Genomic DNA, 57,671 nt, shown 5'->3' on the forward strand with positions numbered 1-57,671 from the left:
TACGAACCAGGCGGTCGGAGGTTCGAATCCTCCAGGACGCGCCACTATTTAGGGTTTCCTTGTGAACTCCTGATATTGGGAATACTGATATCGAAAACCGTGCGTCCTTAGCTCAGCTGGATAGAGTACCTGGCTACGAACCAGGCGGTCGGAGGTTCGAATCCTCCAGGACGCGCCACTATTTAGGGCTTCTTTCTATAAGAATGAAATCCTTATATTGATCTGTTGTTAGTAACAATGAATTGATATTAAAACCGTGCGCTCTTAGCTCAGCTGGATAGAGTACCTGGCTACGAACCAGGCGGTCGGAGGTTCGAATCCTCCAGAGCGCGCCACATTATTAAAAAAAGCCTCGTTTTCACGAGGCTTTTTTTATGTCTGGTATATAAATGTTGATAAAATGTTAAAATTACTTAACGTTTAACTTGTTGTATTTTAAGTGGTTATCAAATACTTCCTTGTTATTCTACCTTTCTCATATCAATTCTCAGAAAAGCCCCGCTTAAGTCACAGTTTAAATATCTAAAAATGACGTATTTGACAGATTTATGTGATCTGATAGGCGAATAATTAACCTTATGTGTGCGTTATCCGTAACAGAACCTTAAACAAAATTGACAAACTTTTACCAATCGAGATAATCCATGGGTCGGGATCACTATTCGCTGAAATCCTGTACATATGTCAGGATGACGAAGAAAGGAAGCAACATGACTAATATTGGAAGCCTGCTAGGAGATGCGGCGACTCTAATGATAACGGGGATGTCCGTTGTCTTTATTTTCCTAACTATTCTAGTTTACCTCGTTCGGTTGATGTCAAAACTGGTACCAGAAGAAGTACCTGAGCCGATCGCAGCACCTAAAAAAATTCAAAAATCACAATCAAACCCTTCAGCTGTTAGTCCACAGGTAGTGGCAGCAATTTCGGCCGCGGTTCATCAATACCGTGCGTCAACTGCTAAGTAGCATTTAAAGGATTAAAAAGGAGTTTATGAGCATGTCTAAACCACTAGCTATCACAGATGTGGTACTTCGTGACGCGCACCAGTCACTATTTGCTACTCGTATGCGTATCGAAGATATGCTGCCAATTGCGGCAGAACTGGATAAAGTCGGTTACTGGTCTTTAGAGACTTGGGGCGGCGCGACGTTTGATTCGTGTATTCGTTTTCTTGGAGAGGATCCATGGGAGCGATTGCGTGAACTGAAAAAAGCGATGCCAAATACACCAATGCAGATGCTACTGCGTGGTCAAAACCTGTTGGGTTACCGTCACTACGCGGATGATGTAGTAGAAAAATTTGTTGAACGTGCCCATAAGAATGGCATGGACGTATTCCGTATTTTTGATGCGATGAATGATGTACGTAACTTTGAAAAAGCGGTGAAAGCAACGATTGACGTTGGCGGCCACGCTCAAGGTACCTTGTCTTACACAACCAGCCCTGTCCACAACTCAGATACTTGGGTTGATTTGGCTAAGCGTCTAGAAGACCTAGGTTGTCATTCACTATGTATCAAAGATATGTCAGGTTTATTAAAGCCTTACGAAGCTGAAGAATTAATTACACGTATCAAAGCGTCGTGTGACGTTCCTCTAGCACTGCATAGCCACGCGACAACGGGTCTTTCTACAGCAACAGCAGTTAAAGCCGTTGAAGCGGGTATCGATATTCTAGATACCGCTATCTCTTCAATGAGCTGTACTTACGGTCACACACCAACAGAAACGGTTGTGGCGATGTTAGAAGGTACTGAGCGTGATACTAACCTTAAGCTGGATCAGATTGAGCCAATCGCTTCTTACTTCCGTGATGTTCGTAAAAAGTACGCGAAATGGGAAGGCCAACTAAAAGGTGTTGATTCTCGTATCTTGATTGCTCAGGTTCCTGGCGGCATGTTGACTAACATGGAAGGCCAGTTAAAAGAGCAAGGTGCTGCCGATCGTATGGATGAGGTGCTTGAAGAGATCCCACGCGTACGTAAAGAGCTTGGCTACATTCCTTTGGTAACGCCAACCTCTCAAATTGTCGGTACTCAAGCGGTTATTAACGTACTGACGGGTGAGCGCTACAAGAGCATCACTAAAGAAACAGCGGGTTTATTGAAAGGCGAATACGGTCAAGCTCCAGCTGAAGTGGATGCAGAACTGCAAGCTAAAGTATTGGATGGTGCTGAAGCGATCACTTGTCGCCCAGCAGATCTGCTGAAATCTGAAATGGATGAGTTAACGACTGATTTGCTAGAAAAAGCAAAAGCAGAAGGTATTTCTCTAGCGGAAGATACGGTAGATGATGTACTGACTTATGCACTGTTCCCACAAGTGGGTCTTAAGTTCCTTAAGAACCGTCGTAACCCAGAAGCATTCGAACCTGCGCCAACGGCAGAAGCTGCGGCTCCTGTGGCAGCAGCGGCACCAGCTCCTGTATCTGGTGGGATCGAGAGCTACAGCGTGAAGGTGGATGGTCAGGTTTATGATGTAGAAGTTGGCCCACAAGGTGAACTGACGTCAGTAGCACCATCAACAAAACCAGCTCAAGCGGTACAAGCTGCACCGGTAGCGGCATCTGACGCGGAAGCGGTACCAGCTCCATTAGCGGGTAACATCTTTAAAGTGAATGTTCAGGCGGGCGCTGAAGTCGCTGAAGGCGACGTTCTGCTTATTCTTGAAGCGATGAAGATGGAAACGGAAGTTCGTGCTGCTCGTGGTGGTATCGTTCAAGAACTGAATGTTAAAGAAGGCGATGCAGTTACTGTAGGCGCTCCACTACTAAGCCTAGCGTAAGGGAGTACCATGGAAGGATTGATGACCTTATGGTCTGAAACAGGGATTGCTAACTTCGAGTTCGGCCAGATCTGTATGATGCTGGTCGGTTGCTTGCTGTTGTTTTTGGCGATCCGCAAAGGATTTGAACCTTTACTGTTGTTGCCGATTGGTTTTGGTGCTGTATTAGCCAATATTCCAAATGCTGGATTTACTGATCCAGGTGGTTTGCTTTACTACGTTTACTACATTGGTATTGAAACGGGTATTTTCCCACTGCTGATCTTTATGGGCGTGGGCGCGATGACGGACTTCGGTGCGTTGATTGCTAACCCTAAAACCTTGTGGTTAGGTGCAGCTGCTCAGTTCGGTATTTTCGCAACACTGTTTGGCGCGATCTTGCTGAACTACATTCCAGGCATGGAATTTACGATGGCAGATGCTTCTTCTATCGCAATCATCGGTGGTGCAGATGGCCCAACGGCTATCTTCTTAGCGAGTAAGCTCTCTCCTGACCTGCTAGGTGCGATTGCTGTAGCAGCATACAGCTACATGGCTTTAGTTCCTATCATTCAGCCGCCAATCATGAAGGCGTTAACGTCTCCAGAAGAGCGCAAAATTAAGATGGCTCAGCTTCGTCACGTAAGCAAAGGTGAGAAGGTCCTTTTCCCACTTGCAGTGTTACTGATGACGATCTTGTTCCTACCTTCAGCAACACCACTGGTTGGTATGTTCTGTTTAGGTAACTTAATGCGTGAAGCGGGTGTGGTTGACCGTCTATCGAAGACTGCACAAAACGAACTGATCAACGTTGTAACTATCTTCCTTGGCTTGGGTGTAGGTTCTAAGCTTCAAGCAGATACCTTCTTGAACTTAGAAACGTTAGGTATTCTAGGCTTAGGTGCGGTGGCGTTCAGTATCGGTACTGCGGGCGGTGTGTTGATGGCGAAGCTATTAAACCGTTTCTCGAAAGAGGATATCAACCCACTGATTGGTGCTGCTGGTGTATCAGCGGTTCCAATGGCAGCTCGTGTTGTGAACAAGGTTGGTCTTGAGGCGAACCCTCAGAACTTCTTGTTGATGCACGCAATGGGGCCGAACGTGGCAGGTGTATTAGGTAGTGCGGTTGCGGCCGGTATTCTATTAGCGCTAGTCGGTTAGTGGATAGCTAGGTCATGTATCGTTACGTTAATTGGTCGTCAATTTACGAATGAGCGGTTAACTTAGCCTTATTAAATGGTTTATAGTCGAAGGGATGCTTGTGCATCCCTTTCTTTTATTCGTTAGGTTTTAACTAATTAGGGACGTGTTTAAATGGAAAATAGACAGATAGCGATTACCGAGTTTGGTGGGGTGGAAAACCTTGTACTTCAAACCAGTGCAATACCAGAGCCTAAAGCTGGCGAAGTGGTGGTTAAGGTCTCTTTTTCCGGCGTCAATCCGATAGATGTTAAAACTCGAGCAGGGCTAGGTTGGGCGGCTGCACAAAACAAAGATAACCTACCTTGGATACCAGGCTACGATATCGCGGGGCAAGTGGTTACGTTAGGCGAACAGGCTGAGCGTTTTACTGTTGGTGATAATGTGGCGGGCTTTATCGGCTTCCCATTGCAAGGTGGTGGTTACAGCCAATATGTGTGTGTACCTGAAACTGCACTGAGCATCATTCCTAACTCTGTAACATTAGAAGCGGCAGCCGCTCTCCCTCTGGCGAGTCAAACGGCGGCACAAGCGCTCAATAAAGCGGAAGTGAAAGAGGGCGATCGCGTACTCATTTTAGCGGGTGCGGGTGGTGTTGGACACATTGCCGTTCAAATTGCCGTTGCAGCAAAAGCTGAGGTTTACACCACTTGTAGCGAAGCAAATCTTGATTACCTAGCAACGCTAGGTGCCCATGCTATTAACTATAAATTTGCTCCAGCGTCTGAACGAGTGTCGGATGTCGACGTGCTGATTGATTTGGTAGGTGGCGATACGGCGCTTGATGCGTTGAAGTGCCTGAAGGATGGCGCAAGAGTGGTTACCGTTCCGACCCTATCGGCAGAGTTAATCTGCGAGAAGGCAAAACTTTTAGGTTTCACAGCATCAGGTATGTTGGTGGAACCTAACCCAGAGCAAATGGATACCATGCTTTATATGGTGAGTGTTGGATTGCTAAAAACAGAAATTCAAGGTATTTACCCGCTGGAAGAGGCACAGTCGGCTCATCTGCAGGTAGAAACCGGACACACCAGAGGCAAGATACTGCTTAAGATGCAAGAAGGTTAATATGCAGTGCTAGAGTTCTTTAATTCTCTTTTCGAAAACATAGCGCTTTGGTTCTCTGATTCAGCGCTATGGGTCTTATTTATCAGTGGCTTCTTGAGTGCCACCTTGTTGCCCGGAGGCTCTGAAGCGAGCCTTGTCGCGGCATTGAGCTTAGATCAATTCTCAACATCGTCGATCATTCTGATAGCGACACTCGGCAATACGTTAGGTGGCCTTACTAACTATTGGATTGGTTTGTGGTTGCCTAATCGAACTCAATCAGAAAAGCATGGTCATAAGGCTATGGCTTGGCTAAGCCGTTATGGTTATTGGACTTTACTCTTCAGTTGGTTGCCCGTTATCGGTGACCCTTTGTGTCTAGCCGCTGGCTGGCTGAGAATGAAATTCATCCCTAGCGTTATCTTGATTGCGATTGGCAAAGCTGCTCGCTATAGCTTACTTGCTGCTATCTACTTCGGTTTTTTCTAAGGAGAACCTATGAAAAAGGTTTTACTTGGTACATTTTCTCTTATCGCCATTGCCGGCTGTTCTTACAATGTACCTAGCTCAACATCCTTCTTTTCCTCATTACCAGAAGGTGTCACTCTTTTAGAAGAGGTTAAGCCCTCTAAAGATAAAGTGGTGATTCCTTATGCTAAGTATCAATTAGATAATGGACTCACCGTTATCCTTTCTCCCGATGATTCCGATCCACTTGTACACGTGGATGTTACCTATCATGTCGGCTCTGCACGTGAAGAGATAGGCAAGTCTGGTTTTGCTCACTTCTTCGAGCATATGATGTTCCAAGGCTCTGAGAACGTTGGTGACCAGCAGCACTTCAAGATCATTACTGAGGCCGGTGGTTCGTTAAACGGCACCACTAATCGTGACCGCACTAATTACTTTGAAACCGTCCCATCTAATCAACTTGAAAAAATGTTGTGGTTAGAGTCAGACCGAATGGGCTTCTTACTTGATGCGGTTTCTCAGCGGAAATTCGAGGTTCAGCGAGGTACGGTTAAAAATGAACGAGCTCAAAGCTATGAAAATCGCCCTTATGGTTTGATGTGGGAGCGCATGGGTGAAGCGCTTTACCCTGAAGGGCACCCATATTCATGGCAACCAATTGGCTATGTCGAAGATCTTGACCGAGTGGATGTGAATGATCTCAAGGCATTCTTCTTGCGTTGGTACGGCCCAAATAATGCGGTACTGACAATCGGTGGTGATATCGATGTCGACGATACGCTTGAGTGGGTTAATAAATACTTTGGCCCGATCCCAAAAGGCCCAGAAGTTAAAGCTGCAGAGAAACAGCCTGCTGTGCTAACGGAAGACAAGTACATCACTCTAGAAGATAACATTCGCCAACCAATGGTATTGGTCGGTTGGCCGACAACTTATCGCGGCGAAGAGACCCAAGCATCATTGAATGCGTTGTCTAATGTTTTAGGTTCTGGCACCAACAGCTATCTGTACCAAAATCTAGTGAAAACTCAAAAGGCAGTGAGTGCTGGTTCATTTCATGATTGTGCTGAATTGGCATGTACCATGTACGTATATGCGATGGGAGACTCTGGTAAAAAAGGTGACTTAACCGTTCTCAATAAAGAGTTAATGGATACCTTAGATAAGTTCTCGAAAGAGGGGGTTCAACAAGAGCGTCTAGACCAGATTACCGGAATGGCTGAGGCGGATGCGGTTTTTGCACTGCAAAGTGTAAAAGGCAAGGTGTCGCAATTGGCATCTAACCAAACTTTCTATGGTCAGCCAGATCGCATTGAATCCCAGCTGGATCAAATCCGGGCCGTTACACCAGAAAGCGTGAGTAAGGCCTACCAAGATTTCATCGAAGGTAAGCACAAAGTGACTTTAAGTGTGGTTCCTAAGAAGCAGCTTGATTTAGCGGTTCGTGAAGCGACGTTTACCACACCACCACGTACGTTGCCTGAATACAGCAAGGTGACAGAAGACCAGTTGAACTTCAGAAGAGCTACGGACACCTTTGATCGCAGCGTGATGCCAGAGGTCAACTTTGGTGTAGAAGCGACGATGCCAGAGCTGTATCGCATGCACTTTGCAAACGGTAGCGACTTGATTGGTACTGAAACCAGTGAAACGCCGACAGTACAGATGCAAATCCAACTGCCGGCGGGTGAGCGTTATGTCCGTAAAGGTCAAGAGGGCCTAGCAAACCTAACAGCCGCTATGATGGAAGAAGGCTCTACTAAACGAACGGTTGAAGAGCTACAGGCGACCCTAGATAAGTTGGGTACCAGTGTGAGTATCAATGCTGGTAGTTACACCACAGATATTTCAATTTCTACGCTAGAGAAAAACCTGCCTCAAACCTTAGCGATCGTGCAAGAAGTTTTGCTGGAGCCTAAGTTCGATGAGCAAGATTTCGAACGCGTTAAGAAACAGATGCTAGAAGGGGTGGTATATCAGCATCAACAACCAAGCTGGATGGCATCTCAAGCAACCCGTGAAGTGCTGTTTGGCGACAGTATTTTTGCTCGCGCAAGTGATGGTACTAAAGAGTCTTTAGAATCGTTAACTCTGGACGATGTAAAACAGTTTTACAGTCAACACTATACTCCGGAGGGAGCTAATATTGTTATTGTAGGGGACATCTCGAAGAAAGAGGTTGGAAAGCAGCTACAATTCTTTGAGGAGTGGAAAGGCGAGGCGGCACCGCTGACACGCCCACAGATTGTCAAAGACCTGACTGAGCAGCGTTTATATTTAGTTGATAAGCCGGGTGCGCCGCAAAGTATTGTTCGCTTAGTTCGTAAAGGCCTGCCTTTTGATGCAACAGGTGAACTATACAAGAGCCAATTGGCTAACTTTAACCTAGCGGGTAACTTTAATAGCCGTATCAACCAAAACCTACGCGAAGACAAGGCGTACACTTATGGTGCGAGCGGTTACTTTGCCAGTACTCGCGAAACGGGCGCGGTGGTATTTAGCGCGCAGGTAAGAGCGAATGCGACAGTGCCATCGATTCAAGAGTTTATTAATGAACTGAATGAGTTTAGTCAAAGTGGATTAACTGATGATGAGGTGAAATTTATGCGCCTTGCCGTCGGTCAACAAGATGCGCTCAAATACGAAACGCCAAGTCAAAAGGCTGGTTTGTTGAGTAATATTGTCGCATTGAGCCTTGATGAAGATTACCTACAACAACGTAATCAGATAGTTGAGACGGTCTCAAAAGAGACATTGAATGAACTATCGAAGAAATGGTTCGACCCGAATGATTATCAAATAATTGTGGTTGGTGATGCGGCTTCGCTTCGCCCTCAATTAGAAAAGTTAGATATTCCAATAGAAGAGCTTGAAATCATTCGTTAGAGTACACATTAAAGGGGGAGGGAAGAGACTCTACTTTTCTCCTCCAACCTAATTTATGATAGTTCTAATCGGAACGATATAAGATAAGTGAACTGAATTTTGACTGATTTTGCTGCGCGACTAAAGCAAGTTGCAACCAACCCTAAGACCTTCTCTCAATTTGGTCGTGGTGTTGAAAGGGAAACATTACGCTACACGGAAGATGGGCACCTTGCTACTGGGCCGCACCCTAAGGCTTTAGGTTCTGCGTTGATGAACGAGTGGGTAACAACCGATTTCTCTGAGTCGTTACTGGAATTTATCACGCCTGTTTCAAATGATGTTCCTACTCTTTTGAATCAGTTGTCTGATATTCATCACTTCACGCAAACCAAGTTAGACGGCGAAAAGCTGTGGCCGCTCTCTATGCCTTGTTACGTTGGTAGCGAAGATTACATTCAGCTCGCGCAATACGGCACGTCTAATAACGGTAAAATGAAAACGTTATACCGAGAAGGCTTGAAACGTCGTTACGGTAGCTTGATGCAGATTATTTCTGGTGTGCACTTCAATTTCTCTTTCCCTGAAAGCTTCTGGGATAGCCTATTTGGAGAGCAAACAGAAGAGGCGCGTTGTGAAGCTAAGTCAGATGCGTATTTCGGTTTGATCCGTAACTACTACCGCTTTGGTTGGTTAATCCCATACTTCTTTGGTGCTTCGCCAGCATTATGTTCTTCTTTCATCAAAGGAAGAGAAACCAACCTACCTTTTGAAAAGGTTGGCGAGACACTGTATCTACCAAAAGCAACGGCGCTGCGTCTGAGTGATCTTGGTTACACTAACAGCGCACAAAGCGTATTGAAGATAGGCTTTAACAGCCTAGGTCAGTACCTTGAAGGCTTAAACCAAGCGATTCGCACGCCATCTGAAGAGTTTGCAGAGATTGGTGTTAAGGTTGATGGCGAATACCGTCAGCTTAATAGCAACGTATTGCAAATTGAGAATGAGCTTTACGCACCTATTCGTCCTAAGCGTGTGGCGAAGAGTGGTGAGAAACCATCTGAAGCACTGGCTCGTGGCGGTGTTGAGTACATCGAGGTTCGCTCTCTAGACGTAAACCCATTCAGCTCAATTGGTATCACTGAGCAGCAAGTTCGCTTCTTAGATCTATTCCTAACGTGGAGTGTGCTAACTGACTCTGCTGAAATGGATAACTGTGAGCTTGAATGCTGGCGTGATAACTGGAACAAGGTGATCTTGGAAGGTCGTCAAGTTGGTCTAGAACTGCAAATTGGTTGTCACGGTGAGCGATTGTCTCTTCAAGATTGGGCTAAGCGCGTGTTCAAAGACCTACGCTCAATTGCTGAGATGATGGATGCTGAACAAGGCGGCCGAGCTTACCAAGAAACCTGCGATACGCTTGAAGCTTGGATTGATAACCCAGAGCTAACCATTTCTGGCCAATTGCTAGAAGAGACTAAGAAGTTAGGTGGTTTAGGTAAAGTTGGCTGTGCGCTAGGCAAAACGTACGCTCAACAGCACAAAGCACATCAATACAAAGTATATTCAGCTGAGCTGATGGAAGCAGAGGTTCAACGCTCTGTGGTAGCTCAGCAACAAAGTGAAGAAGCGAGCACTCAAGATTTTGATAGCTTCTTAGCGGATTATTTTTCGTATTTAAAAGCATAGCGAGACGTTGGTGGAAAGGAAGCAAACCTTATTAGGTAAGCCTACTCGTGCGAGTAGTAAATGGTTACCTGTAGTCACTGTCGGTGTTGTCTCTAGCCTTTTGGTTGGTTGTGCAACACCACCGCCGAAACAGCAAGACAACCTATGTAGTATCTTCAGAGAGCATCCATCGTGGTATGAAGATGCCTTAGATATGCAAGAAGAGTGGGGTACTCCCATCAACGTAGCGATGGCTTTTGTAAAACAAGAGAGTAGCTTCCGTCATGATGCGCGGCCACCAAAAGACTACATCCTAGGGTTTATTCCTTGGGGGCGGTAAGCAGCGCTTATGGCTATGCTCAAGCTCAGGACCCCGCTTGGGAAGATTTCCAAAAAGCGACCAACAATGGCGGTTCAAGAACCAACTTTGATGATGCGCTTATGTTTATAGGCTGGTACACCAGCGAAACGCGTCGTCAACTCGGTATCTCGCTATGGGACCCGTACAACCAGTACTTGGCTTACCATGAAGGCCGCGGTGGTTATAAACGTAAGTCGTATAACAGCAAACCATCTTTAATTAAGGTGGCTCGTAAAGTCGAACAGCAAGCAAAAGATTATGGCTGGCAACTGAAACAGTGCCGCAAAGAACTAGAAGACAATCGAAGTTGGTTTTTCTAAAGCCAACCGTCACGGAGAATAGCAATGCCTTTATTAGATAGTTTTACTGTAGATCACACTCGTATGAACGCACCAGCAGTTCGTGTTGCGAAAACAATGCAAACTCCAAAAGGGGATACAATCACGGTATTTGACCTGCGTTTTACGGCACCAAACAAAGATATCCTATCTGAGAAAGGTATCCACACTCTTGAGCACCTATACGCTGGCTTCATGCGTGCTCAACTGAACGGTTCAGACGTAGAGATCATCGATATTTCACCTATGGGCTGTCGTACAGGTTTCTACATGAGCCTGATTGGTACACCTTCAGAGCAGCAAGTTGCTGATGCTTGGTTAGCGGCAATGCAAGACGTGCTGAAAGTTGAGAACCAGAATAAGATCCCTGAGCTGAACGAATACCAGTGTGGTACAGCAGCAATGCACTCTTTGGACGAAGCGAAAGAGATCGCGAATGCCATCATCGCTGCTGGTATCTCAGTAAACAAGAATGACGAACTAGCACTGCCAGAGTCAATGCTTAAAGAGCTTAAAGTCGATTAATCATTTGAGTTGATTCTCGATGAGTAAGATATGAAAAGGCCCGGTTCATTGAACCGGGCCTTTCTGTTTTCTCATGTAGCAGATCAATAGAGATCACTATTTGAACCTGTTATCCATTTACGATCTGTGGAAAGACACGTACTAGCTTGATGCGGTTCTCTTCAAGCTCCACAATCTCCATTGGATGACTGGCAACCTGAACACTTAGGTGGCTCTCTGGAATGTCTTCCAGATGTTCTAGTATCAAACCATTTAACGTTCTAGGACCATCGGTTGGGAGAGCCCACTGCAAGCCTTTGTTGATATCACGAATGTTCGCACTACCTTCAATTAGGAAGCTGCCGTCGCTCTGCGGTGTGATTTCATCAGACAAACTTGGCGCAATTGAAGTGGTAAACTCACCGACAATTTCTTCTAGAATATCTTCTAATGTCACCAAGCCATTGATATCACCGTATTCATCAACGATTAGACCGATGCGCTGTTTGTTGCGTTGGAATTTTAGCAGCTGAATATTGAGTGGGGTTGCTTCAGGAATGAAGTAGATTTCGTCTGCGGCACGTAGCAGAGTCTCTTTGTTGAATTCGTTTTTTTCCAGCATCAAACGATACGCTTCGCGCAGCCTTAGCATGCCAACTACTTCATCTATTTGGTCACGATAAAGAACAACTCGGCCATGAGGGGAGTGGGTCAGCTGGCGAACGATGGATTTCCAATCATCATTAATGTCGATACCGGTAATCTCGTTACGAGGCACCATGATATCGTTCACGGTAACGTGCTCTAAATCTAGAATAGACACCAACATATCTTGGTGACGTTGAGGTATTAGATTGCCCGCTTCATTTACAACGGTTCTTAGCTCTTCAGAGCTCAAATGATCGGTCGCGTCGTGACTGGCTTTGACACCCAGAATACGAATGAAGCCATTGGTAATGAAGTTCACTAATATCACCAGTGGTGACAGTACCTTCATCAGAATCATTAGCAAGATGCTGCTAGCGTAGGAGACACGTTCAGGAAACAGAGAAGCGATGGTTTTTGGTGTGACCTCAGCGAATACGAGGATCACGAGAGTCAGGGTACCGGTTGCGACAGCCACACCGATGTCCCCGTAGATACGCATACCAAGAATGGTAGCGATCGCAGAAGCGAGAATGTTGACAAGGTTGTTACCGATGAGAATGAGGCCTATCAACCTGTCGGGGCGGTTCAGAAGTTTTTCTACGCGCTTTGCACCTTTATGACCCGTGTTGGCCAAGTGCTTTAAACGGTAGCGGTTCAAGGACATCATGCCCGTTTCGGAACCAGAGAAATAACCAGAAATTACAATGAGACACGCGAGTAGCGCAAATAAGATACCCGTTGATATGTCGTCCAAAACTATTCTTTTCCTATTTGTGTATCTTGATTAATTTATGACCGAACATGGTCGAGATGTCAATTGAATCTATCTGACTCAATATTTTAAAGGCAAGGTATGCGTGACCTTGCCTTTAATTTGGTTGTTATCTCAGGATGATTTCCTGAACGAAGCGGCTACCGAAGTAGGCTAATGTGAGCATGCTAGCACCTGCAAGGGCGAACCAAGTCACCTTTTGTCCACGCCAGCCTTTTTGGTAATGGCCCCACAGAAGAATGGAGTAGATAACCCAAGCGATAAAAGACAACACGGCTTTGTGTGCTTTACCTTGAGCAAACATGTCTTGTACGAAGATGAAACCAGTCAGTAAGGTACCCGTTAATAAGCCATTACCAATTAGGATGATCTTGAAAAGTTGTCTTTCAACCATCATTAATGGAGGTAGGTTAGGGTTGATAACCAGTGCTTTCTTCTTTTTAAGTTTGTGATCTAGCCACGCAAGCTGTAGTGCGTATAGAGCACCAATAGTGAGCGTCGCGTAAGAGAACAGCGCCAAAGAGATGTGCATCAGCAGTTTTGGGTCATTCTCTAAATGTTTGATGAAGGTACTTGGAAGAAAAGTTGCCGCCATCAAGTTCAGTGCTGCGAAGCTATAAACCACAGGAAGAATGAACCACAGTCTGGTTTTGAGCATAGCACCGCTCATCACTAGAGAAATGATTAAACTGATCAGTGAAGCAACGTTTAAGATACTGAGGTTTTGACCACTGGCATTAAAGATTAAATCGCCAAGCAACCAAGCATGGAAAGCTAGAGCAAGTAATGCGCTGATAAACACCGTTTTTACACGGATTCCTGTTTGGTGCACGAGACCTGGAATGATCGTGGAAATCGCCATTGTATAAAGAAAGGCTGCTGCGATCGCAATAAGACTGTCCATGGTATCCATTAAAATGATTACTAATTGGCGAATTATACCTTGCATCGCTCTTTGGGGCTATGGTGAACCTCACTCAATTCCAAGTGAACACCGTCTCACATCACAAGCGTGGATGATTAACGCTCTACAACGGGTATGACTCTAATCCACGCTAATGTATACTCAACTTAATAGTCGCAGGATTGAGCGAAGAGAAAACTATGTTTGATAATTTAACGGATCGTCTATCCAAAACGCTGAAGAATATCAGCGGTAAAGGTCGTCTGACCGAAGACAATATTAAAGATACGCTACGTGAAGTGCGTATGGCGCTTCTTGAAGCTGACGTGGCACTGCCAGTTGTCCGCGATTTTGTTAAGCGTGTAAAAGAAGGCGCTGTGGGTGTTGAGGTTTCTAAATCTCTAACACCGGGCCAAGAATTCATTAAGATCGTTCAAGCTGAACTTGAAGCGGTGATGGGTGAGTCTAACGAAGCACTTAACCTAGCAGCGCAACCGCCAGCGGTTATCTTAATGGCTGGTCTACAAGGTGCGGGTAAAACCACATCGGTAGGTAAGCTATCTAAATTGCTGACAGAGCGTGACAAGAAGAAAGTCTTGGTTGTGTCTGCCGACGTTTACCGTCCTGCGGCGATCAAACAACTTGAAACGTTAGCTAGCGATGTTGGCGTTGACTTCTTCCCATCTTCGGCTGACCAGAAGCCGATTGATATTGCTAACGCTGCAATCGACCACGCGAAGAAGAAATTCTACGACGTGCTACTTGTCGATACCGCGGGTCGTTTAGCGATTGATGAAGAGATGATGGGCGAGATCCAAGAGCTTCATACGGCAATAAACCCAGTTGAAACTCTATTCGTTGTTGATGCTATGACAGGTCAAGATGCGGCGAATACGGCAAAAGCCTTTGGTGATGCGCTTCCACTAACCGGTGTTATCTTAACGAAAGTTGATGGTGATGCGCGTGGTGGTGCGGCGCTGTCTGTTCGTCATATCACTGGCAAGCCAATCAAATTCTTAGGTGTTGGTGAGAAAACTGACGCACTAGAACCATTCCACCCTGATCGTGTTGCTTCTCGTATCTTAGGTATGGGTGACGTTCTGTCGCTTATTGAAGACCTACAGAAAAACGTTGATACCGAGAAAGCAGAGAAGCTGGCTAAGAAGTTCAAAGAGAAGAAAGGTTTTGACCTTGAAGACTTCCGTGAACAGCTAGGCCAGATGCAAAACATGGGCGGCATGATGGGCATGATGGATAAACTTCCAGGCATGTCTCAGCTACCAGACAACGTGAAAGATAAAGTTGATGACAAGATGTTCAAGCAGATGGAAGCGATCATCAACTCTATGACCATGAAAGAGCGTCAACGCCCTGAGCTAATCAAAGGCTCACGTAAAAAACGTATTGCCGCTGGTTCTGGTACACAGGTACAAGATGTAAACCGTATGCTTAAGCAGTTCACCCAAATGCAGAAAATGATGAAGAAAATGCAGAAAGGTGGCATGAAAGGCATGATGCGCAACATGCAAGGCATGATGGGCGGCGGTGGCATGGGTGGTATGGGCGGCGGCTTCAACCCGTTCGGTCGATAATCGCCTAATGTAACCTGTAGCACCTTTACTTTTCATAGTGTTATCTGTGTCACAGAAAGTATACAGGCACTATGTTGGTGAAAAAATAGCTAAACCCCTTGCATTGCCCCGGAATAAGAGTAAAATTCCGGGGCTTTAATTTGGCACGAGACCCCAAGCTGTTTAGTGATAAATGGTTATTGGGGTTAATTATTTTATTAAGAAAGCAAAGAGGACGACATGGTAACCATTCGTTTGGCACGTCACGGCGCTAAGAAGCGTCCATTCTATCAAATCGTAGTTGCGGATAGCCGTAACGCTGCAACTGGCCGTTTCATCGAGAAAGTAGGTTTCTTTAACCCTACTGCTCAAGGTCAAGAAGAAGGTCTACGTCTAGACCTAGATCGCGTTAACCACTGGGTTGGTCAAGGCGCATCTCTATCTGATCGTGTAGCTAAGCTAGTTAAAGACGCTCAAAAAGCGGCTTAATTCTTTTTAAAAGAGAAATAGCTTATGTCGATGAAGGGTAAAGAAACGATGAGCAAGCAAGACGAAAAAATTGTTATGGGCAAGTTTGGTGCTACCTATGGCATTCGTGGCTGGCTTAAAGTTTTTTCCTACACAGACAACGCTGAAAGCATATTTGATTACTCTCCTTGGTACGTTAACCAAAAGGGGAAGTGGGTTGAATTCAAAGTAGAAAGCTGGAAGCGCCATAACAAAGGTATGGTGTGTAAGCTGGAAGGTTTTGAGGTTCGCGAGGACGCTCATGTACTGACTAACTTTGAAATCGCAATAGACCCTGCTTCATTACCTGAATTGTCAGAAGAGGAATTCTACTGGCGTGAATTGTTTGGTATGCAAGTTGTAACCACTAAAGGTTACGATCTAGGTGTCGTTACCGACATGCTAGAAACTGGCTCAAACGATGTTCTAGTAATCAAAGCAAATCTTAAGGATGCTTTCGGACAAAAGGAACGGTTAGTACCGTACCTTGAAGAGCAAGTGATCAAGAAAGTTGATCGCGAAGCTCAACGGATCGAAGTTGACTGGGATCCTGGATTCTAACTTTAAAATCATAGAGCGAGAGAACACATGTGGGTTGGCGTAATTAGCCTATTTCCTGAAATGTTCCGTTCAGTTACTGATTTTGGAGTAACGGGTCAAGCGGTAAAGAAAGGTCTTTTATCTATTGAGACATGGAATCCTCGTGATTTCACTCATGATAAACATCGCACTGTTGATGATAGACCTTACGGTGGTGGTCCTGGCATGTTGATGATGGTTCAGCCTTTGCGCGACGCTATTCAAACTGCCAAACAAGCATCACCGGGAAAGACGAAAGTTATCTACCTTTCACCTCAAGGTCGTAAACTCGACCAGAAAGGTGTTGAAGAGCTAGCAACAAACGAGAATTTACTTCTTATTTGTGGTCGCTACGAAGGGGTAGATGAGCGCATCATTCAATCTGAAGTCGACGAAGAATGGTCGATTGGAGATTTTGTGATGACGGGTGGTGAACTGCCAGCCATGACGCTGATTGATTCAGTCTCTCGGTTTGTACCGGGTGTACTTGGAGATTTCGCTTCAGCAGAAGAAGATTCTTTTGCGAATGGTTTGCTAGATTGCCCTCACTATACGCGCCCTGAGGTGCTAGACGACAAAGAAGTGCCTTCGGTGCTCAAGTCTGGAAACCATAAGGACATTCGTCGCTGGCGATTAAAACAATCGTTGGGCCGAACTTGGCTAAGAAGACCAGAACTCCTGGAAAACCTAGCTCTGACTGACGAACAGGAACAATTACTGGCTGAATTCATTAAAGAGCAACGCTCTTAACGAAAAGCAAGCAGTAACCTATTAAATTTAGTATCAGTTTATTCTAGGAATTTATACAAATGAGCAACATCATTAAGGCTCTTGAAGAAGAGCAACTAAAATCAGACCTTCCTAAATTCGCACCAGGTGACACTGTTGTAGTTCAGGTTAAGGTAAAAGAAGGTGACCGTGAGCGTCTACAGGCTTTCGAAGGCGTAGTAATCGCTATTCGTAACCGTGGTCTTCACTCTGCATTCACAGTTCGTAAGATCTCGAACGGTGAAGGTGTAGAGCGTGCGTTCCAAACTCACTCTCCAATGGTTGATAGCATCGAAGTTAAACGCCGTGGTGCAGTACGTCGTGCCAAGTTGTACTACCTACGTGAGCGTTCTGGTAAGTCTGCTCGTATTAAAGAGAAGCTTGCTAAGAAGTAATTCTTTTTGCATTCTATCGATAAAAGCGGAGCCATTTGGCTCCGCTTTTTTGTGCCTGCTATTTAGAGTTTCGCAGTTAAGAGATCCCCAACTCGTTCGTTCCTCGTTCTTGTGGATGACGGAGAGGTTTGAATTACTGAGTTAGGACATGATACTAGGACTACTTTGGTCGTCATTCCCTAGACTGACGAAGGAAGGAGTAGGGAATCTCTTTTGGCAAACACCAAACTGTCGGCAATAAAAAAGGATTGACGCAAAACGCCAACCCTTAATAATTCATCTCGAATCTCGAATCTCGAATCTCGAATCTCGAATCTCGAATCTCGAATCTCGAATCTCGAATCTCGAATCTTAGTACTGGTCTTCCGACCAACCATCGCTATCAGACATATCTGGTGCGCCAGCGATACTGTTCTCTTCGTCTGCCCATTCACCGAAATCAATCATCTGACATTGCTTACTGCAAAACGGACGGTGTGGGCTCTGTTCACCCCATTCAACGTCAGTATTACATTGAGGGCATTTAACGATGGTGATTTTGTTCGACATAGTGATTCTTAATTAGAGGGTGTAATAACAAAGAGTTTAGGCTCAAGTGTTCACTCAAGCCAAACGCTAAAGGAAATTAATTAGGTGCAGATAGCCAGCTCAAATTCGATATCTTGAGTACAGGCTTGTCCTGTTTCAAAACTCATGAATTTAACAGCAAAGCGGTTTTTGTGCCCTGAGATCATCGGGTAGGCACCGTATTGCATCGGAATGGATAGGCGAAGGATATTCGCTTCTTCAGCATCGCTCTGGAAGAAGCCAGCGCGAGCAATTTGCTCTTTAAAGTGACCAGTCTCTCGGGTTAGCTTTAACCATAGCGTTAGCGCTTCATACAGAGGCTGTAGGCTATCCATCCACGCCTTGGCATCTCTCATTCTCTTATCAAGAGGGAGGTGTAACCAATAATGCAGCGCTGGTAGGTCAAAGCAGCATGAACCGCCAGGCAGATTAAAACGCTGGCGAATGGCACTTAGGAAGCGGTCTTCTTTAAGAGATTGACCAAAACGCTCCGCATGCATTAAATCACGATAGATGTTGCCAATGTCATTGAGCAGTGACGTAAGCATCTCTTGATCGACACCTTCAACGTCTAACCAGCTTTTGTAGGTGACACGTTGCTTCTCAAGATCTTTTGCAAGTTCGCTCTTGAGTTGGATCTGTTCGAAGATTTCAATCAGATCGAAGATAGAGCGGAAAAAGAGTTGATACTGTTGAGCATCGGAAAATGTAGAAGACAGATGTAACTGCCTCAAGAGCGATTCCACTCTTAGGTAGATGCGTGTTTTCTCATTTAGAGGATGTTCAAATTTGTGGGTGATCATCGAGCAAGCCTTCATTCAACATAGTTCTATTCTGACCCATCTACTGTACTGATTGCCAGATACTTTTTATGTAAATCTGTGATTTGCGGCAAAAGTTCTTGGTTTTTAGTATGGTTTTTAATCACGTCATCTGCAACTGCTAAGCGTTGTTCTCTTGAAGCTTGTGATTTCAAAATTGATACAACTTGTTCCCTAGAAACATTGTCACGGTTCATCGTTCGTTCAATTTGCACTTCTGTAGGCACATCAACAATTAATACGCGATCCGTCATGCCTTGCATCTGGTTTTCAACCAATAGAGGTGCGACTAATAAACCATAGGGAGAGGTGACTTTAGACAGGTCACTGTCAATTTTGTCACGGATCATGGGATGAAGAAGATCATTGAGCCATTGTTTTTGCTCTGGGTCTGAGAAGATCAGCTCGCGCAGTTTAGATCGATTGAGTGTGCCATCTTCAAGCAAGATGGTTTCACCAAAATGAGCAGTAATCTGTTTTAGTCCATCACTGCCTAACGCAACCACTTCACGTGCCACGATATCGGCGTCGACAATATCAATGCCAAAATGTTCGTTGAATAGGTTAGCGACAGTCGTTTTTCCACTGGCTATACCGCCACTTAATCCGATAATGATTGCCATGGTTACATTCCTAATACTGAAGTGAAATACCAACCCATGATGTCGTTACCCCACATCAAGCTTACCCAACCAGCAATCGCAAGGTAAGGGCCGAATGGGAAGGCTTTATCAATGCCTTGCTGTTTCAAGCGCAGCTGAATCAAACCAAACACTAGACCAACAAGCGAAGACAGCAGGATGATCATCGGTAGATGCTGCCAACCCAGCCATGCGCCAAGTGCAGCCAGTAACTTGAAGTCACCGTAACCCATGCCTTCTTTACCTGTCAGCAGTTTGAACAGCCAGTAGACGGACCATAATGCGAGGTAGCCAGCCATAGCGCCGACTACTGAGTCTTGAAGCGATACTGGGCTGATATTAAATAGGGCTAAAGCGATACCAGACCAAACTAACGGCAAGGTAATCTGATCAGGCAATAGCATGGTGTCGAGGTCGATAAAAGTCGCGGTAATTAACGCAAAGGTGAAAAATATCAGTGCAATAGCGTAAAAACTGAAACCAAAGTGACTGGCAACAACTGTGCAAAGTGTCGCAGTCAGCAGTTCAACCAAAGGGTAGCGAGCGCTGATTGGATTAGCACAGCTGTGACACTTACCCTTCAAGAACAACCAGCTTAACACTGGAATATTGTCGACGATTCTTAATTGAGTTTTACATTTAGGGCAAGTAGAGCGAGGAACACTGAGGTTGAACTTACCTTCTGGCGCAGGAATTTTATATTGGGAGAAATACTCCGAGCACTCTTGTTGCCATTCGCGTTCCATCATAATAGGTAAACGATGTATGACGACGTTAAGGAAGCTGCCAATCAGAAGGCTAAAAATGAATGCTAATACCGGGAATAGCCAAGGATAGTAGTGAAATACTTCCATAGTGTCCTTTACCACTTAATCAAGATGAGTAGAGGTTTCTACTCATGGGTGTTTAGTTGCTTTTGGCTATCCTAACACACTCATAAGATTAAAGATCGGTAAGTACATCGCAACCACAAGACCACCTACGACGGATCCTAAAAACACAATGATCAGCGGTTCTAATATTTTGCCCAAATTATCGACGGTGTTGTCGACTTCAAACTCGTAAATCGAGGCGACTTTGTTGAGCATTTCATCAAGGTTGCCTGACTCTTCGCCAATCATCACCATCTGCAACATCATCTCAGGAAAGGCGTTGGTATTTCGCATTGCGATATACATTGGAATGCCTGCAGCGGTTTCGCGATGTACTTCGATGATTGCCGATTCATAGTGCAAATTACCTGCGGTTTTGGCTGTGGTTTTTAGACTCATGAGAATGGGGATACCAGAACCGAAACTGGTTGATAGTGTGCGACTGAATTTGGCAATGGAGGCTTTGGCCATGACACCGCCTAGAATTGGAAACCTTAACCCCAAGCGGCTGGTCGATAATCGAATCGAGTAGGAACGCTGACAGAGTTGATAGATAACTAATGCTGCTAACCCTGCACCTACAAATGTATAAAAGCTGTATGCCTGCATCCAATGAGAAAGCTCTAGTACTTGCTGTGTAAACCAAGGGAGGTCGGCACCAAAGCCTGAAAACATCGACTCAAACTCAGGAATCACTATGGTCAGCATTAAATAAGAGACAGTGAGTGCGACAGTGACTACCATTGCAGGATAGATGAGCGCCTTGATGACTTTAGACTTGAGCTGTTCACTCTTCTCACGATAGGTCGCTAAGCGTTCAAAGACTTGTGCGAGGTTACCCGAGAGCTCACCAGTTGCGACTAAATCGGTATAGAGGTCATCGAAGTGACGACTTGCGGTTCGCATCGCTTTGGATATAGGTGTACCAGCCTCAACACCTTTACAGATGTGTGACAGGATAGATTTCATTTCAGCTTTGCGGTGGTTATCTGAGACCAACTTAATCGCCTGCACAATCGGGACACCTGTAGCTAACATAGTCGCAAGTTGGCGGGTCAATACGGTGATATCCCGAGACTTAACTCTATGGGTTAAACGCGTCAGTGCCGAGATGCTTTTCTTTTTGATTTTCTTTATCTGGATATGCTGATCTTTGAGCTTTTCACGTACTTCTAATTCGGTAAGCGCTAAGGTTTGCCCTGATACTTTTTTACCGGAGCTATTGATGCCTTTCCAGTGGTAGCTTTTTAATTGTGATTGCTTAGTTTTGCTGATCATTGAAGCTCCAATGGATTATAAATATAGAACACGTTGCAGCTCTTGATAGCTTGTGGTGCCTTCAAGTAGCTTATCTAATCCTGACTCTTGCAGTGTGCGCATCCCTTCTCGGCGAGCGAGGTCTTCAACCTCCAGCGCATTCGGTTTGCTGATAAGGCTATTTTTGAGTTTGTCGGTGAATGGCATCACTTCATAAATTCCGACACGCCCAGAATAGCCTTGATTGCACTCGTTACACCCTTGTGGGTTAGCCTTATAAATGGTTTTGCTGCTAGGTATTGAGTGACGCAGGAAGATGTCTGGTGAGTCGTCAATGACTTTGCATTGGTTGCACAAGCGTCTTGCCAGTCGTTGGGCAATGATCAAGCTCAATGATGAGGCTAAGTTAAAGGGCTCAATCCCCATATGAGCGAGTCGGGTAACGGTTTCTGCCGCAGAGTTGGTATGGAGCGTTGAAAGCACTAAGTGACCAGTTTGCGATGCTTTGATGGCGATCTCTGCGGTTTCTAAATCACGAATCTCACCTACCATCACCACATCTGGATCTTGTCTTAAAAACGAGCGCAGGGCTTCAGCAAACCCGAAGCCGATCTTCGGCATCACTTGCACTTGATTGATACCACACAGGTTGATCTCTACCGGATCTTCTGCGGTGGAGATATTGCGCTCTGTGGTATTCAGTACACGAAGGCCAGTATAAAGGGAGACGGTTTTCCCGCTGCCTGTTGGCCCGGTCATTAAGATCATGCCTTGCGGGCGTTTCAGGGCATTGAGATAAAGTGCTTTTTGATCTTCACTGTAGCCAAGTTTGTCGATATCGAGGTTGGCTGCGCTGCTATCAAGTAGCCTCAGTACAATTTTCTCGCCCCACAAGGTAGGCAATGTTGAGACGCGCATATCAATCGCAAGCTCATCATTCAGGCGCAACTTGATGCGTCCATCTTGAGGTAAACGACGCTCGGCAATATCAAGCTTGGCGAGAATTTTTAAACGGGCGGATAAACGACGGCTTAAGTGAGAAGCGGGTTGTTGGATTTCAACCAATATACCGTCACAACGTAGGCGCACACGGTAGTGCTCTTCGTAAGGTTCAAAATGGATATCTGATGCGCCTTTACGTACCGCATCGACCAGTATCTGATTGATAAATCGGCTAACTGGAGAGTCGTCTTGACTAAGGTCTTCAATCGATGCGAACTCGTCGTCAGACACTTCAACTAGGTTAGCCAGTTCATCTTGGGTGATCTCTTTGCGTTTGGAGTCTTGCCCGGAAATCGAGCGGCCGTACAACTTGCGTATTGCACCTTCGAGTTCAGAGTAATTGGCGACTGCCAGTTCTATCTGCAACCCGGTTGCAAAACGAAAATCATCTTCCGCTTGTAAGTCAGTCGGATCGGCGGAAGCAAGTGTGAGCGTCGAGTTAGAGACTGAAATCGGGATAGCTCGATATTTAGTGATCAGTTCACGTAGCCCTAGTTGATCACATAAGGCTTCATAATCGGTGTTGCTCAATTGAACTAACGGCAAGCCAAAGATGGCTTGTATATTGTTTGCTAGGGAGTCACCTGTGAAGAGATCAAGAACGAGTAAAGCTTCAGGAGTTGAAATGCCTGAAGCTTGTACATGTTCCGCCACGGCTTGTTCTTGAGTCAGGCTAAGTAAATCAGCCTGACGGAGAACGGTTGGGAGGTTGGTGAGCACTTATGAGCAGCCTTTAGGCTTTAAGCTGCCATCGACATCTGATGTACATGACCATGCTCCATCAGATGTTCGGACTAAATTTACTTTACTAGATATAACGCCAGGACTAACACCTGTAGCATTAAATTCGAATTGGATACTACCAGCTGCACTAGTTGTGTTTTGGTAGGAAATAACACCTAGTGGAGAGGCTGGGACAGGCAATGCAGCTGAAGTTGTAGGAAAAGTACCATTCTCTAAAACGTATGTTTCGACATTGGTTCTATGGCCAGTGATAGACGCGAGTGCGGATGCAGCTTCACTCTTTGCTATGTAGTTTTGATATTGAGGGACAGCAATTGCCGACAACACACCAATAATCGCCACCACAATCATCAATTCAATCAGCGTGAAACCTTTCTGATTTGTTCTTTTGTTCTTGTTATTCATTCTTCTCATTCCATTATTTAGTTTGTTTTAGTGCAAGCACAAGATGGTAGAGAGAATAGAAGTCGAGGTGGGGAAGTGGAATGGTGTTCAGGTGCGGTCGCGAGTGGTTTTGAATTTATTGAATAGCTGTTGCATATAGCACGCAAATTTATGCGATCAACTTAAATAACGGTTTGAAATACTGATAATTAAGGCAATAAAAAAGGCACTGTCATCAGCAGTGCCTTTATAGAAACTATTTACTATTCAGTAAATTACGCTTTGAACCTCATTGATAGGTCCATTGCTTTTAGGTGCTTGGTCAATGCGCCTACCGAGATGTAATCAACACCCGTTTCAGCGAACTCAGCGATAGTATCTAGTGTCACGTTACCAGAGTTTTCTAGTGCAGCACGACCAGCGTTGATCTTCACAGCTTCACGCATCATGTCAGTGGTGAAGTTGTCTAGCATGATGATGTCTGCGCCCGCGTTGATAGCTTGCTCTAGCTCCTCTAGGCTCTCAGTTTCAACTTCAACAGGCTTACCTGGGTTAAGCTCTTTTGCTGTTGAGATAGCTTTTTCAATACCGCCACATGCGATGATGTGGTTTTCTTTGATTAGGTAGGCATCGAAAACACCGATACGGTGGTTGAAACCGCCACCACAAGCCACAGCGTATTTTAGTGCACTACGTAGGCCTGGGATGGTTTTACGAGTATCTAACAGGCGGCACTCTGTGTGTTTGATTTTGTCAGCATAGATGGCGGTTGCGGTCGCACAACCAGATAGCGTTTGAATGAAGTTCATTGCGTTACGCTCACCCGTTAATAGTGCGCGCGCTGGGCCGGTTAGGGTGCAAAGCGTTTGGTTTGGTTCAACCTTATCGCCATCTTCTACGTTCCACTCGATAGTCACTTCACCGCCTAGCTGCTTAAACACCTCATCAGCCCATGCTTTACCACAGAATACGCCGTGCTCACGAGTGATGATGGTTGCGCTGTTGATAGCGTCAGCTGGGATTAGACTTGCCGTAATATCAGCCGCTGGATCTAACGTACCGCCAAGGTCTTCTTTGATTGTTTCTGCGACTGCACGAGTGATCTCGAGAGGCAGTTGTTCTTTTAAGTAGTCAAGGCGTTGGTGGCTGTTATGTGTGTTTTTCATCGCAAATCTAATCTTGAAAGGGAGTGGGAATGGAATGATACTCTTGCTTAACTTCAAATTAAAGAGGCTAGCGTGACTGCTCCATGGGCAAGGTCACAATCTACTGTGCTAGCAAAAAAAAGAAAGCGAGACCAAGATGACGATCTGCTCCAAAGGATGGTACGAAAACGCTCGGCATGTTCCGTCCCCGTATTTTGATACTCGGCCAAGTGTCGGTGATATCTCTCTGCTGGTGGTCCACAATATTAGCCTGCCACCGGGGCAATTTGGCGGACCTTATATCGAGCAGTTCTTCACGGGCCAGCTCGATCCAGCGGAGCACCCGTTTTTCAAAGTGATTCATCAAATGGGGGTATCTGCGCACTGCTTGATTCGCCGTGATGGTGAAGTAGTACAGTTCGTTTCTTTTCTGGACAGGGCTTGGCATGCCGGCCAATCGAGCTTTGCCGGTCGTGAAAGGTGTAATGATTACTCTATTGGTATTGAATTAGAGGGCAGTGACTTTATTGCTTATACAGAGCAGCAATATCAAGCCTTGACTGAGCTAACGGAAACACTGGTCTCAAGTTTTCCTCAGATCACAAATGAACGTATCACTGGCCATCAATATATAGCACCTTTACGCAAAACAGACCCTGGGTTGGTCTTCGACTGGACAAAATTTAAAGGCAAATTGCGCTTCTAATCCCTAATCCTATTTATGGCTCTGCCAATTGCAGAGCCTTGCTTAATCAACGCTTAGCATAACCACTTGTGATTTTTTGTTGTTGCAATGTAAAGAAAGTGGTTCGTTGATGGGTATCAATAAATCGAGAGTGTGACGAGCTTATCAAACACTCAGATATTAAAGCTTATGAACAGAAATTTCCCCTCAAATGTGCGCTTGGTTCGATTTTTGACCGACTTGGACTAATCTTTCTGAAACAATTCATTTTTATCCTGAAACTTTCTAGCACGAGTACTCCCCAAAAGTATTACCGCTGTAAATGGTAAGACCAATTTGGTTGCTGTTTTAAATTTCATTTGTTAAATCGTGGTTAATTCACACTGCGTTCTATGATGCAGGTCAATTTTACGCTGGACAGTGGCGTTTTAATTATGTTAATTTCTGCCCAACTTAAAATTGGTATTACCAATTGTCAGCGAAGAAAAAGAAGAACAACAAACTATGGCTTATCAAAGGATTCGTCAGCCAAAACTCTCCGATGTTATCGAACAAGAGTTAGAAAGGTTGATTGTGGAAGGAACACTGGCTCCAGGGCAGCAGCTGCCGCCCGAGCGCGAACTGGCGAAACAGTTCGATGTGTCTCGTCCTTCAATCCGAGAAGCGATACAACGTTTAGAAGCAAAACGCTTGCTTACTCGCCGTCAAGGTGGAGGTACGTTTGTTAGCGAAAATATCTGGAAAAGCTTTTCAGATCCTTTGCTTAATTTGTTGTCATCCCATTCTGAAACCCAACTAGACTTGTTGGAATCGCGTCATGCGATGGAAGGGATTTCGGCTTACTTCGCGGCATTGCGTGGAACCGATGAAGACTTTGCTCGTATTCAAGCCTGCCAAGAAAAAATTCACGGCGCGCAAGAGAAGGGTGATATTGAAGCCGAATCTGCAGCGGTGATGGCTTTTCTTATTGCTTTAACAGAGGCAGCGCACAATGTGGTGTTATTGCACATTGTTCGTAGTTTGGCTCCGTTACTCGAACAAAACGTCTTAGAAAATTTAAAGCTGTTGCATCGTCGTAAAGACGTTGTGGAGAAAGTGAGTATACATCGAGCTAATATCGTAGATGCGATCGTTTCTGGCCAGCCTGAGAAGGCGCGTGAAATGTCACACTCTCATTTAGCTTATATCGAAGAAACATTGCTGGATTTGACGAAGGAAGAGTCGCGCCGCGAACGTTCTCTACGTCGAATTCAACAGGGTAAATAGCCGTAATACTTCGGCTTTTTACGTGTTTAGTAGAATCCAACTAACAAAAAGGATAGATCGCCATGTCTGACATGAAGCATGACGTTGATGCTCTGGAAACTCAAGATTGGTTAGAAGCTCTTGAGTCAGTAGTACGTGAAGAAGGTGTAGAACGTGCACAGTTTTTACTAGAACAAGTTCTAGATAAAGCGCGTTTAGATGGCGTTGATATGGCTACAGGTATCAACACAAACTACATCAACACAATTCCAGCAGCGCAAGAGCCAGCTTACCCTGGTGACGTAACTCTTGAGCGTCGTATTCGTTCGATTATTCGCTGGAACGCAATCATGATCGTATTGCGTGCTTCTAAGAAAGACCTAGACCTAGGTGGTCACATGGCTTCTTACCAGTCAGCAGCAGCGTTCTACGAAGTTTGTTTCAACCACTTCTTCCGTGCTCCAAACGAGACGGACGGTGGCGATCTAGTTTACTACCAAGGTCACATTTCTCCTGGTATCTACTCTCGTGCATTCGTTGAAGGTCGTCTAACTGAAGAGCAGCTAGATAACTTCCGTCAAGAAGTTGATGGTAAAGGTATCCCTTCTTACCCGCACCCTAAACTAATGCCTGAATTCTGGCAGTTCCCTACGGTATCTATGGGTCTAGGTCCGATCTCTGCGATCTACCAAGCTCGTTTCCTTAAGTACCTAGAAGGCCGTGGTCTTAAAGATACTTCTGCTCAACGTGTATACGCGTTCCTAGGCGACGGTGAGATGGATGAGCCAGAGTCACGTGGTGCTATCTCTTTCGCTGCGCGTGAGAAACTAGACAACCTATGTTTCCTAATCAACTGTAACCTACAGCGTCTAGACGGCCCTGTAATGGGTAACGGTAGCATCATCCAAGAACTTGAAGGCCTATTCAAAGGTGCAGGTTGGAACGTTGTTAAAGTTATCTGGGGTAGCAACTGGGATTCTCTACTAGCTAAAGACACTACTGGTAAGCTTCTTCAACTAATGAACGAAACTATCGATGGTGACTACCAGACATTCAAATCTAAAGATGGCGCATACGTACGTGAGCACTTCTTTGGTAAGTACCCAGAAACAGCTGCACTAGTTGCAGACATGACTGACGACCAAATCTTCGAACTGAAGCGTGGTGGTCACGACTCTTCTAAACTGTTCGCTGCATTCAACAATGCAAAAGAGACAGGTGGCAAGCCAACAGTAATCCTAGCTAAGACAGTTAAAGGTTACGGCATGGGTGAAGCTGCAGAAGGTAAGAACATCGCACACGGTGTTAAGAAGATGGACATGACTCACGTACAATACCTACGTGACCGTCTAGGCCTACAAGACATCCTTTCTGATGAGAAAGTGTCTGAGCTTCCTTACCTGAAACTGGAAGAAGGTTCTGCTGAATACGAATACCTACATGCTCGTCGTAAAGCGCTACAAGGTTACACGCCAGCACGTCTGCCAAAATTCACTCAAGAATTCAAAGTACCAGAGCTAGAAGAGTTTGCTCCTCTATTAGGTGCACAGAAGCGTGAAATTTCAACGACTATGGCTTACGTACGTACGCTAAACATCCTACTGAAAGACAAGAACATCGGTAAGAACATCGTTCCTATCATCTGTGATGAAGCTCGTACATTCGGTATGGAAGGTCTATTCCGTCAGGTTGGTATCTACAACCCACACGGTCAAGAATACACACCTGAAGATAAAGGCATCGTTTCTTACTACAAAGAAGCGACATCTGGCCAAGTTCTTCAAGAAGGTATCAACGAGCTAGGTTCTATGGCTTCATGGGTTGCAGCGGCAACTTCATACAGCACGAACGACCTACCAATGATCCCGTTCTACATCTACTACTCTATGTTCGGTTTCCAACGTATTGGTGACATGGCATGGCTAGCAGGTGACCAACAAGCTCGCGGCTTCCTACTAGGTGCTACAGCTGGTCGTACAACACTGAACGGTGAAGGTCTACAGCACGAAGATGGTCACTCGCACATCCAAGCGAACACTATCCCGAACTGTATCTCTTACGACCCAACATTCGCTTACGAGCTAGCAGTAATCATGCAAGACGGTATCCGTCGCATGTACGGCCCTGAGCAAGAGAACGTTTACTACTACCTAACAGTAATGAACGAGAACTACGCGATGCCAGCAATGCCAGAAGGCGCTGAAGAAGGTATCCGTAAGGGTATCTACAAGCTTGAATCTCACGCTGGTGCTAAGGGCAAAGTTCAACTAATGAGCTCTGGTACTATCATGAACGAAGCGCGTAAAGCTGCTGAAATTCTAAGCGAAGAGTACGGCGTAGCATCTGACGTATTCTCTGTAACGTCGTTCAACGAACTAACTCGTGACGGCCAAGCGGTAGAGCGTGACAACATGCTTCACCCAGAAGCTGAAGAGAAAGTACCGTACATCACAACTGTACTTGGTAAAGAACCTGCAATCGCAGTGACTGACTACATGAAGAACTACGCTGAGCAAGTACGTGCTTACATGCCAAGCGAGTCATACAAAGTACTTGGTACTGATGGTTTCGGCCGCTCTGACAGCCGTGCAAACCTACGTCGTCACTTCGAAGTTAACGCTGGCTACATCGTAGTTGCAGCTCTAACTGAACTGGCTAAACGTGGTGATATCGAGAAATCTGTAGTAGTTGAAGCAATTGCTAAATTCGATATCGACACTGAAAAAACAAACCCACAATACGCTTAATACAGCGCTTAACTAGAAGGTAAATAAGCAATGGCAATCGAAATTAATGTACCTGACATCGGTGCGGATGAGGTTGAAGTTACTGAGATTCTTGTAAGCGTTGGCGACAAGGTTGAAGAAGAACAGTCTCTGATCACTGTTGAAGGCGACAAAGCTTCTATGGAAGTTCCAGCGTCTCAAGCAGGTATCGTTAAAGAAATCAAAGTAGCTGAAGGCGATTCAGTTTCTACTGGTTCTCTAATCATGATTTTCGAAGCTGAGGCGGCCGGCGCTCCGGGTGCAGCTGAAGCTGCACCTGCTCCAGCAGCAGAGGCAGCTCCAGTAGCTGCTCCAGCAGCAGAGGCAGCTCCAGTAGCGGCTCCTGCAGCGGCAGCAGCGGCAGAGCTTAAAGAAGTTCACGTTCCAGATATCGGTGGCGACGAAGTAGAAGTTACTGAAATCATGGTTGCTATCGGTGATTCAGTAGAAGAAGAGCAATCTCTTCTAACTGTTGAAGGTGACAAGGCTTCAATGGAAGTTCCTGCACCATTCGCTGGTACAGTTAAAGAAATCAAGATCGCTTCTGGTGACTCAGTTTCTACTGGTTCTCTAGTAATGGTATTCGAGGTTGCTGGTTCAGCACCTGCAGCAGCTCCTGCTCCAGTGGCGGCAGCACCAGTTGCAGCGGCTCCAGCAGCATCAGCTGAAAAAGAAGTAAACGTTCCAGACATCGGCGGTGACGAAGTTGAAGTTACTGAAGTAATGGTAGCGGTTGGCGATACAGTAGAAGAAGAGCAATCTCTAATTACTGTTGAAGGCGACAAAGCTTCAATGGAAGTTCCTGCACCATTCGCTGGTACAGTTAAAGAGATCAAGATTGCAGCTGGCGACAAAGTGTCAACTGGCTCTCTAATCATGACTTTCGTAGTTGAAGGCGCAGCTCCAGCTCCTGTTGCAGCACCTGCACAAGCAGCAGCTCCAGCGGCGGCACCTGCACCTAAAGCTGAAGTTCCAGCGGCAGCAGCTCCTGCAGCTGCAGACGACTTCCAAGAAAACGGTGAGTACGCACACGCGTCTCCAGTTGTTCGTCGTCTAGCTCGTGAGTTCGGTGTAAACCTAGCGAAAGTTAAAGGTACTGGTCGTAAGAGCCGTGTACTTAAAGAAGACGTTCAGTCTTACGTTAAAGATGCACTTAAGCGTCTAGAGTCTGGTGCTGCGGCATCTGGCAAAGGCGGTGACGGCTCTGCTCTTGGTCTACTACCATGGCCAAAAGTTGACTTCAGCAAGTTCGGCGAAACTGAAGTTCAGAAGCTTTCTAAGATCAAGAAGATCTCTGGTGCAAACCTACACCGTAACTGGGTAATGATCCCTCACGTTACACAGTGGGATAACGCAGACATCACTGAGCTAGAAGCATTCCGTAAAGAGCAGAACGCAATCGAAGCTAAGAAAGACACTGGCATGAAGATCACTCCTCTTGTGTTCATCATGAAAGCTGTTGCTAAAGCACTAGAAGCGTTCCCAGCGTTTAACTCTTCTCTTTCTGAAGATGGCGAAAGCATCATTCTTAAGAAGTACGTAAACGTAGGTATCGCGGTAGATACTCCAAACGGTCTAGTTGTTCCTGTATTCAAAGACGTGAACAAGAAAGGCATTTACGAGCTATCTGAAGAGCTAATGGCTGTGTCTAAGAAAGCACGTGCTGGTAAGCTAACTGCAGCTGACATGCAAGGCGGTTGTTTCACAATCTCTAGCCTTGGTGGCATCGGCGGTACTGCATTTACGCCAATCGTAAATGCTCCAGAAGTAGGTATCCTAGGTGTATCTAAGTCTGAAATTAAGCCAGTTTGGAATGGTAAAGAGTTCCAGCCACGTCTTCAGCTTCCACTATCTCTATCATACGACCACCGTGTGATCGATGGTGCTGAAGGTGCACGCTTCATTACTTTCCTAAACAGCGCACTATCTGACATCCGTCGTCTAGTACTGTAATTGAGAAAGTAATTATTAAGGTGGCTTTCGGGTCACCTTAATTCTTTATATAAAGACTATTTTTAGAGAACAGTTCCCGCTTTTCTCATAAAGCGAAAGGGAAGTGTTGTCTAGCTCACAGGCTAACTTAAAGCTACTTTCACACTGTTAACATCTCTGTAAAATGTTGGCTGTTTGAAAGCCCAATAATTTTAAGAACATCTACTCAGCCTGTTAGGGATAATGACTACAAGAGGTCACAATGAGCAAAGAAATTAAAGCCCAAGTTGTTGTACTTGGTTCAGGTCCTGCTGGTTACTCAGCTGCATTCCGTTGTGCGGATTTAGGTCTAGAAACAGTACTAGTTGAACGTTACAGCACTCTTGGTGGTGTATGTCTAAACGTTGGTTGTATTCCATCGAAAGCACTTCTTCACGTTTCTAAAGTAATCGAAGAAGCGAAAGCGATGGCAGAGCACGGCGTTGTATTCGGCGAGCCACAAACGGACATCAGCAAGATCCGTATCTGGAAAGAAAAAGTAGTAGACCAACTAACTGGCGGTCTTGGCGGTATGGCTAAGATGCGTAACGTAACAGTTGTTAACGGTTTCGGTAAGTTCACTGGTCCTAACAGCATCCTAGTTGAAGGCGAAGGCGAAGCAACAACAGTTAACTTCGATAACGCAATCATCGCTGCGGGTTCTCGCCCAATCAAACTTCCTTTCATTCCACATGAAGACCCACGTATTTGGGATTCTACGGATGCACTTGAGCTGAAAGAAGTTCCTGAAAAACTGCTTATCATGGGCGGTGGTATCATCGGTCTTGAAATGGGTACGGTTTACCACTCTCTAGGTTCTAAAGTAGACGTAGTTGAGATGTTCGACCAAGTTATCCCTGCTGCGGATAAAGACATCGTTAAAGTCTTCACTAAGCGTATCAAGAACAAGTTCAAGCTAATGCTTGAGACTAAAGTAACTGCAGTTGAAGCGAAAGAAGACGGTATTTACGTTTCAATGGAAGGCAAGAAAGCACCAGCTGAAGCTGAGCGCTACGATGCTGTTCTTGTTGCTATCGGTCGTGTTCCAAACGGTGCACTTATCGATGCTGAAAAAGCAGGTATCGAAGTTGACGAGCGTGGCTTCATCAACGTTGATAAGCAAATGCGTACAAACGTTCCTCACATCCACGCGATCGGTGACGTTGTTGGTCAACCAATGCTTGCTCACAAAGGTGTGCATGAAGGTCACGTAGCTGCTGAAGTTATCTCTGGTAAGAAGCACTACTTCGACCCTAAAGTAATCCCATCAATTGCGTACACTGAGCCAGAAGTTGCTTGGGTAGGTAAGACTGAGAAAGAAGCGAAAGCGGAAGGCCTAAACTACGAAGTGGCGACTTTCCCTTGGGCTGCTTCTGGTCGTGCAATCGCTTCTGACTGTGCAGATGGTATGACTAAGATGATCTTCGATAAAGATACTCATCGCGTAATCGGTGGTGCTGTTGTTGGTACTAACGGTGGTGAGCTTCTTGGTGAAATCGGCCTAGCAATCGAAATGGGTTGTGATGCAGAAGATATCGCTCTTACTATCCACGCTCACCCAACTCTACACGAGTCTGTTGGTCTTGCTGCGGAAGTATTCGAAGGTTCAATCACTGACCTTCCAAATAAGAAAGCAGTGAAAAAGAAGAAGTAATTCTCCTTTAGCCACTCGCTAATGTTTTTAAAAACCGCTGATTCGTCAGCGGTTTTTTTATGTCTGAGGTAAAGAGCAGTAACGTTTCACTTCGAGATGCGAGTACGCTGCGCTCCGAGATACGAAAAGCGACTACATCAAAACAAAAAGGGTTGACCCACTAGGTCAACCCTTCACAATTTATCTCGAATCTCGAATCTCGAATCTCGAATCTCGAATCTCGAATCTCGAATCTCGAATCTACTTATAGATACACAACATGTTCAAGTAGCTGTCAGTTAAAGTCGACAACTCTTCATTGGTATCGACACGTTTCGCTTGGATAAATAGCGAGTAGCAGATGCCGTGGAACAGATTCGCAAGATGCTTAGGATCGTGATCATCACACACTTCGCCGCGCTCAATCGCTTTACTAAACATGTTTTGTACCAACATTTGGTTAGTGCGGTTTGTCGTTACGAACAGTGGCCATACTTCATCACGCGTCGATGCGCTCCATTCGAACCATACGTTCAACCAGTGGCTGTCTTGAGCGACTAGTGTCACCATTTCAGTCGCAATATTATGTAGGTTTTGTTTTGCGTGAATATCTAGATCGATATTGTCTGAAAGGAAGTTTGAGAATTGACGGACAACATGATTAAGCACTTCATCAACCAGATCTTCACGAGTAGGGAAGTAGTTAAATACTGTTGCTACTGATACCTGAGCGATATCTGCAATGTCAGCGTGACCACCACGGCCAATGCCGCGACGAGAGAATACTTCAAGCGCGATTTCCATCAGCTGAAGTTTTCTTTTTAAAGGTGAAAGCCTAGTTCTAGGTCTCTTAGAGATTGAGTCCATTTTATTTTCCTTGCCAACGATTTTTTTATATTAATGATTTTATTATTATTTAAGCCAAGATGAGTGTAATGGTGCATATGCGAATGGTCAATCCTTTGAGCTTATTTAATAGACAGTTACATCAAACTTGATACATAAAGCGTGATCCACATTGATGTGAAAGGAGGCGACTATCAGACAAAGCACAAGTGCACATTTCATTGATAATCTGACAGTAAATTGGAACCATAAGGTGGTGTGGGTATTTGAGCAGTGCTAGACTTACGCACAAATTGAGCGGCACCAATGGCAAAACTGTCTACACTTGTCGCAATCACCAAACAAAATGAGAGCAGTATGAAGCATACAGTTGAAGTCATGATCTCTGAGCAAGAAGTTCAGGATCGAGTAAACGAACTAGGCAAACAGATCACGGAACACTACCAAGGCAGTGAAGATCTGGTTTTAGTTGGCTTATTACGTGGATCGTTTGTCTTTATGGCGGATCTTGCTCGTGCTATTGATTTAACTCACCAAGTTGATTTCATGACCGCGTCTAGCTACGGCAACAGCATGGAAAGCTCACGTGATGTTCGTATTTTGAAAGACCTAGATGACGACATCCAAGGTAAAGACGTTCTGCTTGTAGAAGATATTATCGATACTGGTAACACACTGACTAAGGTAAAAGAGATCCTGAGCTTACGTGGTCCTAAATCTATCGAGATCTGTACGCTACTAGACAAGCCTTCACGACGTGAAGTTGAAGTGGACACTAAGTGGATTGGTTTCGAAATCCCAGATGAGTTCGTTGTTGGTGTTGGTATCGACTACGCTCAAAAATACCGTCACCTGCCATACATTGGCAAAGTTGTACCGCAAGAGTAATCATTACGCTTGCCGACAGAATATATTAAAAAGCCCGCTTGATGCGGGCTTTTTGTATTTTGATTGAGATAATTAGCCTTGTTGGCTAAGAAGAGGCGTCGTTAAGATTTTATTGATAGCTTCTAAGTGGCTGTTCTCTAAAGTATCGTTACTAGAGCAGCGCACGCCAAGGTCTTGCAATTTGCCATCGCCAATACCATACACCACACCGTGGATCTCGACCTCTTGACCACGTTCCCATGCACTTTGCATAATGGTTGAGTTACCTAGGTTGTAAACCTGCTCTGCGACGTTAATCTCACAAAGCTTGTCACCCCACTGTTCACGTGGAAGCGCTTCGATCTCTTTACGGTATTTTAGGTAGTTATCGCGAATGTGAAGTAACCAGTTGTTGATAAGGCCAAGTTTCGGGTTATCAATTGCCGCATTAACACCGCCACAACCGTAGTGACCACAGACAATAATGTGTTTCACTTTAAGCACATCTACTGCGTACTGAACGACAGATAGACAGTTTAGGTCTGTATGAACCACTTGGTTGGCCACGTTTCGGTGAACAAACAGTTCTCCAGAATATAAGCCAGTAAGGCGCTCGGCTGGAACTCGGCTATCTGAACAACCTATCCATAGAAAACCAGGGCTTTGACCCTCTTCAAGCGTTGTAAAATACTCAGGTCTTTCAGAGCGAATTTCTTCGGACCATTTGGAATTGTTCTCAAAAAGCTGTTTTATTTCTGGCATCTTGCTTCTTACATCCCTCAATTAAGATGCTTAACTATACACAATGTTACAAATTCAATCTCGTAAAAACTGCGTCAAAATGTACTCATCTGACGTGTTCTAGTACGGAAAATCATAAACTTAGCCCACTATCAATAATCCGGTTATAAGACATGAACAATGTGATTGAATTAACACTTTCTGAACACTTGATACATTTGTTAAAGTGATAAGGTTTGTCATTTCATCATCAGGAAGGTGTGTTTTGTTTGGAAGTCGTTTTACGGATATCAATCTCAAAGGGGATATGTTTGGCGGTGTAACTACAGCCATCATCTCGTTACCTTTAGCATTGGCATTTGGTGTTGCTTCTGGCGCGGGAGCTGAAGCTGGCTTGTGGGGCGCCATTATGGTTGGCCTATTTGCAGCATTGTTTGGCGGTTCGAGTAGTTTGATTTCTGAACCTACCGGCCCGATGACGGTGATCATGACTGCCGTAATGACGAGTATGGTTGCGAAGTATCCTGAAACGGGTATGGCAATGACCTTTACTGTTGTGATGATGGCCGGTGCATTCCAGATATTACTTGGCACGTTAAAGCTAGGAAAATACGTCACTTTGATGCCATATAGCGTGATTTCCGGATTCATGTCGGGAATTGGCGTTATTCTGATTATCTTGCAGCTGTCTCCATTGTTAGGACATGCCGCTCCATCCGGTGGTGTAATGGGCACGCTCTCTGCTTTGCCTGATACGCTAGCAAACTTAAAAGTGAGTGAGCTATTTCTAGGTGCACTGACACTCGGTATTCTGTTTGGCTTCCCAGCTAAGTACCGTAAGTATGTGCCTGCGCAACTGGTCGCGTTGGTAGCCGTCACTCTTTTGTCCGTTATTTTCTTCGATACCGATTCTATTCGCCGTATTGGTGAAATCCCAGCAGGTCTGCCTTCTCTCGTTATCCCTACTATTAGCGCTGAGCAATTCACAACTATGGTTATTGATGCTTTAGTGCTTGGTACTTTAGGTTGTATTGATACGCTTTTGACCGCTGTTATTGGAGACTCATTGACTCGTAAAGAGCATGACTCAGATAAAGAACTGCGTGGCCAAGGCATCGCAAATATGCTTTCCGGCTTGTTTGGTGCATTGCCAGGTGCGGGTGCTACCATGGGCACTGTAACCAATATTCAGGTGGGAGCGCGCTCTCCACTGTCCGGTGTGATTCGAGCATTAGTATTGGCGTTAGTGGTTTTGGTCGCTGGTGGATTAACAGAACCTATCCCTATGGCTGTGCTGGCGGGTATTGCGATGTATGTAGGCTTCAACATTCTCGATTGGAGTTTCATTCAGCGTGCGCACAAGGTCAGTTATGCGGGCATGGGCGTCATGTATGGTGTAATGCTGCTAACCGTATTTGTTGACTTGATCATCGCGGTTGGATTGGGTGTATTTATCTCGAACATTTTGATTATTGAAAGATTGAGCCGTGAGCAAGCCAGACAAGTTAAGGCGATCAGTGATGGTGATGATGAAGACGATATCCCATTGACCGACAGCGAACGTCAGTTACTGGATAATGCCAACGGCAAGGTTTTGTTCTTCTATCTATCAGGGCCGATGATCTTCAGTGTCTCAAAGGCGATTTCACGTCAGCACTCAAGTATTACTGATTATGAAGCAATGATTTTAGACCTAACCGATGTACCTATGATTGATGTTACGGTTGGTCTTGCGCTAGAGAATGCAATCAAAGATGCGCTAGACGCTCAATGTGAGGTGTACTTGTTGTGTCCGAATGAGAACACTCGTCAACAGTTGGAGAAGTTCCACGTAATTGATTTAGTACCGGAATCGAACACATATCGCTTCAGATATGAAGCCTTGACGGCCGCAACAAGCTACGTTGAGAGAGACGAGCACCAATTTGAATCGGTTTAATACTCTTACTAATTCACTGTGCCTGAACAATAGTTATCAATATTGGTCATGATTGTCTAATAACGGAAAGTACCGCTAAGTTAATGTCTTAGCGGTATTTTTTTGTCTGTGATATTCGATATAGGGCTTTATGTAGCCTTAGTTCTTTTAAGTTTTATAACGAAACCGTTAATCGATATTTGTATTCATCGTCATTCAACGATAAACTTGTTTGCAAAATGGCCGCGTACATTATCTTGAGCTAGTTCAACTGGTTCATTTCAGGTTTCGTTCTCTTCATCCTGTCCGGCTAACCACACTATTTATAGCAAATGGCAATCATCTCTATGTATGCATTAGAAATTGAGCAATTAAGAAAAACTTATGCTGGTGGCTTCGAGGCACTTAAAGGCATCAGTTTACAGGTAGCAAAAGGTGACTTTTACGCGCTACTTGGTCCAAATGGTGCGGGTAAGTCCACCACCATTGGCGTTATCTCTTCGTTAGTAAATAAAACCTCTGGCAAGGTTAAGGTATTCGGCTACGACATTGATACCGATCTTGAGCTGGCAAAGCAGAACCTAGGCTTAGTTCCTCAAGAGTTTAACTTCAACCCGTTTGAAACGGTTGAGCAGATCGTTTTGCAGCAAGCGGGTTACTACGGTGTGCCTAAGTCTCTGGCAAAAGAGCGAGCGAAAAAATACCTATCTCAACTCGATTTGTGGGAAAAACGCGGCGAACGTGCACGTAACTTGTCTGGTGGTATGAAGCGTCGTTTGATGATTGCTCGTGCATTGATGCATGAGCCACAGCTGCTGATTCTTGATGAGCCAACTGCAGGTGTCGATATTGAACTGCGCCGCTCGATGTGGGAATTCCTCAAAGAGATCAACGAGAAGCAGGGCATTACCATTATCTTGACCACGCACTACCTAGAAGAAGCGGAAATGTTGTGTCGCAACATCGGCATCATTAATCGTGGTGAGTTGATTGAGAACACCACCATGAAAGCGCTACTGGGTAAGTTGAGCGCCGAGACCTTTATTTTAGATCTTGAAGAGGGCGCGACTGAACCTAAGCTAGAAGGCGTGAACAACCAAGTCTTGGTGAATGGTTCTTTAGAGATCGAAATTGATAAGAACCTAGGTTTGAACACCATCTTTGCTCAGTTGAGTAAGCAGAATGTGAAAGTCCTCTCGATGCGTAACAAAGCTAACCGTCTAGAAGAACTGTTTGTAAGTATCGTGCGTGAGGGGAGTAAATAATATGTACAGCCTATATTGGACCGCTTTTCGCAGCTTGCTGACCAAAGAGATCAACCGTTTTACTCGTATTTGGGTGCAAACGTTGGTTCCACCTGCGATTACTATGACGCTCTATTTCATCATCTTCGGTAACCTGATTGGTGCGCGAATCGGTGAAATGAATGGCTTTAGTTACATGGAGTACATAGTGCCGGGTCTGATCATGATGTCGGTAATTACTAACTCGTACTCGAATGTGGCTTCATCGTTCTTTAGTGCTAAATTCCAAAAGAACATTGAAGAACTGCTGGTTGCCCCTGTACCAAACTACGTGATCATTGCTGGTTTCGTGATGGGTGGTGTGGTGCGCGGCCTATTGGTCGGTACTATCGTGACCTTTGTTTCTCTGTTCTTCGTTGACCTTCAGGTTGATCACTGGGGCGTGATTATTGCGACCGTTTTCCTAACATCGGTGGTATTTGCGTTAGGTGGCCTTATCAACGCGGTATTTGCACGTACGTTTGATGATATTTCAATTATCCCAACCTTCATTCTGACGCCGCTTACTTATCTTGGTGGTGTGTTCTACTCGATTAGCCTGCTGCCTGAGTTTTGGCAGGGTGTGTCGAAGTTGAATCCGATTGTCTACATGGTGAATGCGTTTAGATATGGCTTCTTGGGTGTGTCTGATGTGGGTATTGTGACGTCGTTTGGCGTACTAGGTGTGTTTATCGTTGTACTGTATGGCATTGCACATTACCTAGTGACTAAGGGCATCGGTTTACGCAGCTAACTCCGGCGCCCCTGAATTGCAGGTAAAGAAAAAGGTCGATACTACATCGACCTTTTTTGTCTCTTTTATTTGAGAGTCAGCACGCTACTCAGCGGTTTCTTCTTTCACTTCTTCTTTGGTTTCCGCTACCAAGTCGAGAACTTGGTTGTCGATAAGACGCGTCTTACCTAAGAAAGCCGACATAAGAATCACAGCTTGAGTCGATTCTGAAGTGATGGCTTGCAGAGTTTTAGCATCACAAATGAAAATTTCATCTGGTTGCAGATCTGCTGCGCGAAGCTGGTCTGTCGCATCTTCAATCACTGATGCGTAGTCATCACGTCCACCACGAATTGCGCTGCTGATCCAACGCATAGTGCGCGCTAGAACCGGGGCACGTTGGCGCTCATCAATAGTCAGATTGCTATTGCGAGAGCTCATTGCTAAACCGTCCATTTCACGAACCGTTGCAACGCCTACAATTTCAATGTCTAACGCTAAGTCAGTTGTCATTTGGCGAATGACAGCAAGTTGCTGGAAGTCTTTCTCGCCGAAGCATGCAAAATCTGGCTGAACGATGTTAAACAGCTTAGTGACAATCGTCGCTACGCCACGGAAATGACCTGGACGAGACGCACCTTCCAACATGTGAGATAACCCTGGTACTTCAACAAACGTCTGTTTGTCTAGGCCATCTGGGTACATCACTTCTGGTGTCGGTGTAAATACCAGTTCAACGCCTTCGCCCGTTAGTTTGCTTAGATCCGCTTCTAACGTGCGAGGGTAGTTGTTCAGGTCATCGGCACGATCAAACTGCATCGGGTTAACAAAGATGCTTACCACGACGATGTCTGCTAGTTCACGAGCCTTCTTTACTAGAGTAAGGTGGCCTTCATGCAGGTTTCCCATCGTCGGAACAAAAGCAACCGTACGTCCATCACGCTTAAACTGTTTAATCTGCTCACGAAGAGCCGCTATTTCAGCAAAAGTTTGCATACTTACTCCTAAGCGATTGTATGAGCATCATCAGGGAAGCGTGCGCTCTCTACTTCTTCTTTGTATAGAGCTACTGCTTTGCGCATGTCACCTGTTTCTGCTAGGAAATTCTTAGAGAACTTCGGCATGTAGTTCGCAGAAATACCGAACATGTCATGCATAACCAAGATCTGACCATCGGTAACATTACCTGCACCGATACCAATAACTGGTACGTGACAAGCTTCTGTAATTCGTTTTGCCAATGAAGCAGGTACACATTCAAGTAGAACGATTTGAGCACCTGCGTTTTGTAGCGCTAGTGCGTCAGCAACCATTTTATCCGCTTGGTCGTCATCGCGACCTTGAACCTTGTAACCACCAAAGATGTTCACAGATTGCGGCGTTAAGCCTAAGTGTGCACATACTGGTACTGCGCGTTCTGTTAGCATCTTCACAGTATCAACCAACCAGCTTCCGCCTTCGATTTTTACCATGTTCGCGCCAGCACGCATCAAGGTAGCTGCGCTCTCACAAGCTTGCTCTGGAGTCGCGTAGCTCATGAAAGGCATGTCAGCCATAAGAAGACAGTTCGGGCTACCAGCACGCACAGAGCGAGTGTGGTAGGCGATGTCTTCAACACTTACTGGTAATGTGTCGTTATGGCCTTGTAGAACCATACCCAGTGAATCACCGACAAGCAGAACAGGCATCTCTTGGCTTTCGAATAACTGAGCAAAGCTCGCATCGTAAGCTGTTGACGTCGCGAATTTACGGCCTTCACGTTTACACTTGATCAGGTCGTTAATGGTTACTTTTTTCATTGGTTTTCCTTAATGCGCCTGGCTATTGCTGCCAAACATTGAGCCCGTTTTTATCTACAATTTTCAGTAGTTCTGTCAGCTCAGTCCCATCAGGGAGTTGTAAACTTGGTGCGATTTCAGCAAGCGGGTAGAGTACAAACTCTCGTTCTTTCATTCCGTAATGAGGAACGGTTAAGCGCTCTGAATCGATCACCTCATTGCCGTACAGCACGATGTCGAGATCCAAGGTTCTTGGTCCCCAGCGTTCGTCTTTACGGACACGCCCTTGCTCTAACTCGATTTTTTGAGTGCAATCAAGCAGTTCAATAGGCGTTAATTCGGTTTTAATCGCGACTACCGCATTGATGTAGTCCGGTTGATTTTGCGGTCCCATTGGAGTGCTACTATATAGCTGAGAGGTCGCAATAAACGTTGATCGCGGTAGGCTTTTTAGTGTTTCGATAGCCAAATTTGCTTGGCTAACTGGGTCGGCAAGGTTGCTGCCGACCGCAATATAAGCAGTTATCATTCGGCTTGCTTACTCTTTTTGTTTCGGTAAGTCTTACGGCGACGATGACCTGACTTTGATGGCGCCGCTACGTCGTTAGCCATTGCTTGACGCATATTGCGACCAGCTGTCTGATAGCGCTCCCACCATTTAGCTAACTCTTTTGTCTCGCCACCTTCAATCTCGCCACGCATCTCTAAGAAGTCGTAGCCAGCGCGGAACTTGTTGAGCTCCATTAGGCGAACGGCACGCTTACCGTTACGGCGAGGTAATCGCAGTTGCAGTTGCCAAACTTCGCGAATGGTTGCTGTGTGGCGACGAGGAATAGCAATGGATTTTACTTGCTGATCCAGAATGATGTTACTCGCTTCCATGATCGCATCGTAGTGTGCCATGCCTTGTTCAGAGACAAGCTTGTCTGCCAGTTTGTTCATTGGGTACCAAAGAATCGCGGCAAACATGAACGCTGGGTTTACTCGCTTACCATCTTCGATACGAAGGTCGGTAGAGTCGAGCACCAAATCAAGCATCTGTTCAGTCGGTGAGTTGTAATCTTCAGTGAAGTACTCAGCTACTGCTGGGAACATTTGCTGGAATAGGTTGTATTCACGCATCAGGTGGTAGGTCTCTAAACCGTAGCCTGATTGAAGCAGTTTTAGAGATTCTTCGTAAAGACGTGCTGCTGGGATGTCTTTTAGAAGGTGCGCCAAACCTTCAATTGGGTCGGCGGTGTCCTCTTCAATGTCAAAGTCCAGCTTCGCTGAGAAACGCATTGCACGCAGCATACGTACAGGGTCTTCACGGTAGCGTGTCTCTGGATCGCCAATTAGGCGGATCAGCTTGTCTTCTAAATCTTCTACACCACCTGCGTAATCGTGGATGCTGTAGTCTGCAATGTTGTAGTACATCGCATTGATCGTGAAATCGCGACGCTCTGCATCTTCATCAACACTGCCGTACACGTTGTCGCGTAATAGCATGCCTTCTTTCGATTGTGCAGATACGTTTTTAGATGGCTCTTGATGGTGACCTCGGAAAGTTGCCACCTCAATGATGTCACGACCAAACATGATGTGTGCCAAGCGGAAACGACGGCCGATTAGGCGGCAGTTTCGGAAAAGGTTCTTGATCTGCTCTGGCGTAGCGTTGGTCGCAATATCGAAATCTTTTGGTTGAGAGCCAAGTAAGATATCACGAACACCACCACCGACTAAAAATGCGTCAAAACCCGCACCATTCAGGCGATATAGTACTTTTAGTGCGTTATCGCTGATCTGCTTACGTGAAATATTGTGCTCTTGGCGAGTATAAATATTCAGTGCTAGTTCGTGGAATCCGCGTTGTTCGCTTGGGGTATTGTCGTTTGTATTCATTAGTTTAGAACAAAGTAGGTATCGCCAACTTTGTTTTTCTCTTAGTCCAAAGTGGTAGTGCAGAGTTTAATTGCGGCTAATAATAGCTTAGCGCGAGCCATTTGAGAACATCGTCTGCTTAACCACAGTGGTTGGTTATGGCATTTTTGTGTTTCGTTTTTACTATTTGCCGTTAGTTTTGAGCTAATTGCAGTGTTGTTTTTGTAAACTATCAGGTAATTGAGCAACGTTCCATTGCTGGCAGCCCCATGCCAATATCTCATCGATTGAAGCCTCACAAACAGCTTTAGGAACCTCAAAGCCTAAGAACTGCATGGCATTGAGCAGTGTTGGTTTAGGGTTATCGAGGTCAATAGCGGTAGCGTGGTTTTGCTTTGATAGTTTATTGCCAGACGCATCGGTCGCTAACGGCAAGTGCAAGTAGCTCACTGTGTTTTGTTTCAGTGTCTTATAAAGACTGATTTGGCGGCCGGTAGGTTCGATGAGATCCGCGCCTCTCACCACCTCAGTTACGCCTTGCTTGATATCATCAAGTACCACAGCCAAGTTATAAGCAAATAAGCCATCGCGGCGTTTGATGATGAAATCTTCTTCTGCCAGTGCCTTAGGGATTTGAATGGTGCCATGACGGACATCGTCGAATGACTCGACAGGGAAATCCATACATAAGCGCACGGCTTGCTCGCCAGTATCCGTTAATCCTGCCTGTCGACAATGGCCATTATAGAAACCACCCAAGGCTTTTATCTGTTTGCGCGTGCATTGGCAGTAGTAGGCTTGGTTGTCAGCCACCCATTGATCAATTTGCGCTTGGTATAGGTCGTGACGTTGGCTCTGATAAACGACTTTACCATCCCAAAATAGGTGGTATGCCTCAAGCGTCTTAAGAATTAGGTCTGCAGCGCCAGCCATCTCTCTTGGCGGATCCAGGTCTTCCATACGGACTAACCATTGCCCCTGATGAGATTTTGCCTGGAAGTAGCTGCCAAGAGCGGCAACCAGTGAGCCAAAATGAAGAGGACCTGACGGTGATGGTGCAAAGCGCCCGATATAATTCATATGTGAACAACCTAATCTAGAGGATACCGCAGTAGCCGATTCTTAAGACGTTTAATGTGGTTTAATGCATGCAGTGAGTACTGTTGTTGCTTAGCACTCGTTTTAACACTGCTCATTGCTATCTAAGGTATCTCGCTTGGGCAGCAAACAAAAAAGGGAGCCAAAGCTCCCTTTCTTTACATCCGCAAGCATTAACCTTGCATCTGTTTCTCTTTGATCTCTGCAAGTGTTTTACAGTCAATACAAAGGTCAGCAGTTGGGCGAGCTTCAAGGCGACGAATGCCAATCTCGATACCGCAAGAATCACAGAAGCCGAAATCATCTTCTTCGATCTTGTCTAGTGTCTTCTCAATTTTCTTGATTAGACGACGCTCACGGTCACGGTTACGTAGCTCTAGGCTGAATTCTTCTTCTTGAGAAGCACGGTCAACTGGGTCTGGGAAATTCGCTGCTTCGTCCTGCATGTGGTGCACAGTACGATCAACTTCTTCCCTGAGCTGGTTGCGCCAAGCTGCTAAAATTTTTGTAAAATGTTCCGTTTGCTCAGGTGACATGTATTCTTCACCTGGCTTTTCTTGGTACGGTTCAACACCTGCGATGGCTAGGATGCCTAGCGCTTTTTTCTTAGATTCTGGCATACAGCATCTCCTATTTACACCTAGTCAACTGCAAAGCAGCTAATTTTAAGGCGGGTATCTATAGCAGAAAGAACGAATGGTGGCAAATACTCTTATTCAAACTTGCAATCAATGTGATTTGTTCAACATCTTTGTTCAGTTATTGATAAATTCAACAGATTGTTTTAGTTGTATTTGAGTACTGCTGAGCTCTGCTTTGTAGCAAAGCACTTCAACTCCAGCGTCTTGTGCTTGTTTTAGTAATAACGAATATTTGGCGTCTATATGGTGTGCCGCAGACACTTTTTCAATACCTGAATGTAAAACAGTGAATAAAAGTACGGCTCTATTTCCAGATTCGACCATTTCTGTGAGTTCACGCAGATGTTTTTGGCCTCTGGTTGTCACCGCATCAGGGAAAAATCCTTGCCCCTCAGTTGAGGTCTCTTGTTCATCGAGTAAGGTGACGCTTTTTACTTCGATATAGCAAGGCGGCTTCTCGTTATCTTCAAGCAGAATGTCAATTCGACTATTCTCGCTACCATACTTCACTTCGGTTCGTAACGCGTTATAACCTAAGAGTTCAACTATAGTCTTATTTTCAATTGCTTCCACTGCCAGCTGGTTTGCTCGCGCAGTATTTACACAAATCCGGTGACCTTTGTCCGTTTCTGAGATCTCCCAGCTGTTTGGGTACTTTCTTTTTGCATTATCGGAGGTTGAATACCACACAGTGTTACCCGGAGTCGCGCATCCTGTCATCGCTCCAGTGTTGGCACAGTGAATAGTTCGCTCGCTGCCGTCGGGAAGTTTGATGTCAGTGAGGAAACGTTTGTAGCGTTTGATAAGAGTCGCTGACTCTAATGGTGGATTGAACTGCATATTACTTATTTAGACGGGTAGGTTTTTATGTACAATATTGCCAACATTACACCACAAGGTTCTCCCATTGCCACAACTGCCCATAGAAGCTGTGATGCCAGATCTGCTCGCTGGCTTAGAAACACACACTCAACTTATTCTAAAGGCCGCTCCCGGTGCGGGTAAGTCAACATTCTTCCCTTTACAGTTAGTTAAGACCAAAGCCGTTCAAGGCAAAATCATCATGCTTGAACCAAGGCGGTTGGCTGCAAGAAATATTGCGGCTTACTTGGCGAGCCAATTGGGAGAGAAGGTGGGGGAGAGCATCGGTTTTAGAGTTCGTGGCGAATCTAAAACCAGTAGTGCAACTCGCTTAGAGATCGTTACCGAAGGGATCATGACCAGAATGATCCAAACTGACCCTGAACTGACTGGGGTCGATATGGTGATCTTCGATGAATTCCATGAGCGCAGTATTCATGCGGATACGGCACTGGCGTTTAGCTTGGAGATCCAAGAAGCGCTACGTGACGATCTTAAAGTGATAGTGATGTCGGCTACCTTAGATCAGCAAGCTCTGCAATCCTTGTTGCCAGAGGCTGAGTATGTTGAGTCGCAAGGTCGCACCTTTCCGGTTGAATTCCGTTACCAGCCTTTGGGTACTAACGATTACTTGGCGCCTAAAATGGCTAATGTGATTCGTTCTCTGATGGAGAAGGAGTCGGGGTCACTATTGGCGTTCTTACCTGGAGTGTCTGCAATAAAGCAGGTGGAAGCTCAGTTAGAGAACTTAGCCAGTGACATTGATGTATGCCCTCTATACGGGCAGCTTAACTTTTCTCAGCAACAGCAGGCGATTGCACCATCGGAGAAAGGACGCCGCAAAGTGGTATTGGCTACCAATATCGCTGAAACCTCTTTGACTATCGAAGGTATTCGATTAGTGGTGGACTCAGGGCTTGAAAGAGTCGCTAAGTTTGATTTGAAAACTGGTATCACTAAGCTCGAGCAAGTCAAAATCTCACAATCTTCCGCTGAGCAGCGCGCGGGTCGTGCTGGGCGAATTGAAGAAGGGCTGTGTGTTCGTTTGTACAGCGAAACGCAGTTAATGCAGCAACCTGCTGTACCTGAACCGGAAATTCTCCATTCAGACCTCTCCTCGCTGGTGGCAGAGTTGACCCAGTGGGGCGCTGCAAATGCGGATGAACTGCAATGGCTTGATATTCCGCCACGTGCCTCTATAGAGCAAGCTAGGCAATTGTTGCAAAGCCTTGAGCTATTAGACACCCATGGTCAGTTTACTTCGTTAGGTAAGCAAGCGCAGCGATTAGGTATTGAGCCGCGTATCGCCAGTATGCTGATCAAAGCGCAGCAGGGCAGCCAAGCCATGTTGAATGTTGCTATTGTTGCCGCTGCGTTGTTGGAAGAGCCAGAGCGCAATGTCTCGGATATTCAGCATTCGCTACATAGGCTAAAGCAGAGAAAGCACACGAAAAATAGCGTTGTGATGCAGCGAGCGAAAAACCTCGCTAGCAAACTGAATCATCACTTAGATTTGTCACAACTTGACGAATCATTGCTACCATTGGTGCTTTGTTTTGCATTCCCAGACCGAATTGCTCAAGCAAGAAGTGCCAATAGTAATGCTTTTCTGTTAGCGAACGGTCACGGTGCAGAGGTGCGTGATGATGATCCATTGGCAAACAATGATTATATCGTGGTGATTGATTTGATGCGTAGCACCGGGCGTGCTAGTCAGATCTTCTTAGCGACCCCCGTTGATATTACACAGTTAGAAGACGCGTTTCCTAAGCTTTTTGTTTGTTCCGATTATGCCGACTGGGATGAAAAACGTGGCAAATTAGTTGCCGAGCAGCGAGTTGCTTTGGGTAAGCTTGTTATCAGCACTAAGGCTTTACCTGAGCCGGACGCAAGTCAGATTAGCCAAGCGCTGTTGAATTACATCTCTCGATGTGGGCTGGACCGTTTACATTGGACGCCAGCGGCGAAGCAACTTGTTGAACGCGTGCGTTGCGCTCAGCTTTGGATGCCAGAACATGATTGGCCTGCGATGGATGACGCGAGCCTAGTAGAACATCTTGATACTTGGTTATCGCCGTATTTGAACGGCGTTAAATCTGCGAAAGGGCTGGCAAACGTTTCGATTGAGCAGGCACTGTCGGCGTATCTCGGTTGGCCTCTGAATCAAGAGATTGACCAGTGGCTGCCAACACATTATCTGATGCCTACAGGCAGTAAAAAAGCGATCCGATACCAGTATCAATCTGAACCCGTGATCTCGGTTCGAATGCAAGAGGTCTTTGGTGAACAAGACTCACCATTGATAGCCCAAGGGCGTAAAAAGGTTGTGCTTGAATTACTTTCTCCTGCACAGCGCCCATTACAAATTACTCAGGATTTAGCTGGCTTTTGGGCTGGCGCGTACAAAGAAGTGCAAAAAGAGATGAAAGGTCGTTACCCAAAACACCCTTGGCCTGATGACCCTGCTAACCATGTTGCAACCACTAAAACCAAACGACAGTTGAACCGATGATGACCAAAATGTTAACGCCAAAAAAGGCACCACCTAAAAAAGCGCCAGCAAAGAAGTCACCAGCGACCAAAGCGAAACCAAGAAAGCCGAGAGCGACGGCCAAGAAAGGCAAGTCAAAAGCGAAAAAGGCGGGTAACAGAGGTTGGTTAAAGATCTTGTGGGGCATCGCGTGGAAAGCGGGCCTAGCACTGGCTGCATTGCTATTGTTTGTTGGTATCTATCTTGACTCTGTGGTGAAGCAGCGCTTTGAAGGCCAGCTGTTTGATTTACCAACGGTTGTTTATGCGCGTGTGTTGGATTTATCTCCAGGTACTCAGGTCAGCCTTGTTCAGGTGAAGAATGAACTGGATGTGCTGAATTATCGTAAGGTGAGCTCCCCTCGTCATCCTGGTGAGTATTCATCTTCATCAACTAAAATTGAGATGATTCGTCGTCCGTTCGAGTTTGTCGATGGGCCGGAAGCCGATCGTCACGTGATGCTGCACTTCAATGGTAATGAGTTAACTCGTATTCAGTCGCTAGAGAAGAAAGGCGACATGGGGTATTTGCGTGTCGAACCTAAGATGTTGGGCATGCTTGAGAAAAGTAACGATGAACAACGTCTGTTCTTAAAACGTAACCAATTTCCAGAGGTGATGGTTGATGCCTTGTTGGCGACGGAAGATAGAAACTTCTATCAGCACGATGGTGTTTCACCTCTAGCGATTGCTCGTGCGATGGTGGTTAACGTCAAGGCTGGGCGCACTGTACAAGGTGGTAGTACGCTGACACAGCAGCTCGCGAAAAACCTGTTCCTATCTAGTGAACGTACGCTTTGGCGTAAAATTCGTGAAGCCTATATTGCACTTATCTTGGATCATCGTTACAGCAAAGACCGTATTTTGGAGGCTTACTTAAACGAGGTTTATCTTGGCCAAAATGGCGGTGAAGCCATTCACGGCTTTGGTTTGGCTTCGCGCTTGTACTTCGGCCAACCGATTCAAGAACTGCGTATCGACCAGTTAGCTTTGCTGGTGGGCATGGTGAAAGGACCATCGTATTACAACCCGGTTCGCTACCCTGAGCGCGCTAAAACTCGACGCGATCTGGTTCTGCGCTTGTTGATGCAACAAGATATTTTGACCCCAAGACAATATGAAGAAGCAGCAAGCCGTGATTTGGATATCCAGGACAATCCGCGCATTGCCAGCCGTCAGCCTGCTTATTTCCAACAGGTCAATATCGAGCTGAAAAAGTATGTTGGTGATAGGTTCCAAGCTAAGAAAGGGATACGTGTATTCACCTCTTTGGATCCGGTTTCGCAAGACAAGCTAGAGAAGTCGATTGCTCGCAAGGTGCCTGAGCTATCGAAAACGGCAGGTGATAAATTAGAGGCTGCAGCGATCGCGGTAGATAGAAACACTGGTGAAATCCGTGCGATGGTCGGTGGCAAGCGTACTGGCTATGACGGCTTTAACCGTGCCTTGAATGCAAGCCGTCCTATCGGTTCTTTGGTGAAACCAGCGGTTTATTTAACCGCACTTGAGCAGCCAGAAAAGTACACCTTGGCAACGACCTTGATGGATACGCCGCTCAGCTTGAAAGGCAGTAAGGGCAGCGTATGGAGCCCGAGAAACTTTGACCGTAAGTTCCGCGGAGAAGTGCCTTTATATGTGGCACTGTCTAAGTCTTATAACGTACCAACTGTGCGTCTAGGGATGCAGTTAGGCATTGATAAGGTCTCCGATACCATAGGTAAACTGGGTGTCGATAAAAATGAAATTCGCCCAGTACCATCGATGTTTTTGGGGGCGTTCTCTCTGACACCATTCCAAGTGTCTCAGATGTTCCAGACGATCACTAACTCCGGCCGTATCGCACCTTTGTCTGCGCTCCGCTCAGTGGTTGATAGTGACGGTGAGGTTTTATACCAATCAATCCCTCGAGTATCGCAGCGCGTTGATCAGCAAGCCGCTTGGCTAACCACTTACGCAATGAAACGTGGTGTATCGGAAGGGACGGGGCGATTCCTACAGAACCAGTTTGCATGGGCAGGGCTGGCCGGTAAAACAGGTACCAGTAATGACAGCCGCGATAGTTGGTTTGTGGGTGTTGATGGGCGCGAAGTAACAACCATCTGGCTTGGACGTGATGACAATAAACCGACAAAGCTTACTGGTTCTAGTGGTGCATTGCGTGTCTACGCTGATTACTTGAAGCAGAGAACGCCTGAACAGCTACTACTGCCATGGCCAACCGGAATCGCAACCGCGAGCTTCACTCGTACGTCTGACGGTGCGTTGGAGTTTGACTGTGATGGCGCAGTTAAATTGCCGGTTTGGGATGAAAATGGAAACATTAAAAAGAGCTGTGAAAGTCAACCAAAACAGTGGCTAAAGAAGCTTTTTCAATGGTAAAGTCATAACAGAAAACAATGACAAGGACAGTTTAAATAATGATTTCTCGTTGGTTAGTGAGCTGCTTAGGTATGGTCGGTACTGTGATCAGTTTTCAACTGTTCGCAGCGACTGCGGCACAGGTTGATTCATCCGAGCATGTGGAACTTGAACAAGCTCATAAGAGGCCAACGGTTGCTGTTGTTTTAGCGGGCGGCGGTGCAAAAGGTGCTGCCCATATTGGCGTACTTAAAGCGCTCGAAGAGATGCAAATCCCGGTTGATTATATTACCGGTACCAGCATGGGTTCATACGTTGGTGGTCTTTATGCGACAGGGATGAGCGCAGACGAGATTGAAAGCTTTATCTATACGGTGGATTGGAATCGCGGTTACCGAGACCGTGTAAACCGTAGCGATCGTCGTGTAAGAGATAAAGAGTATGAAGACCGCTACCAACTGAATACCGATCTTGGTTTAGGTTGGGGAGAAATCAAAGCCAGAAAAGGCGTGGTACAAGGCCAGAATATGCTGCGTATTCTGCGTGAAACCACAGGTAACTTGTCGCCACTCGACTCTTTCGATGATCTTGCCATTCCTTATCGCTCCGTCGCAACCGACATTATTGAACTTGAAGAAGTCGTGATTGACCACGGCCACCTTGTCGATGCCATGATGGCGAGTATGTCGGTACCTGGTGCTCTGCCTCCTTATGAAGTCGATGGTCGAATGCTGGTTGATGGTGGCGTAACCAACAATATGCCGGTTGATGTAGCAAGGGCGATGGGCGCAGATATCATTATTGCAGTCGATATCAGTACCAACTACAAAGGCAAAGAGGACTTCACGACCTTTTTAGCCGCAGCAGACCAACTTTCCAATTACCTTGTTCAACGTAGTACCCAGGAACAAGCCGAGACACTCAAAGACAACGATGTATTCCTCCAGCCTGATGTTGGGCAAATGGAAACGACCGAGTTCGATAAAATGCCATCAGCTTACGAAGCCGGTTACGAGGCAGCGAAGCAGCACTCTGTTGAGCTTTCTAAGTTGTCGCTCTCGAATGCTGATTACCAACACTATATCGAAGACAAACAAAAAGCTCGCAGGCAGCTGAAGCATGGTGATAAAACCGTGGTAGATAAAGTGGTCATTAATAACAATACCCACTACTCAGATAAGCTGCTCGAAAACCGTTTGAACCTTCATTCAGGCAAGGTTCTCAAAACCAGCGAAATCGAGGCAAAGGTGCAAGACCTTTATGCGTTGGATCGCTTTGAGTTGGTGACTTATGAGTTCGAAAACGTTGATGGTGAAGATCAACTTACGGTTAATGTGGATGAAAAGTCTTGGGGACCTAATTACCTCAACTTTCGATTCTTCCTCGAAGACGATTTTTCTACGACAAGTCAATATTCTATTGGTGTCTCGGCCAATTTTACCGATATCAACTCACATGGCGCTGAATTAAGAACAAATGTTGAGATGGGAACGGATAAGCGAATTGAGGCGGAGCTTTACTCGCCGTTTTTCTCAAGTCAGAAATTATTTACCTCTGCCTCGATTGTCTACAGTAAGCAAAATCGAAACTTACCTGTCGATATTGATGAAATTGAAGAGCCGACACTCGATGTAACTAACGATTATTTCCCAATGACATACAGTGAATACATCGGTGAATTAGCGTTAGGTTATCAGCCTACTCTGTGGCAAGAGCTAAAGTTTGGTGCTCGCTATACTAACGGTGACGTAGAAGTCGCTTCGTTACCTTCATTGGGAAGTGGCGGCTACTCACGTATTGGTGGTTTTATTAGTTATCGATTGGACACGTTAGATAACTTCAGTTTGCCAACCGAAGGTTATTTCGTTGATTTGGAATACCTTGTCTCTCATGATGATTTTCAAAACGATACGGAGATCAACGACACAGAGTTAACCTCAGAGAGTGATACCGTTTATGAATTCTCAGCCAATTTCATGGCAGCGCAAAGCTATGAAAGACATACTTTAGTCGGAAAAGTCGATTATGGCATTGTAGAGAGCAAAAACTCAGTCTTTCCTATTGACCCTAGAGAGCTCGGTGGCTTCTTAAACCTGTCTGGTATCCCGAGAAACAGCTTAATCGGTCAGAACTTGGCGTACACCAGTCTGATTTATCGTTATAAGTGGTTTGAAAATGATTTCGGTCTCTTTGAATCACCGTTCTACGTGGGCGCATCTATCGAGCATGGTGGCGTTTGGTCGAACAATGATTTGAAGCTTAATGAAGCGCCGATGTACACCGCAGGCTCGGTTTTTGCCGGTGTGGATTCCCCGATTGGACCAATCATATTAGCTTATGGACGCACGGAAGATAACTACGATTCGGTTTACTTGATTGTTGGTACGTCTTACAAATAATCATGCGCGGAGTCGTTATTTAACTGCGTAAATAGGCAAAAATAGTGGGACTTTCGTCTTAACTTGCTATGTTGGTCAAAATGATAAGATTTTAATTTAACGTTAAATTTGCTATTCTACCGCCCACAGTTTGGCCTCTATGACGCCGCTCATCAATACAAATTGAATGACAAAAATGGCAATGGAGAGCCAAGTTTCCAAGGATGTTCACTTCTTTATTTTACTAACAATTATGAAGGTGAGAAGTGAACCGCAATGAGAGGAAAAAAGTCGTGCTTGAAGCCTACCGTAAACACGTCGAAGAACGTGCTGCCGAAGGAGTTGTTCCTAAACCACTAGATGCTGAGCAGGTAGCTGGCCTAGTTGAACTTCTGAAGAATCCACCTCAAGGTGAAGAAGAAACCATTCTTGACCTACTAGAAAACCGCATTCCACCAGGCGTAGATGAAGCTGCCTATGTAAAAGCGGGCTTCCTAACGGCTATCACTAAAGGTGAAGTAGCATCTCCACTAGTAAGCAAAGCAAAAGCAGCAGAATTGCTTGGTACTATGCAAGGTGGTTACAACATCGAATCTCTAGTATCTCTACTTGATGATGCTGAGCTTGCTCCAATCGCTGTGAAAGCACTGTCTCACACTCTACTGATGTTTGATGCGTTCTACGACGTAGAAGAGAAAGCAAAAGCTGGTAATGAATCAGCGCAACAAGTTCTTCAATCTTGGGCTGATGCAGAATGGTTCACAGCGAAAGATAAAGTCGCTGAAAAGATCACTGTAAAAGTATTCAAAGTCACTGGTGAAACGAACACCGATGACCTATCTCCAGCACCTGATGCATGGTCTCGCCCAGATATTCCAGTACACGCAAAAGCGATGCTGAAGATGGAACGTGATGGCATCAACCCAGATCAACCAGGTACGGTTGGCCCAATCGCTCAAATCGAAGAACTGCAAAAAGACGGCATTCAGCTTGCTTACGTAGGTGATGTTGTTGGTACAGGTTCTTCTCGTAAGTCTGCGACGAACTCAGTACTTTGGTTCATGGGTGAAGATATCCCGTTCGTACCAAACAAGCGCACTGGCGGTGTTTGTCTTGGTGGTAAAATTGCTCCAATCTTCTACAACACGATGGAAGATTCAGGCGCACTTCCGATTGAATTAGACGTTCAAAACATGAACATGGGCGATGTTATCGATATTTTCCCATATGAAGGTGTTGTACGTAAAAACGGTGAAGAGATCTCTAGCTTCGAACTAAGCAAAGTATTGCTGGATGAAGTTCGTGCTGGTGGTCGTATCCCACTTATCATCGGTCGTGGTTTAACAGGTCGTGCTCGTGCTTCTCTTGGTCTAGAAGAAACAGACTTATTCGCTAAGCCTGTTGATCCATCTGCATCTGATAAAGGCTACACACTAGCTCAGAAGATGGTTGGTAAAGCATGTGGTGTTGAAGGCGTTCGCGCAGGTCAATACTGTGAGCCTAAGATGACGACAGTAGGTTCTCAAGATACTACTGGCCCTATGACGCGTGATGAGCTTAAAGACCTTGCTTGTCTTGGCTTCTCTGCTGACCTAGTGATGCAGTCTTTCTGTCATACATCGGCATACCCGAAACCAGTTGATGTTAACACGCACCATACGCTACCTGATTTCATCATGAACCGTGCCGGTGTTTCACTACGTCCTGGTGATGGTGTTATCCACTCATGGCTAAACCGTATGCTTCTTCCTGATACTGTAGGTACAGGTGGTGACTCGCATACTCGTTTCCCTCTAGGGATCTCATTCCCTGCGGGTTCTGGTCTAGTTGCATTCGCGGCAGCAACAGGTGTTATGCCTCTTGATATGCCTGAATCTATCTTGGTTCGCTTTAAAGGTGAAATGCAGCCAGGTATCACGCTACGTGACCTAGTACATGCAATCCCTCTATACGGCATCAAGCAAGGTCTACTAACCGTAGAGAAAGCAGGTAAGATCAACGAATTTTCTGGTCGAGTGCTAGAAATCGAAGGTGTTGAGCACCTATCTGTTGAGCAAGCGTTCGAACTTTCTGACGCTTCAGCTGAACGTTCAGCTGCAGGTTGTACAGTTAAGCTGTCTCAAGAGTCTATCGAAGAGTACCTGAACTCAAACATCGTTATGCTTAAGTGGATGATCGCTGAAGGCTACGGTGATGTTCGTACTATCGAGCGTCGTATTACGGCAATGGAAGAGTGGCTAGCGAACCCTGAGTTGCTGTCTGCCGATTCAGATGCTGAATACGCTCACGTTATCGAAATCGACCTTGCTGACATCGATCAGCCAATCCTATGTGCACCAAACGATCCAGATGATGCTCGTCTTCTTTCTGACGTTCAAGGCACAGAGATCCAAGAAGTGTTCATCGGTTCTTGTATGACCAACATTGGTCACTTCCGTGCTGCAGGTAAGATGCTTGAAGAGTTCAACGGCTCGCTAAGCACTCGTCTATGGGTGGCTCCGCCAACTAAGATGGATAAAGACCAGCTAACAGAAGAAGGCTACTACGGTATCTTCGGTCGTGCTGGGGTTCGTATCGAAACTCCGGGTTGTTCACTATGTATGGGTAACCAAGCGCGTGTTGCAGACAAGTCGACAGTAATGTCTACGTCTACTCGTAACTTCCCGAACCGTTTGGGTACAGGTGCTAACGTTTACCTAGCATCTGCTGAACTTTCTGCGGTTGGTGCGATTCTTGGTCGTATTCCAACGAAAGAAGAGTACCTAGAGTACGCGGATAAGATCAATGCAACGGCTGCAGACACATACCGTTACCTGAACTTCCATAAAATGGGTCAGTACACGGAGAAAGCGGACACGGTTATCTTCCAAGAACCAGCTTAATCGCTGACTGGCTAAATAATTGATTAAACGCCTTCTATTCGTAGAAGGCGTTTTTTTATGTCTGAATGTTGGGGGATGAGTAGCTCGACCTATTTATCACTTCGCTATATACTCTCGCCTCATTTTTAACCCTGTCTGCAGTTACTGCGTGGAGCCACTATGGAATTCGAATTTACAAGAAACACTCTGATGGGTGAGTACTACGTGAAATGCAGCATGGGACATGAAATCGTAGGCCGCTGGTTACAAGAAGAGATCGGTAAAGATAAGCAGAAATTAGATCATGTGATGGCGCTTATCGAGCAATCACGACAGGATCTGAGCAATGAAGTGACGCTGCTTGGCAAAGAGATTAGCCTAGCGATCAATGAAGATGAAGTAACGATTCAAGAAAACGTGTTAGGTCATGAGCAAGAAATGGAAGAGGGCAGTGAGTTCGACTTTTACAACTGTGAGAGCCAAGCAAGCTGTGGAATTGACGACTTCGAGTTGCTAATCGAGCGCTGGGTTGAGTTTCTAGGGTACTAGCCGTTGTTATAACAGTGCTTAGGACTCCGTTGCCCAAAACTGGAGCAATAATAGAGCCACGCATTAAGATAGTGAAAAGGTCGCACCAAATTGGTGCGACCTTTTTTGTTATTAGCGCTTAATCATCACCATCTTATTAAAAATCAACAAGTTAAATTCTTGGCACACAACTTGGATTGTAATAAGAGAATTAACGGAATTAGTGAAGAATTTAAGGAACGAATATGAAACTAATAAATGCCATTGTTAAGCCATTCAAATTAGATGACGTACGTGAAGCGCTGTCTGATGTGGGTATTGAAGGTATGACGGTCTCTGAAGTTAAGGGCTTTGGTCGTCAGAAAGGACACACTGAATTATACCGTGGTGCGGAATACCAAGTCGACTTCCTGCCAAAGGTGAAGCTAGAGATTGCTACTCAAGCTGAAAACGTTGACCGAGTTGTTGAAGCGATCAGCCAAGCGGCACACACAGGGAAAATCGGTGACGGTAAGATTTTTGTGTATGACCTAAGCCAAGCTGTACGAATCCGTACTGGTGAAATGGATGCAGAAGCACTTTAAAGAATTACAAGGACTGGAGACTTTAATATGGAACTTACAACAACAGTAACGGAACTACGTTACGCACTAGACACTTTTTTCTTCCTCATTTCAGGTGCGTTGGTAATGTGGATGGCAGCAGGCTTCGCAATGTTAGAAGCTGGCCTAGTTCGTTCAAAGAATACCACAGAGATTTTAACTAAGAATATCTGCTTGTACGCGATTGCATGTACTGCGTTCTTAGTCGTTGGTTACAACATTATGTATGTCGATAATGGCGAAGGCGGTTGGTTACCATCATTCGGTACTCTGATTGGTACTCAAGGTGAAGGCGCCGACCACTCTTTAGAATCAGACTTCTTCTTCCAGGTAGTATTCGTTGCAACCGCAATGTCTGTGGTATCTGGTGCAGTAGCTGAACGTATGAAGCTTTGGTCATTCCTAATCTTCTCTGTAGTACTAACAGCATTTATCTACCCAATGGAAGGCTACTGGACTTGGGGTGGTGGTTTCCTATCAGAAGCAGGCTTCAGTGATTTTGCAGGCTCAGGTATCGTACACATGGCGGGTGCAGCAGCAGCTTTAGCGGGTGTTTTACTGCTTGGTGCTCGTAAAGGTAAATACGGTAAAAACGGTGAAATCTACCCAATCCCTGGTTCAAACATGCCACTTGCTACATTAGGTACGTTCATCCTTTGGTTTGGTTGGTTCGGTTTCAATGGCGGCTCTCAA

General features: G+C 45.5%; 47 protein-coding genes, 2 tRNA genes and 2 pseudogenes (1 of these 51 running past the window's edge). 32 read left to right on the forward strand and 19 right to left on the reverse strand.

Annotated elements, in window-relative coordinates; all coding sequences use genetic code 11:
• Positions 1 to 101 precede the first annotated feature (101 nt).
• The 11 genes and pseudogenes from F0232_RS14850 (at position 102) to luxS (ending at position 11,241) form a co-directional block, all read left to right on the forward strand.
• Positions 102 to 178 (forward strand) — tRNA-Arg (locus tag F0232_RS14850).
• Positions 179 to 258: 80 nt separating this feature from the next.
• A tRNA-Arg gene (locus F0232_RS14855) sits at positions 259 to 335 on the forward strand.
• 375 nt (positions 336 to 710) lie between these two features.
• Positions 711 to 968, forward strand: a complete 258-nt coding sequence (locus F0232_RS14860; protein ID WP_004741884.1) for an oxaloacetate decarboxylase subunit gamma — start codon at positions 711 to 713, stop codon at positions 966 to 968.
• 31 nt (positions 969 to 999) lie between these two features.
• A complete protein-coding gene (gene oadA / locus F0232_RS14865; RefSeq protein ID WP_008221082.1) occupies positions 1,000 to 2,787 on the forward strand; it encodes a sodium-extruding oxaloacetate decarboxylase subunit alpha in 1,788 nt (595 codons plus the stop codon).
• 9 nt (positions 2,788 to 2,796) lie between these two features.
• On the forward strand, positions 2,797 to 3,927 hold the full coding sequence (locus F0232_RS14870) for a sodium ion-translocating decarboxylase subunit beta (RefSeq protein WP_105057587.1): 1,131 nt from the start codon (positions 2,797 to 2,799) through the stop codon (positions 3,925 to 3,927).
• 153 nt (positions 3,928 to 4,080) lie between these two features.
• Positions 4,081 to 5,034, forward strand: coding sequence for an NADP-dependent oxidoreductase (locus tag F0232_RS14875; RefSeq protein ID WP_105057586.1), 954 nt, complete (start codon positions 4,081 to 4,083; stop codon positions 5,032 to 5,034).
• 6 nt (positions 5,035 to 5,040) lie between these two features.
• Positions 5,041 to 5,502, forward strand: a complete 462-nt coding sequence (locus F0232_RS14880; protein ID WP_004741880.1) for a YqaA family protein — start codon at positions 5,041 to 5,043, stop codon at positions 5,500 to 5,502.
• A 9-nt stretch (positions 5,503 to 5,511) separates the two neighbouring features.
• Positions 5,512 to 8,370, forward strand: a complete 2,859-nt coding sequence (locus tag F0232_RS14885; protein ID WP_105057585.1) for a pitrilysin family protein — start codon at positions 5,512 to 5,514, stop codon at positions 8,368 to 8,370.
• Between the two features lie 99 nt (positions 8,371 to 8,469).
• Positions 8,470 to 10,038: a glutamate--cysteine ligase gene (gene gshA / locus F0232_RS14890; RefSeq protein ID WP_061032462.1), complete on the forward strand. Its 1,569-nt coding sequence runs from the start codon at positions 8,470 to 8,472 to the stop codon at positions 10,036 to 10,038.
• 10 nt (positions 10,039 to 10,048) lie between these two features.
• A pseudogene (locus F0232_RS14895) lies at positions 10,049 to 10,698 on the forward strand (hypothetical protein).
• 24 nt (positions 10,699 to 10,722) lie between these two features.
• Complete coding sequence (luxS, locus tag F0232_RS14900; RefSeq protein WP_105057584.1) at positions 10,723 to 11,241, forward strand: S-ribosylhomocysteine lyase; 519 nt, start codon at positions 10,723 to 10,725, stop codon at positions 11,239 to 11,241.
• 109 nt (positions 11,242 to 11,350) lie between these two features.
• On the opposite strand, the gene F0232_RS14905 is transcribed toward luxS, so the two are convergent.
• Positions 11,351 to 12,622 (reverse strand): HlyC/CorC family transporter, encoded by a 1,272-nt coding sequence (locus F0232_RS14905; protein WP_008221067.1) that lies wholly within the window; start codon positions 12,620 to 12,622, stop codon positions 11,351 to 11,353.
• Between the two features lie 127 nt (positions 12,623 to 12,749).
• Complete coding sequence (locus tag F0232_RS14910; protein ID WP_004738143.1) at positions 12,750 to 13,544, reverse strand: inner membrane protein YpjD; 795 nt, start codon at positions 13,542 to 13,544, stop codon at positions 12,750 to 12,752.
• 200 nt (positions 13,545 to 13,744) lie between these two features.
• On the opposite strand from F0232_RS14910, the gene ffh reads away from it, so the two are divergent.
• The 5 genes from ffh (at position 13,745) to rplS (ending at position 17,364) form a co-directional block, all read left to right on the forward strand.
• A complete protein-coding gene (ffh, locus tag F0232_RS14915; protein ID WP_061032466.1) occupies positions 13,745 to 15,136 on the forward strand; it encodes a signal recognition particle protein in 1,392 nt (463 codons plus the stop codon).
• Between the two features lie 219 nt (positions 15,137 to 15,355).
• A complete protein-coding gene (gene rpsP, locus F0232_RS14920; protein WP_004410028.1) occupies positions 15,356 to 15,604 on the forward strand; it encodes a 30S ribosomal protein S16 in 249 nt (82 codons plus the stop codon).
• Between the two features lie 24 nt (positions 15,605 to 15,628).
• Complete coding sequence (gene rimM, locus F0232_RS14925) at positions 15,629 to 16,183, forward strand: ribosome maturation factor RimM (RefSeq protein WP_061032467.1); 555 nt, start codon at positions 15,629 to 15,631, stop codon at positions 16,181 to 16,183.
• A gap of 27 nt (positions 16,184 to 16,210) precedes the next feature.
• On the forward strand, positions 16,211 to 16,951 hold the full coding sequence (gene trmD / locus F0232_RS14930; RefSeq protein ID WP_061032468.1) for a tRNA (guanosine(37)-N1)-methyltransferase TrmD: 741 nt from the start codon (positions 16,211 to 16,213) through the stop codon (positions 16,949 to 16,951).
• Positions 16,952 to 17,010: 59 nt separating this feature from the next.
• Complete coding sequence (gene rplS, locus F0232_RS14935) at positions 17,011 to 17,364, forward strand: 50S ribosomal protein L19 (RefSeq protein WP_004738151.1); 354 nt, start codon at positions 17,011 to 17,013, stop codon at positions 17,362 to 17,364.
• 351 nt (positions 17,365 to 17,715) lie between these two features.
• Here rplS and yacG read toward each other — a convergent pair whose 3' ends face one another.
• The 8 genes from yacG to nadC form a co-directional block, all read right to left on the reverse strand.
• Complete coding sequence (gene yacG, locus F0232_RS14940) at positions 17,716 to 17,913, reverse strand: DNA gyrase inhibitor YacG (RefSeq protein ID WP_008222354.1); 198 nt, start codon at positions 17,911 to 17,913, stop codon at positions 17,716 to 17,718.
• Positions 17,914 to 17,993: 80 nt separating this feature from the next.
• A complete protein-coding gene (zapD, locus tag F0232_RS14945; protein ID WP_061032469.1) occupies positions 17,994 to 18,734 on the reverse strand; it encodes a cell division protein ZapD in 741 nt (246 codons plus the stop codon).
• Between the two features lie 26 nt (positions 18,735 to 18,760).
• The gene (coaE, locus tag F0232_RS14950) at positions 18,761 to 19,375 is read right to left on the reverse strand and encodes a dephospho-CoA kinase (RefSeq protein WP_105057583.1); all 615 of its coding nucleotides are present in this window, start codon (positions 19,373 to 19,375) and stop codon (positions 18,761 to 18,763) included.
• A 2-nt stretch (positions 19,376 to 19,377) separates the two neighbouring features.
• Entirely contained in the window at positions 19,378 to 20,247 is an 870-nt protein-coding gene (locus F0232_RS14955; protein WP_102426438.1) for an A24 family peptidase, read from the reverse strand.
• Between the two features lie 66 nt (positions 20,248 to 20,313).
• Positions 20,314 to 21,543 carry a type II secretion system F family protein gene (locus F0232_RS14960; protein WP_105057582.1) on the reverse strand — a complete coding sequence of 410 codons (1,230 nt, stop codon included), beginning with the start codon at positions 21,541 to 21,543 and terminating at the stop codon, positions 20,314 to 20,316.
• Positions 21,544 to 21,558: 15 nt separating this feature from the next.
• A complete protein-coding gene (gene pilB, locus F0232_RS14965) occupies positions 21,559 to 23,244 on the reverse strand; it encodes a type IV-A pilus assembly ATPase PilB (RefSeq protein WP_105057581.1) in 1,686 nt (561 codons plus the stop codon).
• The gene (locus tag F0232_RS14970) at positions 23,245 to 23,673 is read right to left on the reverse strand and encodes a pilin (RefSeq protein ID WP_105057580.1); all 429 of its coding nucleotides are present in this window, start codon (positions 23,671 to 23,673) and stop codon (positions 23,245 to 23,247) included.
• Positions 23,674 to 23,927: 254 nt separating this feature from the next.
• Entirely contained in the window at positions 23,928 to 24,818 is an 891-nt protein-coding gene (nadC, locus tag F0232_RS14975) for a carboxylating nicotinate-nucleotide diphosphorylase (RefSeq protein WP_004738163.1), read from the reverse strand.
• A gap of 83 nt (positions 24,819 to 24,901) precedes the next feature.
• Here nadC and ampD point away from each other — a divergent pair.
• From ampD to lpdA, 5 genes and pseudogenes are all read left to right on the forward strand, one after another.
• Positions 24,902 to 25,503 (forward strand): annotated as a pseudogene (gene ampD / locus F0232_RS14980) (1,6-anhydro-N-acetylmuramyl-L-alanine amidase AmpD).
• 483 nt (positions 25,504 to 25,986) lie between these two features.
• On the forward strand, positions 25,987 to 26,748 hold the full coding sequence (pdhR, locus tag F0232_RS14985; RefSeq protein WP_008222726.1) for a pyruvate dehydrogenase complex transcriptional repressor PdhR: 762 nt from the start codon (positions 25,987 to 25,989) through the stop codon (positions 26,746 to 26,748).
• A gap of 62 nt (positions 26,749 to 26,810) precedes the next feature.
• Complete coding sequence (aceE, locus tag F0232_RS14990; protein ID WP_061032475.1) at positions 26,811 to 29,474, forward strand: pyruvate dehydrogenase (acetyl-transferring), homodimeric type; 2,664 nt, start codon at positions 26,811 to 26,813, stop codon at positions 29,472 to 29,474.
• Positions 29,475 to 29,504: 30 nt separating this feature from the next.
• Positions 29,505 to 31,445, forward strand: a complete 1,941-nt coding sequence (aceF, locus tag F0232_RS14995) for a pyruvate dehydrogenase complex dihydrolipoyllysine-residue acetyltransferase (protein WP_105057578.1) — start codon at positions 29,505 to 29,507, stop codon at positions 31,443 to 31,445.
• 241 nt (positions 31,446 to 31,686) lie between these two features.
• The gene (gene lpdA, locus F0232_RS15000; protein WP_004738171.1) at positions 31,687 to 33,117 is read left to right on the forward strand and encodes a dihydrolipoyl dehydrogenase; all 1,431 of its coding nucleotides are present in this window, start codon (positions 31,687 to 31,689) and stop codon (positions 33,115 to 33,117) included.
• A 240-nt stretch (positions 33,118 to 33,357) separates the two neighbouring features.
• Here the strand turns inward: lpdA and F0232_RS15005 are convergent, their stop codons facing one another.
• Positions 33,358 to 33,963: a LuxR/HapR/OpaR family quorum-sensing transcriptional regulator gene (locus F0232_RS15005; RefSeq protein WP_004738173.1), complete on the reverse strand. Its 606-nt coding sequence runs from the start codon at positions 33,961 to 33,963 to the stop codon at positions 33,358 to 33,360.
• Positions 33,964 to 34,299: 336 nt separating this feature from the next.
• Here F0232_RS15005 and hpt point away from each other — a divergent pair, with 336 nt between their 5' ends.
• Positions 34,300 to 34,830 carry a hypoxanthine phosphoribosyltransferase gene (gene hpt / locus F0232_RS15010; RefSeq protein WP_061032638.1) on the forward strand — a complete coding sequence of 177 codons (531 nt, stop codon included), beginning with the start codon at positions 34,300 to 34,302 and terminating at the stop codon, positions 34,828 to 34,830.
• 72 nt (positions 34,831 to 34,902) lie between these two features.
• Here the strand turns inward: hpt and can are convergent, their stop codons facing one another.
• Complete coding sequence (can, locus tag F0232_RS15015) at positions 34,903 to 35,571, reverse strand: carbonate dehydratase (RefSeq protein WP_008222714.1); 669 nt, start codon at positions 35,569 to 35,571, stop codon at positions 34,903 to 34,905.
• Between the two features lie 286 nt (positions 35,572 to 35,857).
• Here can and F0232_RS15020 point away from each other — a divergent pair, with 286 nt between their 5' ends.
• The 3 genes from F0232_RS15020 (at position 35,858) to F0232_RS15030 (ending at position 39,505) form a co-directional block, all read left to right on the forward strand.
• Positions 35,858 to 37,489, forward strand: coding sequence for a SulP family inorganic anion transporter (locus tag F0232_RS15020; RefSeq protein ID WP_171750861.1), 1,632 nt, complete (start codon positions 35,858 to 35,860; stop codon positions 37,487 to 37,489).
• 326 nt (positions 37,490 to 37,815) lie between these two features.
• Positions 37,816 to 38,733, forward strand: coding sequence for an ABC transporter ATP-binding protein (locus tag F0232_RS15025; RefSeq protein ID WP_105057577.1), 918 nt, complete (start codon positions 37,816 to 37,818; stop codon positions 38,731 to 38,733).
• 1 nt (position 38,734) lies between these two features.
• Complete coding sequence (locus tag F0232_RS15030) at positions 38,735 to 39,505, forward strand: ABC transporter permease (RefSeq protein WP_004738182.1); 771 nt, start codon at positions 38,735 to 38,737, stop codon at positions 39,503 to 39,505.
• Between the two features lie 84 nt (positions 39,506 to 39,589).
• Here F0232_RS15030 and panC read toward each other — a convergent pair whose 3' ends face one another.
• The 7 genes from panC to sfsA all read right to left on the reverse strand — a co-directional run bounded on the left by panC (position 39,590) and on the right by sfsA (position 45,701).
• Positions 39,590 to 40,480, reverse strand: coding sequence for a pantoate--beta-alanine ligase (panC, locus tag F0232_RS15035; RefSeq protein WP_102426163.1), 891 nt, complete (start codon positions 40,478 to 40,480; stop codon positions 39,590 to 39,592).
• Positions 40,481 to 40,488: 8 nt separating this feature from the next.
• The gene (gene panB / locus F0232_RS15040) at positions 40,489 to 41,283 is read right to left on the reverse strand and encodes a 3-methyl-2-oxobutanoate hydroxymethyltransferase (RefSeq protein WP_004738184.1); all 795 of its coding nucleotides are present in this window, start codon (positions 41,281 to 41,283) and stop codon (positions 40,489 to 40,491) included.
• A 22-nt stretch (positions 41,284 to 41,305) separates the two neighbouring features.
• Entirely contained in the window at positions 41,306 to 41,791 is a 486-nt protein-coding gene (folK, locus tag F0232_RS15045; protein WP_008222704.1) for a 2-amino-4-hydroxy-6-hydroxymethyldihydropteridine diphosphokinase, read from the reverse strand.
• Positions 41,788 to 43,143 carry a polynucleotide adenylyltransferase PcnB gene (pcnB, locus tag F0232_RS15050; protein ID WP_105057576.1) on the reverse strand — a complete coding sequence of 452 codons (1,356 nt, stop codon included), beginning with the start codon at positions 43,141 to 43,143 and terminating at the stop codon, positions 41,788 to 41,790. Before pcnB ends, folK begins: the two co-directional genes overlap by 4 nt.
• Positions 43,144 to 43,326: 183 nt before the next feature.
• Positions 43,327 to 44,202 carry a tRNA glutamyl-Q(34) synthetase GluQRS gene (gene gluQRS / locus F0232_RS15055; RefSeq protein ID WP_061032481.1) on the reverse strand — a complete coding sequence of 292 codons (876 nt, stop codon included), beginning with the start codon at positions 44,200 to 44,202 and terminating at the stop codon, positions 43,327 to 43,329.
• A gap of 191 nt (positions 44,203 to 44,393) precedes the next feature.
• Positions 44,394 to 44,840: an RNA polymerase-binding protein DksA gene (dksA, locus tag F0232_RS15060; RefSeq protein WP_004738189.1), complete on the reverse strand. Its 447-nt coding sequence runs from the start codon at positions 44,838 to 44,840 to the stop codon at positions 44,394 to 44,396.
• A gap of 135 nt (positions 44,841 to 44,975) precedes the next feature.
• Positions 44,976 to 45,701 (reverse strand): DNA/RNA nuclease SfsA, encoded by a 726-nt coding sequence (gene sfsA, locus F0232_RS15065; protein ID WP_105057575.1) that lies wholly within the window; start codon positions 45,699 to 45,701, stop codon positions 44,976 to 44,978.
• 94 nt (positions 45,702 to 45,795) lie between these two features.
• On the opposite strand from sfsA, the gene hrpB reads away from it, so the two are divergent.
• The 7 genes from hrpB to F0232_RS15100 form a co-directional block, all read left to right on the forward strand.
• Positions 45,796 to 48,234 (forward strand): ATP-dependent helicase HrpB, encoded by a 2,439-nt coding sequence (gene hrpB, locus F0232_RS15070; protein WP_253821961.1) that lies wholly within the window; start codon positions 45,796 to 45,798, stop codon positions 48,232 to 48,234.
• Positions 48,231 to 50,630 (forward strand): penicillin-binding protein 1B, encoded by a 2,400-nt coding sequence (gene mrcB / locus F0232_RS15075; protein WP_061032484.1) that lies wholly within the window; start codon positions 48,231 to 48,233, stop codon positions 50,628 to 50,630. Before hrpB ends, mrcB begins: the two co-directional genes overlap by 4 nt.
• A gap of 38 nt (positions 50,631 to 50,668) precedes the next feature.
• Positions 50,669 to 53,008 carry a patatin-like phospholipase family protein gene (locus tag F0232_RS15080; RefSeq protein ID WP_105057573.1) on the forward strand — a complete coding sequence of 780 codons (2,340 nt, stop codon included), beginning with the start codon at positions 50,669 to 50,671 and terminating at the stop codon, positions 53,006 to 53,008.
• A gap of 272 nt (positions 53,009 to 53,280) precedes the next feature.
• A complete protein-coding gene (gene acnB / locus F0232_RS15085; protein ID WP_061032486.1) occupies positions 53,281 to 55,869 on the forward strand; it encodes a bifunctional aconitate hydratase 2/2-methylisocitrate dehydratase in 2,589 nt (862 codons plus the stop codon).
• Positions 55,870 to 56,028: 159 nt separating this feature from the next.
• Positions 56,029 to 56,397: a YacL family protein gene (locus F0232_RS15090; RefSeq protein ID WP_061032487.1), complete on the forward strand. Its 369-nt coding sequence runs from the start codon at positions 56,029 to 56,031 to the stop codon at positions 56,395 to 56,397.
• 224 nt (positions 56,398 to 56,621) lie between these two features.
• Positions 56,622 to 56,960, forward strand: a complete 339-nt coding sequence (gene glnK, locus F0232_RS15095; protein WP_004738200.1) for a P-II family nitrogen regulator — start codon at positions 56,622 to 56,624, stop codon at positions 56,958 to 56,960.
• Between the two features lie 27 nt (positions 56,961 to 56,987).
• A protein-coding gene (locus tag F0232_RS15100) for an ammonium transporter (RefSeq protein ID WP_004738202.1) crosses the window boundary here: on the forward strand, positions 56,988 to 57,671 show its 5' portion. It continues 546 nt past the right edge of the window; the window shows 684 of its 1,230 coding nt (coding positions 1-684); the start codon lies at positions 56,988 to 56,990; the stop codon falls past the right edge of the window.

Source organism: Vibrio sp. T3Y01 (assembly GCF_013114525.1).
Lineage (GTDB): Bacteria > Pseudomonadota > Gammaproteobacteria > Enterobacterales > Vibrionaceae > Vibrio > Vibrio chagasii_B.

What these genes read in the sequence shown, in the direction of transcription:
- folK (WP_008222704.1), bottom strand. Translation starts at nt 41,791, where the DNA reads ATGATAACTGCTTATATTGCGGTCGGCAGCAACCTTGCCGACCCAGTT.
- rplS (WP_004738151.1), top strand. Translation starts at nt 17,011, where the DNA reads ATGAGCAACATCATTAAGGCTCTTGAAGAAGAGCAACTAAAATCAGAC.
- F0232_RS14960 (WP_105057582.1), bottom strand. Translation starts at nt 21,543, where the DNA reads ATGATCAGCAAAACTAAGCAATCACAATTAAAAAGCTACCACTGGAAA.
- F0232_RS15005 (WP_004738173.1), bottom strand. Translation starts at nt 33,963, where the DNA reads ATGGACTCAATCTCTAAGAGACCTAGAACTAGGCTTTCACCTTTAAAA.
- sfsA (WP_105057575.1), bottom strand. Translation starts at nt 45,701, where the DNA reads ATGCAGTTCAATCCACCATTAGAGTCAGCGACTCTTATCAAACGCTAC.
- nadC (WP_004738163.1), bottom strand. Translation starts at nt 24,818, where the DNA reads ATGAAAAACACACATAACAGCCACCAACGCCTTGACTACTTAAAAGAA.
- F0232_RS14875 (WP_105057586.1), top strand. Translation starts at nt 4,081, where the DNA reads ATGGAAAATAGACAGATAGCGATTACCGAGTTTGGTGGGGTGGAAAAC.
- F0232_RS15080 (WP_105057573.1), top strand. Translation starts at nt 50,669, where the DNA reads ATGATTTCTCGTTGGTTAGTGAGCTGCTTAGGTATGGTCGGTACTGTG.
- luxS (WP_105057584.1), top strand. Translation starts at nt 10,723, where the DNA reads ATGCCTTTATTAGATAGTTTTACTGTAGATCACACTCGTATGAACGCA.
- aceF (WP_105057578.1), top strand. Translation starts at nt 29,505, where the DNA reads ATGGCAATCGAAATTAATGTACCTGACATCGGTGCGGATGAGGTTGAA.
- trmD (WP_061032468.1), top strand. Translation starts at nt 16,211, where the DNA reads ATGTGGGTTGGCGTAATTAGCCTATTTCCTGAAATGTTCCGTTCAGTT.
- mrcB (WP_061032484.1), top strand. Translation starts at nt 48,231, where the DNA reads ATGATGACCAAAATGTTAACGCCAAAAAAGGCACCACCTAAAAAAGCG.
- hrpB (WP_253821961.1), top strand. Translation starts at nt 45,796, where the DNA reads ATGCCAGATCTGCTCGCTGGCTTAGAAACACACACTCAACTTATTCTA.
- coaE (WP_105057583.1), bottom strand. Translation starts at nt 19,375, where the DNA reads ATGGCAATCATTATCGGATTAAGTGGCGGTATAGCCAGTGGAAAAACG.
- F0232_RS15025 (WP_105057577.1), top strand. Translation starts at nt 37,816, where the DNA reads ATGTATGCATTAGAAATTGAGCAATTAAGAAAAACTTATGCTGGTGGC.
- F0232_RS14860 (WP_004741884.1), top strand. Translation starts at nt 711, where the DNA reads ATGACTAATATTGGAAGCCTGCTAGGAGATGCGGCGACTCTAATGATA.
- F0232_RS14955 (WP_102426438.1), bottom strand. Translation starts at nt 20,247, where the DNA reads ATGGAAGTATTTCACTACTATCCTTGGCTATTCCCGGTATTAGCATTC.
- F0232_RS14910 (WP_004738143.1), bottom strand. Translation starts at nt 13,544, where the DNA reads ATGGACAGTCTTATTGCGATCGCAGCAGCCTTTCTTTATACAATGGCG.
- aceE (WP_061032475.1), top strand. Translation starts at nt 26,811, where the DNA reads ATGTCTGACATGAAGCATGACGTTGATGCTCTGGAAACTCAAGATTGG.
- pdhR (WP_008222726.1), top strand. Translation starts at nt 25,987, where the DNA reads ATGGCTTATCAAAGGATTCGTCAGCCAAAACTCTCCGATGTTATCGAA.
- F0232_RS15090 (WP_061032487.1), top strand. Translation starts at nt 56,029, where the DNA reads ATGGAATTCGAATTTACAAGAAACACTCTGATGGGTGAGTACTACGTG.
- F0232_RS14870 (WP_105057587.1), top strand. Translation starts at nt 2,797, where the DNA reads ATGGAAGGATTGATGACCTTATGGTCTGAAACAGGGATTGCTAACTTC.
- F0232_RS14885 (WP_105057585.1), top strand. Translation starts at nt 5,512, where the DNA reads ATGAAAAAGGTTTTACTTGGTACATTTTCTCTTATCGCCATTGCCGGC.
- zapD (WP_061032469.1), bottom strand. Translation starts at nt 18,734, where the DNA reads ATGATCACCCACAAATTTGAACATCCTCTAAATGAGAAAACACGCATC.
- ffh (WP_061032466.1), top strand. Translation starts at nt 13,745, where the DNA reads ATGTTTGATAATTTAACGGATCGTCTATCCAAAACGCTGAAGAATATC.
- panC (WP_102426163.1), bottom strand. Translation starts at nt 40,480, where the DNA reads ATGCAAACTTTTGCTGAAATAGCGGCTCTTCGTGAGCAGATTAAACAG.
- rpsP (WP_004410028.1), top strand. Translation starts at nt 15,356, where the DNA reads ATGGTAACCATTCGTTTGGCACGTCACGGCGCTAAGAAGCGTCCATTC.
- pcnB (WP_105057576.1), bottom strand. Translation starts at nt 43,143, where the DNA reads ATGAATACAAACGACAATACCCCAAGCGAACAACGCGGATTCCACGAA.
- F0232_RS15020 (WP_171750861.1), top strand. Translation starts at nt 35,858, where the DNA reads ATGTTTGGCGGTGTAACTACAGCCATCATCTCGTTACCTTTAGCATTG.
- glnK (WP_004738200.1), top strand. Translation starts at nt 56,622, where the DNA reads ATGAAACTAATAAATGCCATTGTTAAGCCATTCAAATTAGATGACGTA.
- gluQRS (WP_061032481.1), bottom strand. Translation starts at nt 44,202, where the DNA reads ATGAATTATATCGGGCGCTTTGCACCATCACCGTCAGGTCCTCTTCAT.
- can (WP_008222714.1), bottom strand. Translation starts at nt 35,571, where the DNA reads ATGCCAGAAATAAAACAGCTTTTTGAGAACAATTCCAAATGGTCCGAA.
- hpt (WP_061032638.1), top strand. Translation starts at nt 34,300, where the DNA reads ATGAAGCATACAGTTGAAGTCATGATCTCTGAGCAAGAAGTTCAGGAT.
- yacG (WP_008222354.1), bottom strand. Translation starts at nt 17,913, where the DNA reads ATGTCGAACAAAATCACCATCGTTAAATGCCCTCAATGTAATACTGAC.
- rimM (WP_061032467.1), top strand. Translation starts at nt 15,629, where the DNA reads ATGTCGATGAAGGGTAAAGAAACGATGAGCAAGCAAGACGAAAAAATT.
- F0232_RS14970 (WP_105057580.1), bottom strand. Translation starts at nt 23,673, where the DNA reads ATGAATAACAAGAACAAAAGAACAAATCAGAAAGGTTTCACGCTGATT.
- F0232_RS15030 (WP_004738182.1), top strand. Translation starts at nt 38,735, where the DNA reads ATGTACAGCCTATATTGGACCGCTTTTCGCAGCTTGCTGACCAAAGAG.
- lpdA (WP_004738171.1), top strand. Translation starts at nt 31,687, where the DNA reads ATGAGCAAAGAAATTAAAGCCCAAGTTGTTGTACTTGGTTCAGGTCCT.
- oadA (WP_008221082.1), top strand. Translation starts at nt 1,000, where the DNA reads ATGTCTAAACCACTAGCTATCACAGATGTGGTACTTCGTGACGCGCAC.
- dksA (WP_004738189.1), bottom strand. Translation starts at nt 44,840, where the DNA reads ATGCCAGAATCTAAGAAAAAAGCGCTAGGCATCCTAGCCATCGCAGGT.
- panB (WP_004738184.1), bottom strand. Translation starts at nt 41,283, where the DNA reads ATGAAAAAAGTAACCATTAACGACCTGATCAAGTGTAAACGTGAAGGC.